Raw genomic sequence first — 55,571 nt, forward strand, 5'->3', positions numbered from 1 at the left:
CTCGGGGAGGTGGAGTGGGCGGGAGGGCAGGGAGAGCGGGCGCGAGAGGAGGTGGACGGCGCGGTCGCCGGGGCGCCCGGGGTGGTGACGGCAGGGCCGCCGGCGCCCCGGGGTGGTGACCGTACGGACGGGTGATTGCCGTGCGACTCGCCCGGCCGCCTCCCGCGCGCGCGGCGCGGACGGCCCACCCTGTGGCCCATGGCGACCTGCGAAGTATGTGGCAACAACTACGGAATGACCTTCGAGGTGCACGCGCAGGGCGCGGTGCACGTCTTCGACTGCTTCTCCTGCGCGATCCACCGCATGGCACCGATCTGCGAGCACTGTCGTGTGCAGATCATCGGCCAGGGAGTCGAGGTCGAGGGTCACTGGTTCTGCGGCGCCCACTGCGCCCGCGCGGAGGGCAGGGTGGGGATCGTGGACAAGGTGTAACGCACTACCCGCCCTGATGCGCCCCACGACCGAGTTGTACGGTCGTGGGGTGTACCGCTTCCTGTTGTCCCGGCAGTGGGTGATCCTCACGCTGGTCTCCCTCCTCCTCATCCCCACGATGATCAGGCTGGGCTTCTGGCAGATGCATCGCCACGACCTGCGCGCCGCCCGGAACCAGCTGGTCTCCGACGCGCTGGCCGCCAGGCCGGTCCCCGTGGAGGACCTGACCGCCCCGGGACACACGGTCACCACCACGGAGCGGTACCGCACGGTGACCGCGACGGGCACCTTCGACACCGCCCGAGAACTCGTCGTCAGGCGCCGCGTCAACGCCGACGACGCGGTCGGCTTCCACGTCCTCACCCCGTTCGTCCTGACCGACGGCAAGGTGCTGCTGGTCAACCGCGGCTGGATTCCCGCGGACGCGGCACAGACCGCCTTCCCGAAGATCCCCGCGCCGCCGCACGGCCGGACCACGGTGACCGGACGGCTGATGGCCGACGAGACGACCGCCGCGAGCGGCATCAAGGACATCAAGGGACTGCCCGACCGGCAGATCATGCTGATCAACAGCGAGAAGGAGGCGCGGCGTCTGGGTGCCGAGGTGCTCGGCGGCTACATCGCGCAGACGGCGCCCGCGCCCAGGGGCGGCCTGCCACAGCTCGTCGGGGAGCCCGGCCGGGAGGACTCGGCGCTGAACCTCGCCTACGCCATCCAGTGGTGGCTGTTCTCGGCGGCCGTCCCGGTCGGCTGGGTGGTCCTGGTGCGGCGGGAGGCCCGCGAGAGGCGGGCGGCGGCCGCCGGTGCGGACACGCGGGCGACGCAGGCGGTGTCCGTCTAGCGCGCGTACGGCGAGGTGGCACCTTCCTCGTGTGCTCGTTCCGGCCGGCGCACGCGCTGCACATGACGGGCCGTACCGGAGAGGCCCGGGAGATTCGACCGGCTGGCGGGCCTCACCGACGACGTGGGCCTGCCGGCCGAGGAGTGCGACCCGGTGGCCGGGCGTCCGCTCGGCGACTTCCCGCAGGCGTTCAGCCACATCGGGCTGGTGAACACCGCCCTCGCCCTGTCCGGGACCGAAGAGGCAGGATAGGGGCATGGATCTTGGACTGAAGGACCGGGTGTACGTCGTCACCGGGGCCACCCGCGGACTGGGCCACGCCGCCGCGCGCGAACTCGTGGCCGACGGGGCGAAGGTGATCGTCACGGGGCGGGACGAGCAGCGCGTCGCCGAGGCGGCGGAGGGGCTGGGCGCCGGCGTGGTCGGCGTCGCCGTCGACAACGCCGACCCGCAGGCGCCCGCACGGCTGATCGCCGCCGCGCGGGAGCACTTCGGGAGGTTCGACGGCATCCTCATCAGTGTCGGCGGTCCGCCGCCCGGATTCGTCGCCGACAACACCGACGAGCAGTGGCAGACGGCGTTCGAATCGGTCTTCCTGGGGGCGGTACGGCTGGCCCGCGCGGCGGCGGAGGAACTGGATGCGGGCGGTGTCATCGGGTTCGTGCTGTCGGGGTCGGTGCACGAGCCGATCCCGGGGCTCACGATCTCCAACGGGCTGCGGCCCGGACTCGCCGGCTTCGCCAAGTCGCTCGCCGACGAACTGGGGCCGCGGGGCATCCGGGTCGTGGGGCTGCTGCCGGCCCGCATCGACACCGACCGAGTACGGGAGCTGGACAAGTTGTCCGCGGATCCCGAGGCGACGCGGGCGGCCAACGAGTCGCGGATTCCGCTGCGGCGGTACGGGAGGCCCGAGGAGTTCGGGCGGACGGCGGCGTTCCTGCTGTCGCCGGCTGCGTCTTATCTGACGGGGGTCATGGTGCCGGTCGACGGGGGGATGCGGCACGGGTTTTGAACGGGGGCGGCGAGCGCCGGGTTCGGCTGGGGCGGCGAGCGCCGGGTGCGGTGCGGTGTCGGCTGCGGGGCCGCGGGGGCTGGTCGCGCAGTTCCCCGCGCCCCTGGCGGGGCGTCAGGGGCGCGGGGGGCGTGTCAGCTGACTCTGTCCGCTCGGTGTTTCAGGGCCTGTAGGCGGACCTCTGTGGGGAGGGTGGGGAGGGCTGCCGAGGTTCGGGCGTGGGTCAGGGCTCGGGTGGTGAGGTGGTCCAGGGCGGTGGCCGGGTCCACGTGGGGTTCCAGCAGGAGCCGTACACGGGCCGCGGGCGCGGTGCGGCGGCCGGTCAGGTGGACGTGGGCCCGGGCGACGCCGTCCAGGTCTCCCGCCTCGCCGGCGAAGACGCCCTCCAGGGCCCGTCCCCGCAGCAGGGCGCCCTCGCCGTCACCGGTGTCGACGAGCACCTCGGCGAGCCGGCGGCGGCGCAGCACCGCGGTCAGCCACCACAGGGCCAGCAGCACCACGACGGCGAGCGCGGCGATGACGGCGGGCCACCACCAGCCGGCGTCCCGCCAGCGGGTCCGCTCCGTGTCGCTGAGCAGGACGTCGTGCCGCCCGTCGTGGATCCACCAGGACGGCGGGGGCGCGCCCAGCCGGACGGCGAGCACGGAACCGCCGAGGAGCAGGAGCACCAGGCCCACGACCCCGAGCACCACACGGTTGACGGTCCTCAGCACCGCGCTCACCCCTTCTTCCCGGGTCGCGCCACATGGACGGCCGGCGCGGGCGGCCGGGCCAGCCCGAGGCCCCGCACCGCGTCGGCGACCACGTCCTCCAGGTCGGCCCGTACCTCGTCCAGTGCACGGAAGTGGGCGACCGCGCGCACGTCGGCCTTCCTGCGTCGTGTCCGCACCCGCACCGACTGCACGCCGGCGACCTCCATGGCCCGGTCGCGCAGCACCACGGCGGCCGCCTTGCGGTGCAGCCCGGCGCGTACGTCGGCGTGCGTGCGCCGCATCGGCAGCACCGTCCGCAGCCCGGGGGTGAGCGCCAGCACGATCAGCCACAGTCCGAGGGCCGCCGTCACGCCCGCGCCGACGAGCACCCAGGTGTCGTCGAGGGGCCGTTCGGCGAGCTGCCCGGCCAGTTCCCGGCGCCAGCGCATGCCGGGCCGGCCGGCGCGCACGGCGGCGATGTCGTAGAGGAAGACGCCCGCGACGAAGAGGATCAGTACGGCGACGACGGCGGCCGGGACGCGGCGCGCGGACCGGAAGCGGCCGGTGCCGCCGGCCGCTTCCGGGAGGCGTTCCCTCTGCTCGGCCGGGGGTGGCGGTTCGTACGCGTACCCCCCGGCCGGGTCGGTCTCCCTCTCGATGACCGGCAGCCGCTGTGTGGTGCCCTCGGTGCCCTGGGACTCGCTCATCGCGTCCTCCCCTGTGCCGCGCCGTGTGCCGGTACGAGATGCAGCCGTTCCACGTGGACGACGACCTCCGGCACCTCCATGCCCACCAACGCGCCTACCCGCTCGACCACATGACGACGCACCTGTCCGCACCGGCCGCCGATGTCGCTCGGATAGTCGAGTTCGAGGTGGATGCGGACCCTTGCGGTGCCGTGGTGGACGGCGACCGTGGCGTGCGGGCGCGAGACGTCCCGGGGCAGCCTGCCCAGCGCCTCGCCGGCCGCCTGTGCGGCGACCTTCGCGACGACCCGGTCCGCGATGCGGGTCGCGCCGCGCTCGCCCGGCGCGACCACCGTCAGCGGCGCGCGGAGCTCAGTGACCCCGTCGCTCACGGACGTCACCGCCGCCGGTCGTCACGGGGACGGAACAGGTCGCCGAGGTTCAGGTCGCCCTCCGCGAACCTGCCGACGACGAATCCGATGGCTCCCAGGGCCGCCACCAGGAGGAAGGCCCCGAACCCGCCGAAGTATCCGGCGAAGCCCAGTGCCATGCCGGCGATCATGCCGACCACGGCCAGGTTCATGGTGCGCTCCTACGCTCGTCAGACCAACGGACCATCGGATCGTCCCCGCCCGGCTCTTCGGGCGCCGGCGAGTCACTGGAGGCGGGGCTCCGGCTCCTCGTCCTCCTCGTCCGGCAGTTTGACGTCGCTCACCGCGATGTTGACCTCGACCACCTCGAGGCCGGTCATCCGCTCCACCGCGGCGATGACGTTCTCCCGCACCTCCCGGGTCACCTCGGAGATCGACACGCCGTAGTCGACGACGATCTCCAGATCGAGCGCGGTCTGTACCTCGCCGACCTCGACCTTCACTCCGCGCGCGGCCGATTTCGACCCGCCGGGCACCCGGTCGCGCACCGCCCCGAAGGTCCGCGACAGCCCGCTGCCCATGGCGTGCACGCCGAGCACGTCCCGTGCGGCCAGTCCGGCGATCTTCTCCACCACACCGTCCGCGATGGTCGTCCGTCCCCTGGTGGACGGATCGCCGCCGCCACGCTTGGCCATCTGGGGCCTGCGCGTCCCCGAGCTCTCCGGCACGTCCTTGGCTCCTGAGGGGGTGCCCGTCCGGTCCTGTTCCGTCATGTCGGTCATCGCCGTACGTCCCTTTCGGTTGGCGTCCTTCCACCACCGTATGCGGGGTTGCGCGCTCGCGCGTCTGGGATGCGGCAGGCTGGAGGAATGACGGCAGACCAATGGACCCGAGCGGTACGCCAGCAGCTGGGACTCGGCAGGCTCCTGCCCCTGGGCGGCCCCGGCGACGGCGCGTGGATCTCCGAGAACGCGGCCGGGGCGGTGCTCCGGCGCGCGGCCGAAGAGTTGCGCGGCGTACGGCTGACCGTGTTGCGCATCGCCCTCGCCGATCCGCTGGACACGCGGGAACCCGCCGTACCGCCGCCGCCGAGCGCGCTGCCGCCCGGGCCGCTGCGGGTGACGGCGGAGTTCGCGGCGTCGGCCTCGGAGCCGCTGCCCGCGGCGGCGGCCCGGCTCCGCGCGACGCTGGCCGCGGCGGCCACGGAGCGGCTCGGCCTGGCGGTGACGGAGGTGGACCTGCGGGTGACGGCCCTGCTGGACGAGGTGGAGCGGGCCGGCGCGGGGCCGGCGGCGCCCGCCGCGGCAGAACCGGGGCTCGCACCGGAGCCGGGGCCCGGGGCGGAAGCGGCGCGGTCGGTCGACGAGTTGCGGGTCGAGGCCGCCGCGCTGGCGGTCGCGGGCGTGATCCGGGTGACGGGCACCTGGATCGAGGAGTGGCAGAGCGGTCCGGCCGCGCTGCCGCACCGCCACGTCCGGCTGGAGGTGGCGGTGGGCCCGGGCGGTCGGGCGCTCGACGTGGCCCTGGAAGTGCGCGTGAGCGCGGCACAGTCACTGCCGGATCACCCGACGGCGGCGGTGCTGGTGACGGCGGTCAGCTGACCGGCGGGTTCATTCGCCGACGCCGGCCAGGTCCCGCAGCCGCCTGGCCTGGGCGGCCCGCTCGGCGGTCCGCTGCTCCTCGTACGACCGCCCCTGCACCCCGCGCAGCAGCGCCTTCGTCTCGATCACGGCGTCCCGGGGCGCGGCCAGCAACGCGCCGGCCAGGTCCCGTACCGCGTCCGCGAGCTGGTCGAGCGGTACGGCGATGTTCGCCAGTCCGGTGCTCACGGCCTCCTCGGCCGTGACGGCTCGCCCGGTCGCGCAGATCTCCAGCGCGCGGGCGTAACCGACGAGCCCCACCAGCGGATGGGTGCCGGTGAGGTCGGGGACGAGCCCGAGGCTGGTCTCGCGCATGGCGAACTGCACGTCGTCGGCTACGACGCGCAGGTCACAGGCGAGGGCCAGCTGGAAACCCGCTCCGACGGCATGTCCCTGCACCGCGGCGATGGACACGAGGTCGCTGCGCCGCCACCAGGTGAAGCCCTCCTGGTACTCGGCGATGGTCGCGTCCAGCTCGGCGTCGCTGCCCCGCGCGAGGTCGATGAACGACGGCTCGCCGTCGAAGCCCTCGGGCGTGAACGCCTGCCGGTCGAGTCCGGCGGAGAAGGACTTGCCCTCGGCGGTCAGCACGACGACGCGGACGGTGCCCGGCAGCAACCGCCCGGCTTCGGCCAACGCCCGCCACAGCGCAGGACTTTGGGCGTTGCGCTTGGCCGGGTTGGTCAGTGTCACCGTGGCGATGGCGTCGTCGACGGTGAGCCGTACGCCGTCCTTGTCGAGTACCGGACCGAGGTCCTGGTCGGGCGAAGCCATGGGGCGCCTCCGATGCGTGCGGTCGTGATGCCGTGCCGGGGGCGGGCTACCGCCGCACCACGGCACAGTGAAGTGACTGCACAGTAACCACCCGGTCGATCAGCCGACCGACCGGGTGGCCACCATCGAAAGCCGATGGGCCGCCCGGTTCAGGACGCTGCGGCCTTCTTGCCCCGGGTCGCGCCACCACGTCCACGCAGCGTGACGCCGGACTCGCTGAGCATCCGGTGCACGAAGCCATACGAGCGGCCGGTCTCCTCGGCCAGCGCCCGGATGCTCGCACCGGAGTCGTACTTCTTCTTCAGGTCTGCCGCGAGCTTGTCGCGCGCGGCGCCGGTCACCCGGCTGCCCTTCTTCAGAGTCTCGGCCACCCGTGCCTCCTCGTGGGAAGTGCGCTCTGGTCCTCTCATGATCACCCCTCGGCGGCTCCATGGCCACCCATTCGGCAAGGTCCGTAAGACAAGGTTTTGACGACAGGAGCGGGTGCGCACAAGCGGAATCAGGGATTCCAGACGGCCGCGTCCGCGCGGCCGAACAAATTCCCTTGTGAAGTGCCAGGTCAGGGACGCACGACGGCCGGACCCCGGTCGACAAAGGGCCCGGCCGTGAAATGGATGTAGGACACACCGCGGTACGAGGAGATCTCACACAGATGATGGATCACGGATCGGCCGAATGATCCATAGGCAGTGGATCACGCAGTTGATCACATGATCGATCACGCATGGATCACCGGGCCGGCGACCCGGCCGACACCCGAACCGACGACCCGACCGACAACCGAGCCGATCACCGGTCGACCGGGTACCGCGGCGGTCCGCCGGGCCCGGAGCGGCTCAGGCCAGGGCCACCAGATCCGCGTAGTCGGCGCCCCACAGGTCCTCGACGCCGTCCGGCAGCAGGATGATCCGTTCCGGCTGGAGCGCCTCGACGGCTCCCTCGTCGTGGGTGACGAGGACGACCGCGCCCTTGTAGGTGCGCAGCGCGCCGAGGATCTCCTCACGGCTGGCGGGGTCGAGGTTGTTGGTGGGCTCGTCCAGGAGCAGGACGTTCGCGGAGGAGACCACCAGGGTCGCGAGCGCGAGGCGGGTCTTCTCGCCGCCGGAGAGGACCCCGGCCGGCTTGTCGACGTCGTCCCCGGAGAAGAGGAACGAACCGAGCGTCTTGCGGACCTCGACGAGGTCGAGGTCGGGGGCGGCGGACCGCATGTTCTCCAGGACCGTGCGCTCGGGGTCGAGGGTCTCGTGCTCCTGCGCGTAGTAGCCGAGCTTGAGGCCGTGGCCCTCGATGACCTCTCCGGTGTCGGGCTGCTCGGCGCCGCCGAGCAGCCGCAGGAGGGTCGTCTTGCCGGCGCCGTTCAGGCCGAGGATGACGACGCGGGAGCCCTTGTCGATGGCCAGGTCGACGTCTGTGAAGATCTCCAGCGAGCCGTACGACTTCGACAGGCCCTCCGCCATGAGGGGGGTCTTGCCGCAGGGCGCGGGCTCGGGGAAGCGCAGCTTGGCGACCTTGTCCGAGGCCCGTACCGCCTCCAGTCCGGCGAGCAGCCGGTCGGCGCGCTTGGCCATGTTCTGCGCGGCGACGGTCTTGGTGGCCTTGGCGCGCATCTTGTCGGCCTGCGAGTGCAGCGCGGCGGCCTTCTTCTCGGCGTTCTGCCGCTCGCGCTTGCGGCGCTTCTCGTCGGCCTCGCGCTGCTGCTGGTAGAGCTTCCAGCCCATGTTGTAGTAGTCGATCTGGGCGCGGTTGGCGTCCAGGTAGAAGACCTTGTTGACGACCGTCTCGACCAGGTCGACGTCGTGGGAGATCACGATGAAGCCGCCGCGGTAGGTCTTGAGGTAGTCGCGCAGCCAGACGATGGAGTCGGCGTCGAGGTGGTTGGTCGGCTCGTCGAGCAGCAGGGTGTCCGCGTCGGAGAACAGGATGCGCGCCAGCTCCACGCGGCGGCGCTGACCGCCGGAGAGCGTGTGCAGGGGCTGGCCGAGCACCCGGTCGGGCAGGTTGAGCGCGGCGGCGATGGTGGCGGCCTCGGCCTCGGCGGAGTAGCCGCCCTTGGTGAGGAACTCCGTCTCCTGGCGCTCGTACTGCCGCAGGGCCTTCTCGCGGGTGGCGCCGGCGCCGTTGGCGATGCGCTGCTCGTTCTCCCGCATCTTGCGGATCAGGGTGTCCAGGCCGCGCGCGGAGAGGATGCGGTCGCGGGCGAGCACGTCGAGGTCGCCGGTGCGGGGGTCCTGGGGGAGGTAGCCGACCTCGCCGGAGCGGGTGACGGCGCCCCCGGCGGGGACGCCCTCGCCGGCCAGGACCTTGGTGAGCGTGGTCTTGCCGGCGCCGTTGCGGCCGACCAGGCCGATGCGGTCGCCCTTGGCGATGCGGAAGGTGGCGGACTCGATGAGGACTCGGGCGCCGGCGCGCAGCTCGATACCGGAGGCGGAGATCACGGACAGACTCCAGGGCGGGGTTGTGTGGCGGGATGGGCGGCTGAGGACGTTCCCGCCGTCTAATGCGCGAGGAGAATGGCCATGGGCCAAGTCTAACGGGGCCGTGCAACCAATTTTCCGGCCCGCGGGCCACCGGGGGCGGCGAGCCGGCCGACGGCCCAGGTCACCGGGGCCGTACGGAAGTCCCGTACGGAGGTCCCGTGCCGACGTCCCGGACGGAAGGGCCGCGGGGAGGTGCCGTCGGTCGCCCGAGAGGTTTCCGCGCGGTGTCAGTGGCCGGTGCGAGACTGGGGCGAAGTCCGGAATTCTCCGGTTTTCCGGCGGCGGGCATCGCCGGGGACACGACCGTGACACGACAGGGAGTGATCGCTATGGCAGGCACGGCGGGCGGGCGTCCGAGTATCTGTCCGACGCTGCTGTACGCGGACGCGAAGGCGGCGATCCGGCAGCTCACGGAGGCCTTCGGGTTCACGGAGCTGTCGGTGTACGAGAGCGAGGACGGCGTGGTGATGCACGCGGAGCTGGTGCAGGGCAACGGCGCGGTGATGGTCGGTTCCAAAAACCGCGGCGGTGTCTTCGACACGGCGATGAAGGGCGCGGGTCCCAGCGGGGTGTACGTCGTCGTGGACGACGTCGACGCGCACCACCGGCGCGCCCTGGACCACGGCGCGGAGATCCTCATGCCCCCGACGGACCAGGACTACGGCTCCCGGGACTACATGGCCCGGGACGCCGAGGGCAACATCTGGAGCTTCGGTACCTACGCCCCCGACACGGGGGCCTGAGGCGGGCTCTCAGCTCCCGCCGGTGTGCACCTGGAAGGCGGCCCGCCGCACGGCCTTGGCCAGCGCGGGGTCGGGGTGGGCGGCGGCGAGTGCGACCAGGACCTGCACCGTGCGGGGATGTCCGACCGCGCGCACCTCGTCGAGGAGCATCGGCACGGTGGGCTGCACGGCGGACTCCAGGTGCCGCACCAGCAGCGGGGCCTCCCCGTGGTCGGCGACGGCGGCCGCGGTGTCGACCCACAGCCAGGTGGCCTCCTGCCGGGTGAGGATCTCGTGCGCGTCCTCGGGGTCGATCCCGTCGTGCTCGGCCAGCCACAGCAGGGCGTAGGGCCGCAGGGTGGGCACGTCGGCCACGGCACGCACGTCGGGTTCGGCGGGAGCGCCGACGACCCGCAGCGCCTCGAAGGCGAGGCCGCGCAGCAGGGCGTCCTCGCCGCGGGCGGCCTCCAGCAGTTCGGCCACGGCGCTGCCCACGGGTCGGGCGGCGAGCCAGGCGCGGTACTCGGCGCGGGCCGCGTTCGGGCGCAACTGGGCGCAGCCGCGGAGCATGCCCTCGGCCGCCTGCTCGATGTTGCCGGCGGGGCTCTGCGCGGCGACGCAGATCTGCTCCAGCTTGACCCAGACCGCCCAGCTGCCGAGCGGGGTGAGCGTGGCCTGTCCCTCGCCGTAGGTGAGGGCGCCGACGGAGGCGAGGGCGCGCAGGGCCCACTCCAGGAGCGGGGGCAGGGGGGCGTCGGCGGGCTCCGGCGGGGCCTGCCGGGCCGGTTCGGGCTCCGGCTGGGGGCCGTAGGGGATCTCGCAGCGTTCGGTGCGCAGTTCGGTGACCCGCTGCTCCAGCAGGTCCAGGAGCTGCTCCACGGGCACGGGGCCGGCGGACAGCTGGAGGAAGGACAGCACCTGGGGCATGGCCGAGACGACCTCGGCCACGGCGGCCGGCTCGTGTCCGGAGGGCTCGGGGTGGGCGAGCGACCAGGCGTCGAACAGCGCCACCCAGCCGCGCAGCACGGCACTGTCGTCGCGGTCCCAGGCGCGCAGCCGCCAGCCGGGGCGGGCGTCGTCGCCGTGCACCTCGACGAGTCCGGCCAGGCGTGCGGTGTCCCAGTCGGCGCGGACCTGTGCGGGGGTCAGGCCGAGGTCGGCGGCGGCGCGTTCGGCGGTCGCGTCGGAGAGGGTGCCCTTGCCGTCAGGGCTGGCGCTGTCCCGGCCGGGGCGCAGGGCGGTGTCGGCCCAGTGGGCGACGCGGGCCGCGGCGGCCAGGCCGGAGCGCGCCATTCTGGCCAGCTCCGCGGGGGCCGGGGTGCCCTCCGGCGGGCGGGGGGCGGGGCGGCGCGAGCGCCGCTGGTTCATCGCTCTGGGGGCGGCGGCCAGGGGTCGCGGGCGGACGAGTCGGAGCCTGGAGTCGCGCGGGATACGGGACGTCACGGGTGCAGTCTTCCGGTTGACGGTCCGAAAACCCAAACGGAATGTCACGGGGGGCTACGGGGAGGGCCAACGCACGGGGTGTCGCGGGGGCCCGGGGCCGAGAACAAGCCAGTGGTACGGCCTTAAACGGAATCTTTCCGACCGGGGGCCCCGAGCGTGGCGCCCCGGCCGCGCTCCGGCTCCTCGGGACCCGTCGCAGCGGTGGGTCCGCCGGTGCGGCGGGCCGGTCACATCAGCGGGACGAGGAAGCGGCGCAGCGCCTCCTCGTAGGTCTTCGGGTCGGCGTTCCACATGGCCGCGTGGGGCGCGCGGCGGACGGTGTGCAGGGCGATCAGGTTGGGGCGGGTGGCGGCGAGCCGGCGCGAGAGGTCCCAGGGGGCCACGGTGTCGTCCGGCCCGTGGATGATCAGCGTCGGCGCGGCGAGCCGGTCGCTGACGGGGGCACCGGGGTCGGGGCTCAGTCCGGTGCGGCCCTGCGCGGCGCGCACGGCCAGCGGCAGCAGGGCGCCCGGGGTGTGCCGGGCGGCGGCGAGGGCGCGCAGCGTGGTCTGCCAGCTGAGCACCGGGGAGTCCAGGACGAGTCCCGCGACGCGGTTGCGCAGCCCGGAGTGGACGGCGGCGCGCAGGGCCATCGTGGCTCCGGTGGACCAGCCGAACAGGACGACCTGCCGGGCGCCCTGGTGCACGGCGTGGTGGATCGCCGCGTCCAGGTCCCGCCACTCGGTCTCGCCGAGGTGGCTCAGTCCGTCCGGGGAGCGGGGCGCGCCGGGGTCGCCGCGGTAGGCGAGGTCGAGCAGCGGGAAGCGGTGGCGGTGCAGGAGTTCCAGCACGTTCAGGGGGTGTTCGCGGGTGGCGCCCAGGCCGTGCACCGTGATGATCCAGGTGTCCCGTACGCCGGGGACGAACCAGGCGGGCAGCGAACCGAGTTCGCCGTGGATGTGGACGTCGGTGTACTCGATCCCGAGGGCGGTGGCCGGGTCGCCGACGTGCACCTGGGGGGTGAGCCAGACCTTGGCGCCGGGTCGCGGGGTGCCGTGGGTGACGCGTTCCAGGCGGCGTACGACGGTGTCGGCGGGGTGCGGGGTGCCGTCCTGGACGGGGCCGACCACGGCGTGCGTGCCGTCGCCGGCCAGGCCGTAGGTTCCGGGGCGCAGGGAGGCCAGGGACCGGGTGAGGACGATCTGCCCGGCGGCGGTGGCGTGCACGGTGAGGTGGGGTTCGGTGGGCAGCGGCCGGCCCGGCGGTGCCTTGAGCGCTGCGCCGCTGGCGTACCGGCCGGCCGCGACGCTTGCCGCGCCGGCCGCGAGGGCCACGGAGACGGCCGCGGCCGTCGCTTTGACTGTGCGCATCCGACCAGTGTCCTGGCCCGCCCCGTCCGCGGCCAGCGGGAGGACGGCCCGGAGTGATGTCCGGGGACGCGGCCTTGCGGGGGCGCGCCGGTACGGGACCCTGGTCAGGGCTGCCCGTAGCCGCGCAGCCGCTCCTGGGCCTCGGCCATCTGCCGCGGCGACAGGAGCGCCGGGTCCAGGCCGGGTACGGAGGACGCCGTCAGCCACAGGCGGCACATCCACTCCAGCTGGGCGGTGCGGTCGTACGCCTGGTCGAGGGTTGCGCCGTAGGTGATCGTGCCGTGGTTGCGCAGCAGGCAGCCGGAGCGGCCGGTCAGGGCGCGCAGCATGTTCTCGGCCAGCTCGGGGGTGCCGTACGTCGCGTAGGGGGCGACCCGGACGCTGCCGCCGAGGGCGCCGGCCATGTAGTGGATGGGCGGGAGTTCGGTGACGAGGGTGGACACGGCCGTGGCGTGCACGGCGTGGGTGTGGACGACGGCGCGGGCGTCGGTGGTGGTGTATACGGCCAGGTGCATCGGCAGTTCGCTGGTCGGCACGAGCGAGCCGAGCACCTGGCGGCCTTCGAGGTCCACGCCGACGACGTCGTCCGGGGTGAGCCGGTCGTAGGGGACGCCGGTCGGGGTGACCAGGACGGTGTCGCCGACGCGGACCGAGACGTTGCCCGAGGTGCCGACGACCAGGGCGTCCCGGACCGTTCTGCGGGCGGTCGCGACGAGGTCCGTCCAGGCGTCCGCCTCCTCGGGACGCGCGCGCCTGCCCCACGCCTCGCCGGCCTCGGGCACACCGTCCAGGCCACCCCGTGCGTCCCGCGGCTCCCGCCGTTGCTCTGCCATGCGGCGATCCTGCCAGGCGCGGGGGCCCCGTGCCGGGGACCGCGTGCACCACGCGCTGTGGGCGGCCCTCGCCACGCGCTGTGGGCGACGTCACTGCTCGATGTCGGCCGCCCGCGCACGCGTCGCGGGCGGTTCGCACCACGCGCTGTGGGCCGTCCGTGACAGGCCGGAGGCGGAAGCGCCGCCAGCGGGCCGGCCGGAGCGAAATCGCCTCACCAGGACACCCCGATGCCTGCCTCAGTTCATCTTCCGTTCACTCAGGTTGCTTACGGTCGTCCAGCCAATGACCTCGAACGATTGCCTGGGTAAATGGAAAACTTCTCGCTGATCCTCGCGATTGTGGTGGTAACCGCGCTCGCGTTCGATTTCACGAACGGTTTTCACGACACCGCCAACGCGATGGCCACGACCATCTCGACCGGTGCGCTCAAGCCCAAGGTCGCGGTGGCCATGTCCGCCGTGCTGAACCTTGTGGGTGCCTTCCTCTCCGTTGAGGTCGCCAACACGATCTCCAAGGGACTCGTCGACGAGTCCGGCATACGTCCCGAGGTCATATTCGCCGCCCTGGTCGGCGCGATCCTCTGGAACCTGCTGACCTGGCTGGTCGGACTCCCCTCCAGCTCCTCGCACGCCCTCATGGGCGGCCTGATCGGCGCCACCGTCGCCTCGGCGGGGTTCGGCGCGGTGCACGGTGACGCCCTGGTCACCAAGGTGCTGATCCCCGCGGTCGCCGCCCCGGTCGTCGCGGGCGCCGCCGCGTTCCTCGCCACGCGCCTGTCGTACACGCTCGGCAGGAAGGCCGACGGCAGGGCCGCCGCCAAGGGCTACCGCACGGGCCAGATCGCCTCCGCGGGCCTGGTCTCCCTGGCCCACGGCACCAACGACGCGCAGAAGACGATGGGCATCATCACCCTCGCCCTGGTCGCCGGCGGCGTCGTCTCCCCCGACTCCGACCCGCCCACCTGGGTCATCCTCTCCGCGGGCCTCGCCATCGCGCTCGGCACCTACCTCGGCGGCTGGCGCATCATCCGCACCATGGGCAAGGGCCTCACCGAACTCCAGCCGCAGCAGGGCTTCGCCGCCCAGACCAGCGCGGCCACGGTCATCCTGGCCTCCTCCCACCTCGGTTTCTCCCTGTCCACCACGCACTCCGTCTCCGGTTCGGTGATGGGCGCGGGCCTCGGGCGCAAGGGCGGCGTCGTGCGCTGGTCGACGGCCACCCGGATGTTCGTCGCCTGGGGCCTCACGCTCCCGGCCGCGGCCGTGGTCGGTGCTCTCGCCGAGTCCGTGACGGACCTCGGCGACTGGGGCACCGCGGTCGTCGCCGTCTTCCTGATCGCCTCCAGCGCCGCCATCTGGAAGCTGTCGCGGCGCGAGGTCATCGACCACAGCAACGTCAACGCCTCCGAGGAACCGGCCGGCGTGGTGACCACGGCGATCGCCGTCGTGGCCCCGCCGCCGGTGGGCACCGTCGCCGAGGACCTCACGGCCACGATCCCGGCCCCGGCCACCGAACCGGTGGTCCCGCCGGCCGCCACCACCGTCTGAGCCCCGCGCCCCCGGTTACGAAGGAAGAAGCAGCATGAAGATCGACTGGGCAGCCCTCGGCTCCGTCTTCGGGGTCAGCCTCGTGGTCACCGTGGCCCTCGTGGCCCTGTTCACCCTCGGCATCACCGGTCTCTCCCGCCGTGAACGCGCGGCGGCCCAGGGCGAGTCCGCGGCCCTCGCGGTCACCGGCGCGTACGTGTGCTTCGCGGCGTGCGCGGCGGCGGTGGCGTACGGCATCTCGCTGATCGTCGCCTGACCCGCCGCACCTGGACACCGAGTGGGGTGCGGGACGGATCTCCGTCCCGCACCCCACGTGTCTGTGACGCCTGGGGCCCCTCGTGTGTGGGCCTCGGCACACTCTCCCCGCGCAGGTCAACAGCAAGTTGACGGCCCTTCGGGGCCCGTGGTGGACTGCCGGAGCCATGTACGGCGGCAAGAGAGGAAGCCGGTGCGAATCCGGCGCGGTCCCGCCACTGTGACCGGGGTGTGAACCCCGGGAGCCAGGAACTCTCACCGCCGGTCTCGTCGAACCAGGGCGTGGACACCCTGAGTGAGGACACAGAGCCATGCTCGGCTGCCGTTCGAGGTCTGCCACCGGCGCTCCGCCCGACCCCTCGGCCGGCTGAGCCGATGCGTGCCGATCGCGTCTTCGCGTACGGCGCCGCCGCCGGCCTTCTCGCCGACCTGGTCCTCGGTGATCCTCGCCGTGGGCATCCGGTCGCCGCGTTCGGGCGGGCCGCCGGCGCCGTGGAACACCTGTTGTGGCGGGACCACCGGGGGTACGGCGTGCTGCACACCGCCGTCTGCGCCGGAGGCGTCGTCGGTCTGGCCGCCGTCGCCACTTCGGCGCTGCGGCCCTCCCCCGCCGCCTCCGTCGCCCTGACCGCCGCCGCCACCTGGGCCGTGGTGGGCGCCACCAGCCTCGGGCGCGAGGCGCGAGCCGTCGGCCGCGCCCTGGAGGCCGGTGACGTCGAGGCGGCCCGGGCCCGGCTGCCGCACCTGTGCGGGCGCGATCCGCAGGCCCTGGACGCCGACGGGATCGCGCGGGCCGTCGTGGAGTCCGTCGCGGAGAACACCTCGGACGCGGTCGTGGGGGCGCTGGTGTGGGGCGCGTTGGGCGGCGTGCCGGGACTCGTCGGGTTCCGGGCCGTCAACACCCTGGACGCGATGGTCGGGCACAGATCGCCCCGGTACCGGCGCTACGGATGGGCCTCCGCCCGGCTGGACGACCTCGCGGGCTGGCCGGGAGCGCGGCTGACCGCCGCCCTGACCGCCGTCGCGGGCGGGGACCCGCGGGGGGCCGTACGGGCCTGGCAGGCCGACGCGGGCCGGCATCCGAGCCCCAACGCCGGGCCCGTGGAGGCCTCGTTCGCGGGGGCGCTCGGTGTGCGGCTGGGCGGGACGTTGTCGTACGGCGGCCGGGTCGAGCGGCGGCCGGTGCTGAACGGGGAGGGACGTGCCGTGGAGGTACGGGACATCGAACGGGCCGCGCGGCTCTCCCGTCGCGTCGGCGTGCTCGCGCTCGGCGTCACCGTCGTCGCGCGGACGGCCGGTGTGCGGCTGTTCGCCGCGCGGGCCGGGAAGCGGGCCGGTAAGGGGGGCGCCTCGTGAACGGTGGTCTGCTGGTCGCCGGCACCACCTCCGACGCCGGCAAGAGCGTCGTGACCGCCGGGATCTGCCGTTGGCTGGTCCGGCAGGGGGTGCGGGTCGCGCCGTTCAAGGGGCAGAACATGTCCCTCAACTCGTTCGTGACGCGGGAGGGCGCCGAGATCGGCCGCGCGCAGGCCATGCAGGCGCAGGCGTGCCGCGTCGAGCCGACCGCGCTGATGAACCCCGTCCTGCTCAAGCCGGGCGGCGAACAGAGCAGTCAGGTCGTGCTGATGGGCCGGCCGGTGGGCGAGCTGAGCGCTCGCGGGTACCACGGCGGGCGGCAGCAGCAGTTGCTGGGGACCGTGCTCGACTGTCTCGCCGAGTTGCGGGGCACGTATGACGCGGTGATCTGTGAAGGGGCCGGCAGTCCCGCCGAGATCAACCTGCGGCGGACGGACATCGTGAACATGGGCATCGCGCGCCACGCGCGGCTGCCCGTGCTCGTCGTCGGCGACATCGACCGCGGGGGCGTCTTCGCCTCCTTCTTCGGCACGGTCGCCCTGTTGTCCCCCGAGGACCAGGAACTCGTCGCCGGGTTCCTCGTCAACAAGTTCCGCGGCGACGTCTCGCTGCTGGAGCCCGGCCTCGACATGCTGCACGGGCTCACCGGGCGGCGGACCTACGGCGTCCTGCCCTTCCGGCACGGCCTCGGCATCGACGAGGAGGACGGGCTGCGAGTCTCCCTGCGGGGGACCGTGCGCGAGTCGGACACCGCCCCGCCCGTCGGCGAGGACGTCCTGCGGGTCGCCGTCTGCGCGGTCCCGCTGATGTCCAACTTCACCGACGTGGACGCGCTGGCCGCCGAACCGGGTGTCGTGGTGCGGTTCGTGGACCGGCCCGAGGAACTCGCGGACGCCGACCTCGTCGTCGTCCCCGGCACCCGGGGCACCGTGCGGGCGCTGGAGTGGCTGCGGGAGCGGGGGCTGGCCGGGGCGATCGCCCGGCGGGCCGCCGAGGGCCGGCCCGTGCTCGGCGTCTGCGGCGGCTTCCAGATCCTCGGCGAGCACATCGAGGACGAGGTGGAGAGCCGGCAGGGGCACGTGCCCGGGCTCGGACTGCTGCCCGTACGCGTGCGGTTCGCCCGCGAGAAGACCCTCACCCGGCCCGCGGGCGAGGCCCTCGGCGAGCATGTCGAGGGGTACGAGATCCACCACGGGATCGCCGAGGTCACGGGCGGGGAGCCGTTCCTCGACGGCTGCCGGGTCGGTCAGACCTGGGGCACCCACTGGCACGGCTCCCTGGAGTCGGACGGTTTCCGGCGCGCCTTCCTGCGCGAGGTGGCGGCCGCCGCGGGCCGCCGGTTCGTACCGGCCGCCGGCACCTCGTTCGCCGCGCTGCGCGAGGAACAGCTCGACCGGCTCGGCGACCTGATCGAACAGCACGCTGACACCGACGCGCTGTGGCGGCTCATCGAGTCCGGCGCGCCGCAAGGACTGCCCTTCATCCCACCGGGAGCACCCGCATGAGCACAGTGTTGTTGTTGTCGACCGCCGACACGGACCTGCTGGCGGCGCGTGCCTCCGGCGCGCCGTACCGGATCGGCAACCCCACCCGGGTCGACGTCGCGGAGGAGCTGCCCGCGCTGGTCGCGGGCGCGGACATCGCCGTCGTACGGCTGCTCGGCGGCAGACGGGCCTGGGAGGACGGGCTCGCCGCGCTCAGGGCCTCCGGTGTGCCGACCGTGCTGCTCGGCGGGGAGAACGTGCCCGACGCCGAGCTGATGGCCGAGTCGTCCGTGCCGGCCGGTGTCGTGGCGGAGGCGCTGCGCTACCTCGTCGAGGGCGGGCCGGAGAACCTGACGGAACTCGCCCGCTTCCTGTCCGACACCGTGCTGCTGACCGGCGAGGGGTTCGAAGAGCCGCGCAGGATGGCCGCGTTCGGGGTGCACGGGCAGCGGGCGTACGCCGAGGGCCGCCCCACCGTCGGCGTGCTCTTCTACCGGGCCCACCACCTCAGCGGCAACACCGGCTTCGTGGACACGCTGTGCGAGGCGATCGAGGCGCGGGGCGCCAACGCCCTGGCCGTGTACTGCGGTTCGCTGCGCGGGGCGGACCCGGGGCTGTACGAGATCCTCGGGCGGGCCGACGCCCTGGTCGCCACCGTCCTCGCCGCCGGCGGCACGCACGCCTCGCAGGCCTCGGCCGGCGGCGACGAGGAGGCGTGGGACGTCGGGGCGCTCGCCGACCTCGACATCCCCGTCCTGCAGGGCCTGTGCCTCACCTCGTCCAGGAGTGCCTGGCAGAACTCCGACGCGGCCCTGTCCCCCATGGACGCGGCGATGCAGGTCGCGATCCCGGAGTTCGACGGGCGGCTCATCACGGTGCCGTTCTCGTTCAAGGAGCAGGGCCCGGACGAGGTGCCGGTGTACGTCGCCGACCCCGAGCGGGCCGCGCGGGTCGCCGGGATCGCCGTACGGCACGCCCGGTTGAGGCACAAGCCGAACGCGGAGAAGAAGCTCGCGCTCGTCTTCACCGCCTACCCGACGAAGCACTCCCGCGTCGGCAACGCGGTCGGCCTGGACACGCCCGCCTCGGCGGTGCGGGTGCTGGACGCGCTGCGGGACGCCGGATACGCCGTCGAGGGGCACCCGGACAACGGCGACGAGTTGATCCACCGGCTCATCCATGCCGGTGGCCACGACGTCGAGTGGCTCACCGAGGAGCAGCTCGCCGCCGCGCCCGCGCGTGTGCCGCTGGCCGACTACCGGACCTGGTTCGACACGCTCGACCCGGTGCTGCGCGACGGCATGCTGGAGGCGTGGGGCGAGCCGCCGGGCTCCCTGTACGTCGACGGCGACGACATCGTGCTGGCCTCCCTGCGGTTCGGGAACGTCGTGGTGATGATCCAGCCGCCGCGCGGCTTCGGGGAGAACCCGATCGCGATCTACCACGACCCCGACATGCCGCCCTCGCACCACTACATGGCTGCCTACCGCTGGCTGGAGAACAGCTTCGGCGCCGACGCGGTCGTACACATGGGCAAGCACGGCACGATGGAGTGGCTGCCGGGCAAGGGACTCGGCCTCAGCGGCGGCTGCGCCCCGGACGCCGTGCTCGGCGAACTCCCGCTGATCTACCCGTTCATCGTCAACGACCCGGGCGAGGGCACCCAGGCCAAGCGCCGCGGGCACGCCACCGTCGTCGACCACCTCGTGCCGCCGATGGCCCGCGCGGACACCTACGGCGACCTCGCGAAGCTGGAGCAACTCCTCGACGAGTACGCGCTGGTGTCCGACCTGGACCCGACGAAGGCGCCGGCGGTGCGCGCCCAGATCTGGACGCTGGTCAAGGCCGCCGAGCTGCACCACGACCTGCACGTCGACGACCAGCCGGACGAGGACGCGTTCGACGAGTTCGTCATGCACATCGACGGCTACCTCTGCGAGATCAAGGACGTCCAGATCAGGGACGGCCTGCACATCCTGGGCGGCGGCCCGGAGGCCGAGCCGCGCGTCAACCTCGTGCTGGCCGTGCTGCGCGCCTCCCAGGTGTGGGGCGGCACGGCGAACGCGCTGCCCGGTCTGCGGGCCTGTCTGGCCGAGCACTTCGGGCTGGTCGAGAAGGAGTTGCTCGCCGAGCCCGGCGCGCCGGTGAAGGTACCGGTGGAGCTGACGGAACTCGTCGACGGGCCGGCCAGGACCGGGGCCGACGCCGTCGACCTGCTGGAGCAGCTGTGCCGGCGGTTCGCGGAGGGCATGGAGGAGCGGGGCTGGGACCCGGCGGCCGTTCCCGCTCTGGTGCGTCAGGTCGTCGGCGCCGAACTCCCGGACGCCGTCGCGGTGCTGGAGTTCGCGTGCCGCGAGGTCGTGCCCCGGCTCGCCCGCACCACCGACGAGATCGACCACATCCTGAAGGCCCTGGACGGCGGTTACGTCCCGGCCGGCCCCTCCGGCTCGCCCACCCGCGGACTCGTCAACGTCCTGCCGACCGGCCGCAACTTCTACTCGGTCGACCCCAAGGCGATCCCGTCCAGGCTGAGCTGGGAGGTCGGGCAGTCGCTCGCCGACTCGCTCGTGCAGCGCTACCTCCAGGACACCGGCGCGTACCCGAAGTCCGTCGGCCTGACGGTGTGGGGCACCTCCGCGATGCGCACCCAGGGCGACGACATCGCCGAGATCCTGGCGCTGCTGGGCTGCCGCCCGGTGTGGGACGACGCCTCGCGCCGGGTGACCGGTTTCGAGATCGTGCCCCCGACGGAGCTCGGCCGGCCGCGCATCGACGTCACGGTCCGCATCTCCGGGTTCTTCCGGGACGCGTTCCCGCACGTCGTCGGCCTGATCGACGACGCGGTACGGGCGGTGGCCGAGCTGGAGGAGTCCGCCGACCAGAACTACGTGAAGGCGCACGCCGACGCGGACACCGCCGAGCACGGCGACCGGCGGCGCGCGACGGCCCGGGTGTTCGGCTCCAAGCCGGGCGCGTACGGCGCGGGTCTGCTGCCGCTGATCGACGCCCGCAACTGGCGCTCCGACGCCGACCTCGCCGAGGTGTACGCGGTGTGGGGCGGCTACGCCTACGGGCGCGGGCTCGACGGGCGGGCGGCGCGCGGCGACATGGAGACCGCGTTCCGGCGCATCGCCGTCGCCGCGAAGAACGTCGACACCCGCGAGCACGACCTCGTGGACGCCGACGACTACTTCCAGTACCACGGCGGCATGGTCGCCATGGTCCGCCACCTGACGGGCGCGAGCCCGGAGGCGTACGTGGGTGACTCGGCGACCCCCGACCAGGTCAGGACCCGCACGCTCGGCGAGGAGACCCACCGCGTCTTCCGCGCCCGCGTCGTCAACCCGCGCTGGATGGCGGCGATGCGGCGGCACGGCTACAAGGGCGCCTTCGAGATGGCGGCGACCGTCGACTACCTCTTCGGCTACGACGCCACCGCCGGGGTCGTGGACGACTGGATGTACGAGAAGCTCAGCGCGGAGTACGTCTTCGACGCGGAGAACCAGGACTTCATGAAGAAGTCCAACCCGTGGGCCCTGCGCGGCATCACCGAGCGTCTCCTGGAGGCCGCCGACCGCGGGCTGTGGGCGGAACCGGACGCGGACACACTGGAACGGCTGCGGGCGACATACCTGGAGCTGGAAGGCGATCTGGAGGGCGACGAGAAGTGACCACCCCCTTTCCGTTCACGGCCGTCGTCGGTCAGGACGACCTGCGGCTCGCACTGCTGCTGAACGCCGTCTCCCCCGCCGTCGGCGGTGTGCTGGTGCGCGGCGAGAAGGGCACCGCCAAGTCCACGGCGGTACGCGCTCTTTCGGCCCTGCTGCCGAAGGTGGACGTCGTCTCCGGCTGCCGGTTCTCCTGCGACCCCGCCGCCCCCGACCCGGCCTGCCCGGACGGCCCGCACGAGCCCGGAGCCTTCGAGTCGCGGCCCGCCCGCATGGTGGAGCTGCCCGTCGGCGCCTCCGAGGACCGGCTGGTCGGCGCCCTCGACATCGAGCGGGCGCTCACCGAGGGCGTGAAGGCCTTCGAGCCCGGCCTGCTGGCCGCCGCGCACCGCGGCATCCTGTACGTCGACGAGGTCAACCTGCTCCACGACCACCTGGTCGACCTGCTGCTCGACGCGGCCGCGATGGGCGCGTCGTACGTGGAACGCGAGGGCGTCTCCGTCCGGCACGCCGCCCGCTTCCTGCTGGTGGGCACCATGAACCCCGAAGAGGGCGAGCTGCGCCCGCAGTTGCTCGACCGGTTCGGGCTGACCGTCGAGGTCGCCGCCTCCCGCGAGCCCGACCAGCGGGTGGAGGTCGTACGGCGGCGGCTCGCCCACGACGACGACCCCGCCGCGTTCGCGGCGCGTTGGGCCGGCGAGGAGGCGGACCTGCGCCGACGGATCGTCGCCGCGCGGGAGTTGCTGCCCTCGGTGCGTCTGGGCGACGGGGCGCTGCGGCAGATCGCGGCGACCTGCGCCGCGTTCGAGGTGGACGGCATGCGCGCCGACATCGTGATGGCCCGGACCGCGACAGCGCTGGCCGCCTGGGCGGGGCGCACCGACGTGCTCGCCGAGGACGTACGGCAGGCCGCGCTGCTGGCGCTGCCGCACCGGCGGCGGCGCAACCCCTTCGACGCGCCGGGCCTGGACGAGGACAAGCTCGACGAGACGCTGGAGCAGTACGGCGAGCCCGAGGACGACCCGGACCCCGACGGAGGTGGCGGAGGCGGCGGCCAGCCGCCCGCACCGGACTCCGGCGGTCCCGAGGGTCCCGCGGACGGTGACACGGGCGCGCGTCCCGAGGCCGGTGAGGAGGGGGAACCGCAGACCTCCGGCGCCGGCTCCGGCGACCAGCGGCCGGTGCGCGCCGCGGAGCCGTTCCGCACCAGGGTGCTGAGCGTGCCCGGTCTCGGCGAGGGCGCCGCCGGACGGCGGTCACGGGCGCGGACCGAGCACGGGCGGACCACCGGGGCGCGCCGGCCCCGGGGCGCCCTCACCACACTGCACCTCGCGGCCACCGTGCGGGCCGCGGCACCGCACCAGCGGGCCAGGGGGCGCTCCGGGCCGGGGCTCGTCGTGCGCCGGGACGATCTGCGGCAGGCCACCCGGGAGGGGCGCGAGGGCAACCTCGTGCTGTTCGTCGTGGACGCCTCCGGGTCCATGGCGGCCCGGCAGCGGATGAGCGCCGTGAAGGGCGCCGTCGTGTCGCTGCTCCTGGACGCCTACCAGCGGCGGGACAAGGTGGGGCTGGTGACCTTCCGGGGGTCGGCCGCCGACCTCGCGCTGCCGCCGACCTCGTCGGTCGACGCGGCGGCGGCCCGGCTCGAGTCCCTGCCGACCGGCGGCCGGACGCCACTGGCGGCGGGGCTGCTCAAGGCACACGACGTGCTGCGCGTGGAACGCCTGCGCGACCCCGCGCGGCGGGCACTGGTCGTGGTGGTGACCGACGGCCGGGCCACCGGCGGCCCCGAGCCGGTCGCACTGGCCGGACGGGCGGCGCGGCTGTTCGCGGCGGAGGGGGTGGCGTCCGTGGTCGTCGACTGCGAGTCGGGGCCGGTGCGGCTGGGACTGGCCGGGCGGCTCGCGGACGGGCTGGGCGGTACGGCGGTGACGCTTCAGGAGCTGCGGGCGGACTCGATCGCCGGGCTGGTCAGGGATGTTCAGGGCGACAGGAGGGCCGCGTGATGCCGCAGGGACAGCCGAGTGTGGTGCCGGACGACGGACTGACGACCCGTCAGCGGCGGAACCGTCCGCTGGTCGTCGTGCACACCGGGGTCGGCAAGGGGAAGTCGACCGCCGCCTTCGGGCTCGCGCTGCGGGCCTGGAACCAGGGCTGGCCGATCGGGGTGTTCCAGTTCGTCAAGTCGGCCAAGTGGAAGGTGGGCGAGGAGCGGGCGCTGCGCGTGCTCGGCGACTCCGGCGAGGGCGGCTCGGTCACCTGGCACAAGATGGGCGAGGGCTGGTCGTGGGTGCAGCGCGACGCGCAGCTGGACAACGAGGACAAGGCCCGCGAGGGCTGGGAGCAGGTCAAGCGGGACCTGGCCGCCGAGACGTACCGGCTCTACGTGCTGGACGAGTTCGCGTACCCGATGCACTGGGGCTGGATCGACACCGACGAGGTCGTCGCGGTGCTGCGCGACCGGCCCGGCACCCAGCACGTCGTGATCACCGGGCGGAACGCGCCCGGCAGGCTCCTCGACGCCGCCGACCTGGTGACCGACATGTCCAAGGTCAAGCACCCCATGGACACCGGCCAGAAGGGCCAGAGAGGCATCGAGTGGTGACCTCCTGCTCCGTGCCCCGGCTGGTCGTCGCCGCGCCCTCCTCGGGCAGCGGCAAGACCACCGTCGCCACCGGGCTGATGGCGGCGTTCACCGCGCGGGGACGCACGGTGTCCCCGCACAAGGTCGGGCCCGACTACATCGACCCCGGCTACCACGCGCTCGCCGCCGGACGGGTGGGGCGCAACCTCGACGCGTACCTGTGCGGGCCGGAGCTGATCGCGCCGCTGTTCGCGCACGGGGCCCGCGGGTGCGACCTCGCCGTGGTCGAGGGCGTCATGGGGCTGTACGACGGGGCCGCGGGCGAGGCCGAACTGGCGTCCACCGCGCAGGTGGCGAAGTTGCTGCGGGCGCCGGTGGTGCTCGTCGTGGACGCGTCCTCGCAGTCCCGGTCGGTCGCCGCCCTCGTCCACGGGTTCGCGTCCTGGGACCCGGAGGTGCGGATCGGGGGTGTGATCCTCAACAAGGTCGCCTCCGACCGGCACGAGGAGTTGCTGCGGGAGGCGCTCGATTCGGCGGGGGCGCCGGTGCTCGGTGTGCTGCGGCGGGTTCCGCAGGCCGATGTGCCGTCGCGGCATCTGGGGCTGGTGCCGGTCGCCGAGCGGCGGGCGGCGGCGGTGGAGGCGGTCGCGGCGATGGCCGCGCAGGTCTCCGCCGGGTGTGATCTCGATGCGCTGGCCGCGCTGGCGGCGAGTGCGGGGGCGTTGGCCTGTGCGGCTTGGGATGCGGCTGAGGTGCTGGGTGTCTCGCCCCCGCCGCCCCTTCCCGTCCCGTCTCTGGGGGCTGCCGCCCCCAGACCCCCGCTTCGGCCCGAAGGGCCTCGTCCTCAAACGCCGGACGGGCTGGGAGTGGCTGCGCCGACTCGTCCTCAGACGCCGGACGGGCCGAAGGTGGTCGCCGTCGCCGGTGGGGCCGCCTTCAGCTTCTCCTACGCCGAGCACACCGAGCTGCTCGCCGCCGCCGGGGCCGAGGTCGTCACGTTCGATCCGCTCCGCGACGAGCGACTGCCCGACGGGACGGCCGGGTTGGTCGTCGGTGGCGGGTTTCCGGAGGTGTACGCGGCCGAACTGTCGGCCAACGAGCCGCTGCGGAAGGCGGTCACCGCGCTCGTGCAGGCCGGTGCTCCGGTCGCCGCCGAGTGTGCCGGGCTGCTGTACCTGTGCCGGGAGCTGGACGGGCAGCCCATGTGCGGGGTGCTCGACGCCGACGCGCGGATGAGCGGGCGGCTCACGCTCGGGTACCGGGACGCGGTCGCCGTGAGCGACAGTGTGCTCGCCGTCGCCGGGACGCGGATGCGCGGACACGAGTTCCACCGCACGGTCATGGAGCCCGGCGCCGGACCGGCTCCCGCATGGGGGGTGCGCGGGCCGCACCGCCGCGTCGAAGGCTTCGTACAAAACGGTGTGCACGCGAGTTATCTGCACACGCACTGGGCCGGTGAGCCCGGTGTCGCCCGTCGGTTCGTGGAGAGGTGCCTGACGACATGAGCAGCACACTGATCGGAGTCGGGGTCGGGCCCGGTGACCCCGAGCTGGTGACCGTCAAGGGCGTCAACGCCCTGCGCGCCGCCGAGGTGGTCGTCGTCCCCGTGATGGCCGCGGCCGACGGGACGGACGGCGGGGAGCCCGGACGGGCCGAGGCGACCGTGCTGCACTACGTGCCCGCGGAGAAGATCGTCCGGATCGTGTTCGCGCTCAACGAGCGCAGCGACCGGGCGCGCCGGGAGGCCGCGTGGGACGCCGGCGGCCGGCAGGTCGCGCGACTGCTCGGGGAGCGCGGGTCCGTCGCCTTCGCGACGATCGGCGACCCCAACGTCTACTCGACCTTCACGTATCTCGCGCAGACCGTCTCCGCCCTGGTGCCGGGGACCGTCGTGGAGACGGTGCCCGGGATCACCGCCATGCAGGATCTCGCGGCCCGCTCGGGAGCCGTCCTCACCGAGGGCACCGAGCCGCTCACACTGGTGCCGGTGACGGCGGGTTCGGCGGTGCTGAAGGACGCGCTGAGCGGGCCCGGGACCGTCGTCGCCTACAAGTTCGGGCGGCAGGCGCGGGAGGTGGCCGAGGCGCTGCGGGAGACCGGGCGGATCGACGACGCCGTGTGGGGGTCGGCGCTCGGGCTGCCGGAGGAGTCCATCCGGCCGGCCGCCGACCTCGACGGGACCGGCCTGCCGTACCTCTCGACGCTCATCGCGCCCGCCCGGCGCGGCGGCGGACGCGGCGGCAAGCTGTGACCGGCCGCCGCTCATCCGGCCAGGCCCACCACCAGCCAGATGAAGCCGACACCCGCGACCGTGCACAGCAGGGTGGAGCGGGCCGGGTGGTCGTGGTGGGCCTCGGGCAGGATCTCGGCGGCGGCCAGATAGAGCAGCGCGCCGCCGAACAGGCCGAGATAGCCGCCGAGCAGTTGTTCCGGGATGGTCAGGAACAGGGTGGAGGCGGCGCCCACCACGGGGGCCACCGCGTCGGCGACCAGCATGGCGAGGGCCTTGCGGCGGGCGTTGCCGTACAGGCTCGTGATCGTGTACGTGTTGAAGCCGTCGGCGAAGTCGTGGGCGACGACGGCCAGCGCCACCGCCGTGCCCATGCCGCCGCCGACCTGGAACGCGGCGCCGATCGCCACGCCGTCCATGGCGCTGTGGCCGACCATCGCGGCCGCCGCCGTGAGACCCACCTCCGGCACCCTGCCGTCGGCGGACCGGCCGGCCGGCCCGGTGGCGCGGCCGGCCTCCTCGGCGCCGTGCGCGACCTGCCGTACGGCCAGCAGACGTTCCACCAGATGGGCCAGCAGGAAGCCGCCGACGAACAGCAGCAGGGCCGCCGGCACGCCGAAGACCTCGGTGCCGGCCGCGTGCAGCGCCTCCGGCAGCAGGTCCAGGCCGACCACGCCCAGCATCAGACCGCCGGCCAGGCCCAGGACGAGGTGACGGCGGTCGGTCACCCGCTGTGCCGTCCAGCCGCCGGCCAGCGTCATCAGGAACGCGCCGAGCGCGACGAGGACCGCCATACGCCCTTGCTATCCGATCGGACCCCGTTCACGCACATCCGGCGCCCGCTTCCGCACCACCCGTGACACCTCGCACCGCCCCCGCGGATCACCGCGGCTCCCCGCGGAACCCCGTAAGACCGCTGCTAGAGAGGACCTTTCCCATGGCCGATGCCCCCACCGGCAAGGTGACCTTCGTCGGTGCCGGCCCCGGCGCCGCCGACCTGCTGACGTTCCGTGCCGCGCGTGCCATCGCCGAGGCCGACATCGTGATCTGGGCCGCCAGCCTGGTCCAGGCGGAGGTCCTCGACCACGCGCGCGAGGGCGCCGAGATCCTCGACTCGGCGACCATGTCGCTGGAGGACGTCGTCGCCGTGTACCGGCGCGCCCGGGAGGAGGGGTCGCGGGTGGCCCGGATCCACTCCGGCGACCCCGCGCTGTGGGGCGGTACGCAGGAGCAGCTCGACCGGTGCGCGGAGCTCGGCATCGAGACCGAGGTGGTGCCCGGGGTCTCCGCGTTCTCCGCCGTCGCCGCCCTCGCGCGGCGTGAGCTGACCATCCCGGAGGTGGCGCAGTCCGTGGTCCTCACCCGGCTCGGCGGCGGCAAGACGCCGATGCCGCCCGGCGAGGAGGTCCGCGAGTTCGCCAAGCACGGCACGACGATGGCGGTGTTCCTGTCGGCCGCCCGCAGCGGGCAGCTGGTGCGGGAGCTGCTGGAGGGCGGCTACCCGACGGACACGCCGGTCGTCGTCGCCTACCAGGCGACCTGGCCGGAGGAACTGCTCGTGCGGTGCACGATCGGCACGCTGGAGGAGACGGTCAAGGAGCACAAGCTCTGGAAGCACACCCTCTTCCTGGTCGGCCCCGCCCTCGGGGCGCACGGCACACGGTCGCACCTCTACCACCCCGGCCACTTCCACGGGTACCGCAAGGCCGACCCGGAGGCCCGCAGGGCCCTGCGCGCGGCGCGGGGTGCGAACACGTGATCACGGTCATCGGCACCGGTACCGGGGCGGGGGCACCGGTCGCGCAGGAGGTGCCGGCCGGGGCCCGGCTCGTCGTGGGCGGCCGGCGGCATCTGGCGGCCGCCGTCGTGCCGGAGGGGGCGGAGCGTGTCGTCCTCGGTGCGCTCGCCCCGGCGCTGGACGTCATCGAGCGGTATCTCGACAAGCGGGAGCCGGTCGTCGTGCTGGCCTCCGGGGACCCCGGGTTCTTCGGGATCGTGCGGGTGCTGGCCGAGCGGTTCGGGGCGGACCGGCTGGACGTACGGCCCGGGGTGTCCTCCGTCGCCGCCGCCTTCGCGCGGATCGGCCTGCCCTGGGACGACGCCATGGTGGTCAGCGCGCACGGGCGGGACCTGCGGACGGCCGTCAACGTGTGCCGGGCCCGGCCGAAGGTCGCCGTCCTGACGGGTCCGGGAGCGGGGCCCGCCGAACTCGGCGCCGCGCTCGCCCGGTCGTCCGGCGAACGGGTCCTGGTCGTCGCCCGCGCGCTGGGCGACCCCGCGCGCGAGCGGGTGGAGCGGGTGTCGCCGGCCGCCGCGGCCGCCCGCGACTGGGGCACGGACGTGAACGTGGTGCTCTGCCTGGACGAGACGCGGGCCCTCGGCGGGGTCCGCACGGTCGCCGGTCCGCCGCCCGGGCCCACCCGATGGGCCCTGGACGAGGCCGAGTTCACCCACCGCGACTCGATGATCACCAAGTTCGAGGTGCGGGCGCTGGCGCTGGCCCGGCTCGGCCCCCGCGCGGGTGACCTGGTCTGGGATGTCGGGGCCGGCTCGGGCTCGGTGGCCGTGGAGTGCGCGCGGCTCGGGGCCGCCGTCACCGCCGTCGAGAAGACCCGGGACGGCGTCGAGCGGATCCGGGCCAACGCGGCGGCGCACGGGGTGGACGTGCGGGCCGTGCACGGGGCGGCGCCCACGGTGCTGTCCGACCTCGACGATCCCGACGCCGTGTTCGTCGGCGGCGGGGGACGTGAACTGCCCGCGATCGTCACGGCCTGCGCGCGGCGGGCGCGCCGGAGCGTCGTGGTCGCGCTCGCCGCGCTCGACCGGGTTCCGGCCGTGCGCGAGGCGCTCACCCACGCCGGACTCGCCTGCGACGGGGTGCTGTTGCAGTCGTCCCGGCTCGCGCCGCTGCCGGGTGACGTGACCCGGCTCGCGGCGACCAATCCCGTTTTCCTGCTGTGGGGCGTCAGACCCCGCGCGGGCACCGACAGCGAAGGAGTCGCTCAGTGATCGGCCTCATTTCCGCCACCGCGGCGGGGGCGGCTGCCCGGGACCGGCTGGCCACGGCGTGGCCGGCCCGGACCCGGGTGTACGACGGCCCCGTCGCGGACGCCGTACGGCGGGCGTTCGCCGAGTGTGAGCAGCTCGTGTGCTTCCTGGCCACCGGCGCCGTCGTACGGCTGGTGGCGCCCCTGCTGGGCGACAAGGCGTCCGACCCGGGTGTGGTGTGCGTCGACGAGGGCGGCCGGTTCGCCGTGTCGCTGTTGGGCGGCCACGCGGGCGGCGCCAACGAACTCGCGTGCGAGGTCGGTGAGTTGCTGGGGGCGGAGCCCGTGGTGACGACGGCGACGGACGCCGTGGGGGTGCCGGGCCTGGACACGCTGGGCCTTCCGGTCGAGGGCGATGTCGCCGGGGTGTCCCGGGCCATGCTCGACGGCGAACCGGTGGCGCTGAGGGCGGAGTCGGCGTGGCCGCTGCCGCCGCTGCGGGTCACGGACGCGGGCACGGGCACGTACGCGATCCGTGTCACGGACCGGCTCGTGGAGCCCGCCGCCCACGAGGTCGTGCTCCGGCCGCCCACACTCGTCGTGGGTGTCGGCGCGTCGAAGGGGGCCCCGGCCGGCGAGGTGCTCGCGCTGATCGAGGGCGCGTTGCGGGAGGCGGGACTGTCCGCCCGCAGCGTGGCCGAGCTCGCCACCGTCGACGCCAAGGCGGAGGAGCCCGGCATCGTGGCCGCCGCCGCGCACCTCGGCGTGCCGCTCGTCACCCACTCCGCCGAGCGGCTGTCCGCGGTCGAGGTGCCCAACCCCTCCGCCGCGCCGCTGGCCGCCGTCGGCACGCCGTCCGTCGCGGAGGCCGCCGCGCTGGTGGGGGGCGGTGAACTCCTCGTGCCCAAGCGGAAGTCGGCCGCGACTCCGGCGATGGCTACCTGCGCGGTCGTACGGCTGCCCGTGCGCGGCCGGCTCGCGGTGGTCGGCCTCGGACCGGGCGCCCGCGACCTGCTGACGCCCCGCGCGAAGGCGGAACTGCGGCGCGCCTCGGTGCTCGTGGGCCTCGACCAGTACGTCGACCAGATCCGTGACCTGCTGCGGCCCGGCACCCGCGTCCTGGAGTCCGGGCTCGGCGCCGAGGAGGAGCGGGCCCGGACGGCCGTGGCCGAGGCCCGCAAGGGGCAGGCCGTCGCGCTGATCGGCAGCGGGGACGCGGGCGTGTACGCCATGGCCTCCCCCGCGCTCGCCGAGGCGTCCGACGACATCGACGTGATCGGCGTGCCCGGGGTCACCGCCGCGCTCGCGGCCGCCGCGCTCCTCGGCGCGCCACTGGGCCACGACCACGTGTCGATCAGCCTGTCCGACCTGCACACGCCGTGGGAGGTCATCGAGCGGCGGGTGCGGGCCGCGGCCGAGGCGGACATCGTGGTGACGTTCTACAACCCGCGCAGCCGGGGCCGGGACTGGCAGCTGCCGAAGGCCCTCGCGATCCTCGCGGAGCACCGGGAGCCCGCCACGCCGGTCGGCGTCGTACGCAACGCGTCGCGGCCGGACGAGTCGGCCCGGCTGACCACCCTGGCCGGCCTCGACCCGGCGACGGTCGACATGATGACGGTCGTGACCGTGGGCAACACGGCGACCCGGGACATCGCGGGGCGCATGGTGACCCCGCGCGGCTACCGCTGGCAGGAATCGCAGGAGGGCGCCCAGTGAACCGTGTGGTCCACCCCATCGAGCAGGAGTCGTTCCGGCGGTTGCGCGCACGCCTGGACACCTCGCACCTCCCGCCGCTGACCCGGGCCGTCGTGGAGCGGGTCGTGCACTCCGCGGCCGACCTCGGCTACGCGGCCGACCTGGTCACCGACGAAGGGGTGCTGGAGAAGGCGCACCGGGCGCTGCACGAGGGGGCGCCCGTCGTCGTGGACGTGGAGATGGTCGCCGCCGGCATCACCCGCCGCGAGACCGTCTGCCGGCTGAGGGACGCCACGTCGGGCCCCGGGCTGACCCGTTCGGCCCACGCGGTCCGCCTCGCGTACGAGGAGGTCGGTCCGGGCGCCCTGTGGGTGATCGGCTGCGCCCCCACCGCACTGGAGGAGCTGCTCACCCTGGACACCTCCCCCGCACTCGTCATCGGCCTGCCCGTCGGTTTCGTCGGCGCCACCGAGTCCAAGGCCGCGTTGCGGGCCAGCGGACTGCCCGCCGTGAGCAACGTGTCCGAGAAGGGCGGTTCGGCGGTCGCCGCCGCCGCGCTCAACGCCCTGCTGTACCACCCCGCTTCGCCCGCGAGGCGATCGCAGACCTCCGAGGAGACATCGTGACCACCCCGCCGCCCGCCCTGCTCATCGCCGGCCACGGCACCCGGGACGACGCCGGGGCCGAGGCGTTCCGCGCCTTCGTACGGGAGTTGGCCGACCGCCACCCCGAACTGCCCGTCGCGGGCGGCTTCATCGAGCTGTCCCCGCCGCCGCTCGGCGAGGCCGTCGCCGAACTGGTGGAGCGGGGCGTACGGCGTTTCGCGGCCGTGCCGCTGATGCTGGTGTCGGCCGGGCACGCCAAGGGCGACATCCCGGCCGCGCTGTCCCGTGAGCGGGAGCGCCACCCCGGGATCTCCTACGCGTACGGCCGTCCGCTGGGCCCGCACCCCTCGCTGCTGTCGGTCCTGGAGCGGCGGCTGGACGAGGCGCTGGGCGGCGGCGACCGGACCCCCGCCCACCGGTCCGACGTGACGGTGCTGCTGGTCGGGCGCGGTTCGACCGACCCGGACGCCAACGCCGAGGTGCACAAGGCGGCCCGCCTGCTGTGGGAGGGACGCGGGTACGCGGGAGTGGAGACGGCGTTCGTGTCGCTGGCCGCGCCGGACGTGCCCGGCGGCCTGGACCGGTGCCTGAAGCTGGGCGCGCGCCGGATCGTGGTCCTGCCCTACTTCCTGTTCACGGGCATCCTGCCGGAGCGGGTCCGGCGGCAGACCGAGGACTGGGCGGCCGCGCACCCGGACGTCGAGGTGCGGTCCGCGGACGTGATCGGTCCGGAGCCGGAGCTGCTGGACCTGGTGATGGAACGGTACGAGGAGGCCGTGCGGGGCGATGTGCGGATGAACTGCGACTCCTGCGTGTACCGCATCGCGCTGCCCGGCTTCGAGGACAAGGTGGGCCTGGCGCAGCAGCCGCACTTCCACCCCGACGACGACGGCCACGGCCATCACCACGGTCACGGCCACGCCCACTCCCATGCGCACTGAGGACACCGCCATGGACGGTCACGACCTGCGGCACCACGGGGACGCGGAGGTCCGCGACGACGGGTCGGCGCTGGTCGACCTCGCCGTCAACGTCCGCGCGGACACGCCCCCCGAGTGGCTGCGCGCGCGGATCGCGGCCTCGCTGACCGGGCTGGCCGCCTACCCGGACGGACGGGCCGCGCGGGCCGCGGTGGCGGCGCGGCACGGGCTGCCGGTGGAGCGGGTCCTGCTGACGGCCGGCGCGGCGGAGGCTTTCGTGCTGCTCGCCCGGGCGCTGAAGGTACGCCGGCCGGTGGTCGTGCACCCGCAGTTCACCGAGCCGGAGGCGGCGCTGCGGGACGCCGGGCACACCGTGGGCCGGGTGCTGCTGCGGGAGCGGGACGGCTTCCGCCTCGACCCGGCGGCCGTCCCCGAGGACGCCGACCTGGTCGTGCTCGGCAACCCCACGAACCCGACGTCGGTCCTGCACCCGGCCGCCGTCGTCGCGCGACTCGCCCGCCCCGGGCGGACGTTGGTGGTCGACGAGGCGTTCCTGGACGCGGTGCCGGGCGAGCGGGAGGCGCTGGCCGGACGGACGGACGTGCCCGGGCTGGTGGTCCTGCGCAGTCTGACGAAGACCTGGGGGCTGGCCGGGCTGCGGATCGGGTACGTCCTGGCGGACCCGGAGACCGTCGCCGTACTGGAGCGGGCGCAGCCGTTGTGGCCGGTGTCCACGCCGGCGCTCGCGGCGGCCGAGGCGTGCATGGGCCCGCGGGCGCTGGCGGAGGCCGCGCACGCGGCCCACCGGGTGGCTGCGGACCGGGCCCATCTCGTCGCGGGACTCGCCGAGTTCGCCCCGGACGGGCTGCGGGTCGTGGAGGCCGCAGAGGGGCCCTTCGTCCTGGTGGCCCTCCCCGGCGCCGTCGCCGTGCGCCGTCATCTGCGGGATCTCGGCTTCGCAGTGCGACGCGGGGACACCTTCCCGGGCCTGGGCGAGGACTGGCTGCGGCTGGCGGTACGGGACCGGGCCACCGTCAACTCCTTCCTCCAGGCGCTGGACCGGGCCGTGACGCTGGCGCAGCACTGAACCCGGGCAGCGTCTCCCGGGTGCCGTCCGGGAGGCGGATCTCCCCGCCGCCGTCGACGCCGGCCGACGCGCTCGCCCGGTGACCACCGCGAGCGGGTGTGTGCCGGAGTCGGAGAGTCGACCCGCGTCAGCGCGTCGCGCCACCCCGGGGCCGGGATGAGACGCGTGCCCGCCGTACCGGCCGGGTCAGCTCCTGCGGCGCCGGGTGAGTGCCACCGCTCCCCCGCCACCCGGCACGAATCACGCACCGGTGGTCAACCATCAGCGCCCTGACGGGAGTTCACTCCGCCGTGAGTTTCCCGCGCACACCCTCGATCCCCTCGGCACACCCGTTCCCCGTACGCCCGCGCGTCCCGGGGCGCTCAGCTCACCACGTTCCCGGCGAGCACCACCCGGCGCGGTGCCGCGAGCACCCGCACGTCCGCGCGCGGGTCGCTCTCGTAGACCACCAGGTCCGCCGGCGCACCCTCGTCCAGGCCGGGGCGGCCGAGCCAGGCGCGGGCGCCCCAGGTCGTCGCCGACAGCGCCTGCGTGGCCGGGATGCCCGCCGTGACCAGTTCCGCGACCTCGGCCGCGACCAGGCCGTGCGGCAGGCTGCCGCCCGCGTCGGTGCCGACGTAGACGGGGATGCCGGCGTCGTGGGCGGCGCGGACCGTGTCGTAGCGGCGCTCGTGGAGCCGCCGGATGTGGGCCGACCAGCGCGGGTAGCGGGCCTCGCCGCCCTCGGCGAGCTTCGGGAAGGTCGCGATGTTGACCAGGGTCGGGACGATGGCCACGCCCCGCTCCGCGAACAGGGGGATCAGCTCCTGCGTCAGACCGGTCGCGTGTTCCACGCAGTCGATTCCGGCCTCGACCAGGTCGCGCAGGGAGTCCTCGGCGAAGCAGTGCGCGGTGACCCGGGCGCCGAGGCGGTGCGCCTCGGCGATCGCCGCCCGTGCGGCGTCCGCGGGCCAGCAGGCCGACAGGTCGCCGAGGTCGCGGTCGATCCAGTCGCCCACCAGCTTCACCCAGCCGTCGCCGCGCCGAGCCTCCCGGGCGACGTAGGCGACCAGGTCGTCCGGCTCGATCTCGTGCGCGTAGCCCCGGATGTAGCGGCGGGTGCGGGCGATGTGCCGGCCCGCGCGGATGATCCTGGGGAGGTCCTCGCGGGCGTCGGTCCAGCGGGTGTCGGAGGGGGAGCCCGCGTCGCGGATGAGCAGGGTGCCCGCCTCCCGGTCGGTCAGCGCCTGCTTCTCCGCCACGTCGTCGCCCACCGGCCCGTGCGCGCCGAGACCCACGTGGCAGTGGGCGTCGACGAGGCCGGGCAGGGCCCAGCCCTCGACGGTCCGCACGTCGCGGGCGCCGGTGGGGCGGTCGTAGGAGATCCGGCCGCCGACGACCCACAGCTCGTCGCGGACGTCGTCCGGGCCGGCGAGGACCCGTCCCTTCACGTGCAGCACCGTCTGATCGCTCATGCACCGCACCTTAGTGACGTCAGGTCCCGGCACCGCCCACCTGGTCCGAGGTCTCCTCCTCCACCTCCGCCATCGCCGGGTCGAGGAGGCGGGACAGGAAGTGGCGGGTGCGTTCGTGGCGCGGGGCGCCGATGACCTGGCCGGGCGCGCCGTCCTCGACGATCACCCCGCCGTCCATGAAGACCACCCGGTCGGCGACCTCGCGCGCGAAGGACATCTCGTGGGTGACGACCATCATCGTCATGCCCTCGTGCGCGAGCCTGCGCATCACGGCGAGGACGTCGCCGACCAGTTCGGGGTCGAGCGCGGAGGTCGGCTCGTCGAACAGCATCACCTCGGGGCCCATCGCCAGTGCGCGGGCGATGGCGACACGCTGCTGCTGGCCGCCGGAGAGGGAGGCGGGGTAGGCGTCCGCCTTCTCCGACAGCCCCACCCGCTCCAGGTTCCCGGCGGCCACCTTCGCCGCCTCCGCCTTGCCGCGTCCCAGCACCCGGCGCTGCGGCAGGGTGAGGTTCTCGGTGACCGTCAGGTGCGGGAAGAGGTTGAACTGCTGGAAGACCATGCCGATCCGGCGGCGTACGGCGTCGATGTCGACGTCCGGGTCGGTGAGTTCGGTGCCGCCGACGAAGACCTGGCCCTTCGTGGGTTCCTCCAGGAGGTTCACACAGCGCAGCAGCGTCGACTTGCCGGAGCCGGACGGGCCGATGACACAGACGACCTCGCCCTGGCCGATCTCCAGGTCGATGCCGCGCAGCACCTCGTTGTCGCCGAACGACTTGTGCAGGCCGCGTACGTGGATCTCTGCGGTACCACTCACTTGGTGGCCTCCCCGGCCTTGGCCTCCATGCGGCGCACGACGAAGCCGAGCGGGATCGTGACCAGCAGGTAGCACAGGCCCGCGACCAGGATCGGCGTGGAGTTGGCGGTCGTACTGGCCAGGTCGCGGCCGTACTTGGACAGTTCGCGCTCCTCCAGGGTGACGCCGAGGAACAGCACCAGCGAGGAGTCCTTGAAGAGCAGCACGAGTTCGTTGGTGAGCGGCGGGAGGATGATCCGGAACGCCTGCGGGATGATGATGGAGATCATCGCCCGGGCGGGCGTGAAGCCCAGCGAACGGGCCGCCTCCAGCTGCCCCTTGGGCACGGCCTGGATGCCCGCGCGGATCGTCTCGGCCATGTAGGCGGCCGCCACCAGTCCGAGCGCGAGGGCGACCTTGCCGTAGGTGCCGCCGACGATCTCGGTGCCCGGGAAGGCCAGCGGCACCGCCACCCCGATGAAGATGAAGATCAGCAGGGCGGGCAGGCCACGGAAGATCTCGATGTAGATCCCGGCGAGCCAGCGGTAGGGCCCCACGGACGACAGCCGCATCAGCGCGACGACCATGCCGAGGGCCAGGCCGACGACGAAGCCGGACAGGGTGTAGAGGACGGTGTTCTTCAGCGCCAGCGTGATGACGTCCGGGAACATCTGCTTCGCGATGGTCCACTGCGCGAACTGGTTCTTCAGCCGCCCCCAGTCCGCCGAGACCGCGAAGGCGATCACGGCGGCGACGAAGACCACGTACTGGGCGCCGCGCGACAGGCCGCGTTTCTGCCGGCGGCTCAGTCCCTGCTTCTTCGGCTGGATCCGGGTGTCCGTGTCGGCCATGGGTCAGGACGCCGAGGGGGAGGCGGCGGCGGCGTCGTACGGGCCGATCCACTTCTCGTAGATCTTCTTGTACGTGCCGTCGGCCTTGGCGTCGGAGATCGCCTTGTTGACGGCCGCGAGCAGCTTGGTGTTGCCCTTCTTCACCGTGAAGCCGTACTGCTCACCGGTGTTGAGGTTGTCCACGACCTTGAAGGCGTCGGCGTTGGCCTTGTTCTTCAGCCAGCCCTGGACGACCGGGTAGTCGATGACGACGGCCTTGACCTGGCCGGTGCGCAGGCCGTTGAGGACGGCGTCGGAGGACTCGAAGGAGACCGGGTCGAAGCCCTTCTTCTGGACGTACTCCTCGCCGGTGGTCTGCGCCTGGGCGCCGAGCTTGACGCCCTTGGACTTGACGTCGGCGAGGGAGTTGACGCCGCTCTTCTTGTCGACCAGGACGGCCTGGGTGGCGTCGAAGTACGGGTCGGAGAAGTCGACGTTCTTCTTGCGCTCCTCGGTGATGGTCATGCCGGCCGCGGCCAGGTCGCATGTGCCGGAGTTGAGGAACGCGCCGGTCTTGAAGTTCTCGAACGGGGTGTCGAGGACGGTCTGCTGCACGCCCAGGTCCTTGGCGACCAGGTCGATGAGGGAGACGTCGAAGCCCTGCACCTTGCCGTCGATCTCCGACTGGAAGGGCGGGTAGGGCAGGTGGGTGCAGGTGGTGAGCTTGCCGGCCTTGACGAGCTCGACCCCGCCGGCGGCGGTCTTCGAGCCGCTGCCGCCGTCGCCGCTGGAGGTGCAGCCGGCCACGAGCACCAGTGCGGCCGTCGCGGTGGTGGCGGCCAGGACGCGGGTCTGGCGCCCGGGGAACGTCTTCACGGGTGAGCCTCCTGTGTGGGAACTGAGGGTTCCGATTATAAGGAGAAGTTTGAGTCCCTCAAATCAAACCCTTGGCTTCGAGACCGTCCGGCCTGAGAAGTCGCCGGTCAGAAGGCACCCGAGAGCCTGCGGCTACCCTCATCCGCAGCCGACAACCGCGAGCGAAGAGAGCACCGCAGTGCCCCACCCCCTCCTCGACCTGCCCCCGCTGAGCGCCGCGCGCTTCGCCTCGATCGAGGACCGCGTGGCCCGGCTGCTGGACACCGGACAGGACGTCGTGATCACCCAGGGCGAGGCACTGCTCCCCCTGGAGGGCGCCATCCGCTCCACGGCGGGGCCGGACACCACGGCACTGAACGTCGTCACCGGCCCCTACGGGCAGACCTTCGGGAACTGGCTGCGCGACTGCGGGGCCCGGGTGATCGACCTCGCGGTGCCCTTCCACACCGCGGTCACCGCCGAGCAGATCCAGGAGGCGTTCGTCCGGCATCCGGAGATCGACTTCGTGTCGCTGGTCCACGCGGAGGCGGCGACCGGCAACACCAATCCGGTCGCGGAGATCGGCGAGGTGGTGCGGCGGCACGGCGCCCTGTTCTACCTGGACGCCGTCGCCTCCGTGGCGGCCGAGCCGGTGCTGCCGGACGCGTGGGGCGTCGACCTGTGCGTGATCGGGGCGCAGAAGGCGATGGGCGGCCCGGCCGGGGTGTCGGCGGTGTCGGTGAGCGGCCGGGCGTGGGCGCGGATGGCGGCGAACCCGGGTGCGCCGCGCCGGTCGTACCTCTCGCTGCTGGACTGGAAGGAGCGGTGGACCGACGCCGGCCGCGCCGTGCTGCCGCACGCACCGGCCCAGCTGGAGATGCTGGCGCTGGAGGCGTGCCTGGAGCGGATCGAGGCGGTGGGGCTGTCCGCGGTGATGGACCGGCACGCGGCGGCCGCGGCGGCGGCCCGGGCGGGTGCGCGGGCGCTGGGCGGGGGGCTGGAGCCCTATGTGCACCGGGCCGCGGAGGCGGCGCGGGTGGCCACGACCCTGCGGGCACCCTCGGGCGTGGACGCCTCGGAGCTGGTGGCACGGGCCCTGCGGGCCGATCCGGGCCTGCCGCTGGCCGCGGGCGGGGGCGCCCTGGCCACCGAGATGATCCGGGTCAACCACTACGGGGCCGACGCGTCACTGGAGGCGGTGCGGGGCTGCCTGGCGGCGCTCGGTGCCGCGCTCGCCGAGGAGGGACCGTCCGTGGACGTGGACGTGGACGCGGGTCTGCGGGCCGCGGCCGAGGCCGCCCGCGCCGGCGGGTGAACGGCGCCCGCCCCGGGTCGTCCGGGCGGGCACAGCAGCCGGTAAAGGAATCTCCGGACAACGCGAACCCAATTCGAGGCTAATTCCGGAATTCATTCCGGCTTGGCCTCCCGGGTTCTTCTGCCCGATGTTCTCCGCCCCAAACGCAAAGATTCTGCGAACGAGAACGGCGGCGATTCGGTCGGATCCCGTGGAGGTCAGCCGGCTGTGACGCGTTGCACAGGTCGCCCGAATCGCACCTTATGTGCGGCACAAACCACCACATCGTTCCGCAAACGCCCACGCGATAACACATGCATGGCCGGAAGGTAACCCCATCCGGCCATGCATTTTTCAATTCCCATCGGTAAATTCGATCCGCATGACTGCCACGCAAGCAGACCTGCAGATCGACCGCCCGACGGTGGCCGACGGAGCCGCACTGTGGCGGATAGCAAGGGATTCGAAGACCCTCGACCTGAACTCGTCGTACAGCTATCTGCTGTGGTGCCGTGACTTCGCCGCCACCACGGCCGTGGCGCGTGACGAGAACGGCGAGCCGGTCGGCTTCGTCACCGGCTACGTACAGCCGGAACGCCCGTGGACCCTGCTCGTCTGGCAGGTCGCGGTGGACCCGGCCCACCGCGGTCGCGGACTCGCCGCCGCGCTGCTCGACGGGCTGGCCGCACGCACCGTCGTCGAGCGCGGGATCACCACCGTCGAGACCACCATCGCGCCCGGCAACACCGCCTCCGAGCGCCTGTTCGCCTCGTTCGCCGAACGCCACGGCGCGCAGGTCGAGCGGGAGGTGCTGTTCGGCGCGGACGCGTTCCCCGACGGGCCGCACGACTCCGAGGTGCTGCACCGCATCGGCCCCCTTCCCCTCACTCCCTCTGCCTGACCCCCACGCAACGAGGAGCAATTCGTCGTGACCATCACCCAGCCCGACCTGAGCGTCTTCGAGACCCTGGAGTCCGAGGTGCGCAGCTACTGCCGCGGCTGGCCCACCGTCTTCGACCGCGCCCAGGGCAGCCGCATGTACGACGAGGACGGCCACGAGTACCTGGACTTCTTCGCGGGGGCCGGTTCGCTCAACTACGGCCACAACAACCCCGTACTGAAACGGGCGTTGATCGACTACCTGGAGCGGGACGGCGTCACGCACGGGCTCGACATGTCGACCACCGCCAAGCGCGCGTTCCTGGAGTCCTTCCAGGACCTGGTGCTGCGGCCGCGCGACCTGCCGTACAAGGTCATGTTCCCCGGCCCCACGGGCACCAACGCCGTGGAGGCGGCGCTGAAGCTGGCGCGGAAGGTGAAGGGGCGCGAGGCGATCGTGTCGTTCACCAACGCCTTCCACGGCATGTCGCTGGGCTCCCTCGCGGTGACCGGCAACGCGTTCAAGCGGGCCGGTGCCGGCATCCCGCTCGTGCACGGCACCCCGATGCCCTTCGACAACTACTTCGAGGGACAGGTCCCGGACTTCCTCTGGTTCGAGCGCCTGCTGGAGGACCAGGGCTCCGGCCTCAACAAGCCCGCCGCCGTGATCGTGGAGACCGTGCAGGGCGAGGGCGGCATCAACGCGGCCCGCCCGGAGTGGCTGCGCGCCCTCGCCGGGCTGTGCGAGCGCCAGGACATGCTGCTGATCGTCGACGACATCCAGATGGGCTGCGGGCGCACCGGTGCGTTCTTCTCCTTCGAGGAGGCCGGCATCGTGCCCGACATCGTCACCGTGTCCAAGTCGATCAGCGGATACGGGCTGCCCATGTCGCTGTGCCTGTTCAAGCCGGAGCTGGACGTCTGGGAGCCGGGCGAGCACAACGGCACCTTCCGCGGCAACAACCCCGCGTTCGTCACGGCCACCGCCGCGCTGGAGACGTACTGGGCGGACGGGGCCGCGATGGAGAAGCAGACCCGGACCCGCGGGGAGCAGGTCGAGCAGGCCCTGATCTCCATCACCGAGGAGAACCTCGCCGACGTCCGGGAGTACCGGGGACGCGGGCTCGTGTGGGGCCTGGAGTTCCACGACAAGGCGCGCGCCGGGCGGGTGGCGCAGCGCGCCTTCGAACTCGGCCTGCTCATCGAGACCTCGGGCCCGGAGAGCGAGGTCGTCAAGCTGCTCCCGGCGCTCACCATCACGCCGGACGAACTGGACGAGGGCCTCAGCGTCCTCGCCCGCGCCGTGCGCGAGACCGTCTGAGTCGCCCCGGCGGCCCGGGACCGTCCGCCCGACGGACGGCCCTGGGCACCACCGACGTACGCACCACCTGTCCAAGGAGGCATCGCAGCACCGTGATCGTTCGTTCGTTCAAGGAGATCGAAGGCACCGACCGGCACGTCAGGGCCGAGTCCGGCACCTGGGAGAGCAAACGCATCGTGCTCGCCCGGGAGCGCGTCGGCTTCTCGCTGCACGAGACGATCCTGTACGCCGGCACGGAGACCTCCATGTGGTACGCGAACCACGTCGAGGCCGTCGTCTGCGTCGAGGGCGAGGCCGAACTCACCGACGACGAGACCGGGCAGAAGTACACCATCACGCCCGGGACCATGTACCTCCTCGACGGGCACGAGCGGCACACCATGCGGATCAAGGAGGACTTCCGCTGCATCTGCGTGTTCAACCCGCCCGTGACCGGACGGGAGGACCACGACGCGAACGGCGTCTACCCGCTGCTCACCGAACCCGAGGAGGTGTGACGTCGCCATGACCACCACCACCGATCTCTACCCCAGCCGCGGCACCACCGAGGTGTCCCTCCCCCGCCAGGACCCGGTCGTGTGGGGCTCCCCCGCCACCCCGGGACCGTTCCCGCCCGGTGATCTCGAGGCGTTCGAGCGGGACGGGTTCCTCACCGTCGACCAGCTCCTGCCCGACGACGAGGTAGCGGTGTACCGGCGCGAGCTGGAGCGGCTCGTCACGGACCCGGTGGTCCGCGCCGACGAACGGTCGATCGTCGAACCGCGGTCCGAGGAGATCCGTTCCGTCTTCGAAGTGCACCGCATGAGCGAGGTGTTCGCCTCCCTCGTGCGGGACGAGCGGGTCGTCGGGCGGGCCCGCCAGATCCTCGGCTCGGACGTGTACGTGCACCAGTCGCGGATCAACGTCAAGCCCGGTTTCGGGGCCGGCGGCTTCTACTGGCACTCGGACTTCGAGACCTGGCACGCCGAGGACGGCCTGCCGAACATGCGGACCGTGTCCGTCTCGATCGCGCTGACCGAGAACCACGACACCAACGGCGGCCTCATGATCATGCCGGGGTCGCACCGCACGTTCCTCGGCTGCGCGGGAGCCACCCCGAAGGACAACTACAAGCAGTCGCTGCGGATGCAGGACGCGGGCACGCCGTCGGACGAGGCGCTGACCGCGCTGGCCGGCGAGCACGGCATCAAGCTCTTCACGGGGCGGGCCGGTTCGGCGACCTGGTTCGACTGCAACTGCATGCACGGTTCCGGCGACAACATCACGCCGTTCCCGCGCAGCAACGTGTTCATCGTGTTCAACAGCGTGGACAATCAGGCCGTCGAGCCGTTCGCGGCGCCCGTGCGGCGCCCGGAGTACATCGGCGCGCGGGACTTCACCCCCGTACGGTGAAAAGGGCGTCCAGCAGCCGGTCGACGTCCGCGGGCGTGTTGTAAAGGTGGAAGGCCGCGCGCAGGTTGCCCGCCCGGTCCGAGACCTCCACTCCCGCCCGGCTCAACTCGCCCTGCCGGCCGCCGAGTCCGGGGACGGAGACGATGGCCGAGCCGGGAGCGGCGACCGGTTCGTGGCCGAGGCCGCGCAGGCCGGTGCGGAACCGGTCGGCCAGGGCCAGGTCGTGCGCGCGTACGGCGTCCACGCCGATCTCCTCCAGCAGGGCGAGGGAGTGGCGGGCGCCGGCGTACGAGAACAGGGCGGGGCTCTCGTCGAACCGCCGCGCGGAGTGGGCGAGTTCCTCGACGGGGCCGTAGCAGGCGTCCCATGGGCGCTCACCCGCGACCCAGCCCGCGAACAGCGGGGTGAGCCCGCCCAGGTCCTCGGGGACGACGAGGAAGGTCACGCCCCGCGGGCACAGCAGCCATTTGAAGCCGACCGACAGGACGTAGTCGTAGGCGTCCGCGTCGAGGTCCAGCCAGCCCGCGGCCTGTGAGGCGTCCACACAGGTACGCGCCCCGTGCCGCCGGGCGGCCGCCGCGATCGCGGGCAGGTCGGCGATCCTGCCGTCGGCGGACTGGGCGGCGCTGACCGCGACGAGCGCGGTACCCGGCCGCACCGACTCGGCGACCCGCTCCAGCGGCACGGCGCGCACCTTGAGGTCGCGGCGCACGTGAAAGGGGTTGACCAGGGAGCTGAAGTCGTCCTCGGCGGTGAGGACCTCGGCGCCCTCGGGCAGCGAGGCGGCGATCAACCCGCTGTACACGGCGACCGAGGCCCCCGCCGCCACGCGCTCCGCGGACACCCCGGTCAGCCGGCCGAAGGCGGCGCGGGCGGCCTCGACGTCGGCGAACATGTCCGTCGGCCGTCCCGCGGCCACCGCTTCCACGGCGGTCCGCATGGCCTCGACGGTGCGGGCCGGCAGCAGACCGGTGCTCGCGGTGTTCAGGTAGGTGTTCTTCGCGGCGAACTCGGTACGGACGAGGGTCTCGAAGGTCTCCATGGGACCACTGTCGCGCCCACCGGACCCCTCGTCCATTGCCGAGTTCTGGACGGTATCGCCAAGGATCGCTTATGGATCGCCGCCGACCTGGGGGTTCGCGGCCGGAGGGCTGCCGAAGGCCGCCAGTGCCGTGGCAGGCAACGTTTGCCCGTGAAGGAGCGGCGTCCGGTGCGTGCTCTGGGGGTCCCCCCGGCCGGAGGCTGGGGGAGTGCCGGCCGGAGGCCCTCGTACTGGACGTACTCGGGTCTTCGGCTGGTGCGGCGAGTGGGGGCACCTCCCACGCCCTTACGGCAGTGGGGGAGCGTGCCGGGCGTCGCGACGGGGCGAACGTCGCCTGTCGCGGCACTAGTGCCGCGGCACCTCGCAGCCGTCGGGGCCGCATGCCTCGGCGGCGGCGCTGTCGTCGTCCGCGATCAGCCTGAGCTGCGGACGGTCCCCCCACGCCTGGGTCAGCGCCTGGGTGAAGACCTCCGCGGGCTGGGCGCCGGAGACGCCGAACTTGCGGTCCAGGACGAAGAACGGCACACCGTTGGCTCCGAGTTCGGCGGCCTCGCGCTCGTCGGTGCGGACCTCCTCGGCGTAGGCGTCCGGGTCGGCGAGCACCGCGCGCACGGCCTCCGCGTCGAGACCGGCCTCGACGGCCAGGTCCGTGAGCCGCTCGGCGCCCTCGGAGAAGACGGACCGCTCCTCGGCGAAGTTCGCCCGGTACAGGATCTGGATCAGCTCGTCCTGCCTGCCGCGCTCCTTGGCGAAGTGCAGCAGGCGGTGCATGTCGAAGGTGTTGCCGTGGTCGCGGCCGCTGGTGCGGTAGTCCAGGCCCTCGGCGGCGGCCTGCGCGCCGAGGTTCTCCTCGCCGGCCCTGGCCTGCGCCTCGCTCATGCCGTACTTGCGGGTGAGCATGGTGATCACCGGCTGGACGTCGCTCTTGGCGCGGCCTGGGTCCAGCTCGAAGGAGCGGTGCACCACCTCGACGCCGTCGCGGTGCGGGAAGGCCGCCAGCGCCTTCTCGAAGCGGGCCTTGCCCACGTAGCACCAGGGGCAGGCGATGTCGCTCCAGATCTCGACGCGCATGTGTTCGGCTCTCCAGGTCGTCCGGGCGCGGAGGCTTCCTCCGCCAGATGCGTGAACGTTCAAGGGAACGGGTTCATTCCCGGGCGCGGGCCCTGGCCGCCCGCCCTGGCCGGGTGCCGTCAGCCGGGTGTCGTCAACCGGTCCCGCGGTCCTCGTCAGCCGGTGCCGGCGCGGTCCTCGTCAGCCGGTGCCCGCGACGGTGCGGCACAGGGACACGTGGTGGTCGCCGGCGGTGGGCGGATGCCCGGGGTCGGGGAGCCAGCCGTGCCGGGCGTAGAAGGACCGGGCTCGCTCGTTGCCCACGTGGACGTCAAGGACGGCGCGGCGCCTGCCGTCCACCGCCCACTGCTCGACGCAGGCCGCGTGCAGGGCCGTCCCCACACCCGTGCGCCAGTGGCCGGGATCGACGTGGAACTGGAACAGCCTGACCGTGTCGGCGGGGGCGTCGGCCGGACGCCGGAACGAGGCGATGCCCACCATGCGGGCGTCGCGCACCGCGCACAGCACGTGCCCGTCGGGGCGTGCTACGGCCTCGCGCCAGCGGGCGGGCCAGTCGGCGTCGTCGTCGGGCAGGCCGTCCGGGTAGTACGTCGACCGGGCCCGCCGATGCAGCCCGGCGACCGTCGCCGCCTCCACCGGCAGGGCGGTCCTGATCACCAGGGAGTCGACGGTCCGGTGCGCTCTGATCATGCAGCCGAGGACGAGAGCGGGGCCGGCCGCGGTTCCCGGGGCCGGCCGGTCAGCTGCCGTCGCGCAGGTCCTTGGGCCAGTCCGGCCGGAACTCGATGTGGTCGTAGGTCACCACACACCCGCCGCCCATCGGCGACTGGGTCATGAAGCCGACCAGGGCGTCGCCGGTCTCCTGCTCGCCGCCCAGCGTGAACAGGCGGACGAAGGTCCAGTGTTCCCCGTCGCGGGAGGCGTGGAAGGCGAAGGCCCGGCCGGTGCGGCTGATCCGCAGCCAGACGGAACTGCCGTCCACCGTGAAGGAGTTGGCGTCGTCGGAGTGGCCGCGGGTGACCACCGTGCAGACGGTGGGCACCTCCGGGGAGTACTCCAGGCACAGCTTGGCCCAGGCCCGTTCGCCGACGTGGACGTAGAGCACCCCGGCGTCGAAGGCCGCGGCGAACCCGACCGTGACCCGGGCGATCAGCTGGAAGTCACCCTCGGGGGCGCCGAGCAGCCGCGGCGCGTCGGCGGCGGGGTCGAGCCCCTCGTCGGTGGGCGGCACGAACCGGTCCTGCCGTGGGCCGGCCCACCCGGTGAGCACCCCGTCCTCGTGCGACCAGTTGCCGTCGGGTCCGTACGTGCGGAGCGGGAAGGGCAGTTCGGGAAGTCGGACGTCCATCCACTCATTCTCTCAGGTCGAGTTCACCCACCCAGGGGCGCGGGGAAGTGCGCGACAAGCCCCGACGGACCGGCACCCGCACCACACCCGCACCCCCACGGCACCTCTACGGCACCTCTACGGCACCCAGCGGAGCGCTACCGCTCCAGGCGACCGTTGAACCGCCGCGGCAACCCCAGCGGGTTCTCGTCGCGCAGCTCGGGGGGAAGCAGCGCCTCGGGCGCGTTCTGGTACGCCACCGGCCGCAGCCAGCGCTCGATGGCCGTGCCGCCGACGGACGTCGAGGTGGAGGTCGTCGCCGGGTACGGTCCGCCGTGGTGCTGGGCGGGCGCCACCGCGACACCGGTCGGCCAGCCGTTGACCAGGACCCGGCCCGCCAGCGGGGTGAGTTCCGCGAGGATCTCCGCGCCCCGGCCCTGGCCGGCCGCCTCCTCCTCGGACAGCTGGACGGTCGCGGTGAGGTTGCCCGGCAGCCGCGAGAGCACCTCGCGCACCTCCGCGTCGTCCTCGTAGCGCGCCACCACGGTGACCGGTCCGAAGCACTCCTCCAGGAGCAGGTCGTAGGACCCGGCGCTGGTCAGCTTCTGTGCCGCGACCGTGAGGAAGCCGGGGCTCACGGTGTGCTCGCCGCCCGCGCCCGGGGTCACCGGGGTCTCCACCTCGGGCAGTTCGGCCCGCTCGGCGACACCGGCGATGAAGTTGTCCCGCATGCGGTGGTCGAGCAGGACCCCGGAGTCGGTGTCGCTGACGGCGTCCGTGAGGGACTTGACCAGCCGGTCGCCCGCCGCGCCCGAGGGCGCCAGCACGAGCCCGGGCTTCACGCAGAACTGCCCGACCCCCAGCGTCATCGACCCGGCCAGACCCGCGCCGATCGCCTCGGCCCGCTCGGCGGCCGCCGCCTCGGTGACCACGACGGGGTTCAGCGACCCCAGTTCGCCGTGGAACGGGATCGGCACCGGCCGCGCGGCCGCGGCGTCGAACAGGGCCCGCCCGCCGCGGATGGAGCCGGTGAAGCCGGCGGCGGCGATCAGCGGGTGGCGGACGAGTCCGAGGCCCGCCTCGAAGCCGTGCACCAGTCCGACGACGCCCTCGGGGATGCCGTGTTCGACGGCGGCCCGGCGCAGGACGGAGGCGACCAGCTCGGACAGTCCGGGGTGGTCGGGGTGGGCCTTGACGACGACGGGGTTGCCGGCGCCGAGCGCGCTCGCGGTGTCGCCGCCGGCGACAGAGAAGGCGAAGGGGAAGTTGGAGGCCGAGTAGACGGCGACGACACCCAGGGGCACCTTGTAGCGGCGCAGGTCGGGGATGGGTGGGGTCGCGGTGTCGTCGGGGTGGTCGATGACGACGTCGAGGAAGGCGCCCTCGTCGACGATGTCCGCGAACGCCCGCAGCTGGAAGCAGGTACGGGCGAGCTCGCCGGTCAGCCGGACCGGGCCGAGCGCGGTCTCGGCGTCGGCCGCCTCCACGAGGTGGTCCCTGGCGCCTTCGAGCAGGCGGGCGGCGGTCCGCAGGAAGGCCGAGCGGACCGTGCGGTCGACGAGTGCGCCGCGTGCCTCGTGCGCGGCGCGGACGGTGGTGTCCACCTCCTCGGCCGTGGCTTCGACCGCGACCTGTTCCCGCTGCTTCCCGGTTCGGGGGTCGACACTCCAGACTGGTGCTGCTGCCACCGGGGGTCCCTCCACGTTGTTTGCCGCTGTATTGCCGCAGTACTGGGTCATCCACCAGGGTCGTTCGATATACTGAACGCTGTCTCTGATGCTGAACTACGCTTCGGAGACTATTTCCCGTCGAACGAAGGGGTCAAGGGCGATGTCGGCTGGCGAGACGGGGGGCGGGGCGCAGGTCAAGTCCGCGGTGCGGACGGTTGAACTGCTGGAGTACTTCGCCGGCCGCCCCGGAATGCACTCCCTCGCGGCGGTCCAGGAGGCCGTCGGATATCCCAAGTCCAGCCTGTACATGCTGCTGCGCACCCTGGTGGAGCTGGGCTGGGTGGAGACGGACGCGACCGGCACACGGTACGGCATCGGCGTACGGGCGCTGCTGGTCGGCACCTCCTACATCGACGGTGACGAGGTCGTCGCGGCGGCCCGGCCGACACTGGACCGGCTGTCGGACGACACCACGGAGACCATCCACCTCGCGCGGCTGGACGGCACCAACGTGGTCTACCTGGCCACCCGCCAGTCCCAGCACTACCTGCGCCCCTTCACCCGGGTCGGCCGCCGGCTGCCCGCGCACTCGACCTCGCTGGGCAAGGCGCTGCTGAGCACCTGCACCGACGAGCAGGTCCGCAAGCTGCTGCCGGAGACGCTGCCCGCGCTCACCGAGAACACGATCACCGACCGGGAGAAGCTCATCGAGGAGCTCCACCAGGTGCGGGAGCAGGGGTTCGCCGTCGACCGCGAGGAGAACACCCTGGGACTGCGCTGCTTCGGCGTGGCCATCCCGTACCGCACCCCGGCGCGTGACGCGATCAGCTGTTCGGTCCCGGTGGCGCGGCTGACGCCCGCCCACGAACAGATGGTGAAGGACGCGCTGTTCGACGCCCGTGACCGCCTGACGCTCGCCACCCGGAGGCTCTGAGGAATGCAGGTCGTACTGCGCCAGGTCCACGACAGCGATCTGCCGGTCTTCTACCGGCAGATGAACGATCCGGAGGCGCTGCGGATGGCGGCCTTCACGGCCGAGGACCCGGCCGACCGGGACGCCTTCGACGCGCTGTGGAAACGCATCCGGTCGACCGAGCTGGCCCGGACGATCCTGGCCGACGGTGACGTGGTGGGCAGCGCCGCCGTGTACGGGGTGCCGGGCGAGCGCGAGGTCACGTACTGGGTCGACCGGGCGTACTGGGGACGCGGGGTGGCCACGGCCGCGCTGCACGCGCTGCTCGCCGAGGTGCCGGAGCGCCCGCTGTACGCCCGCGCCGCCGCCGACAACGAGGGCTCGCGCCGGGTCCTGGAGAAGTGCGGCTTCCAGGTGTCCGCGCAGGCCAGGGGGTTCGCGAACGCGCGGGGCCTGGAGATCGACGAACTCGTGCTGACGCTGGAGCGCTGAGCGCCGGGCACCTCCTCCCGCCGCGGACCCGCTCCGCCGCGTCCGGGGCGGGAGCATGAACAACCGGTGAGAAAACCTGGCGCGCGGGAACGATCCGCCGCGCGCCGGTCATCTTTCAGTCGGGATGAACAAGACGATCAGGCGCGCCTCCGTCTTCACGCTGCTCCTGGTGTTCGCTCTGCTGGTCAGAGCGACCTGGGTGCAGTTCTACGACGGCCAGGCGCTCGCGGACGACAAGGACAACCGGCGCAACGCGATCGAGACGTACGCGGACCCGCTCGGGAACATCATCGTGGCCGGCAAGGCGATCACCGGTTCCGCACGGACGACAGGCGGCGACCTCGCATACAAACGCACCTACACGGACGGCAGGCTGTACGCGGCGGTCACGGGCTACGCCTCGCAGAGCTACGCGCCGACGCAGCTGGAGGGGATCTACCAGAACCTCCTCGACGGCACCGACACCCAGCTGAAGACCGCCATGGACACGGTCACCGGCGAGCGCGCCGCCCCGGGCGACGTGATCACGACGATCGACCCGGACGTGCAGAAGGCCGCCTACGACGCGCTCGGTGACAAGAAGGGCGCCGCGGTCGCCATCGACCCGAGAACGGGCCGGATCCTCGCGGTCGTGTCGACGCCGTCCTACGACCCGTCCTCGCTGACCGACGCCAACACCGCCGGTCCGGCCTGGTCGAAGCTCACCAGGGACGCGGACAAACCGCTCACCAACCGGGCGCTGCGGCAGCCGCTCGCGCCGGGTTCGACGTTCAAGCTGGTGGTGGCCGCGGCCGCGCTGGAGGACGGCCTCTACGCGTCCGTGGACAAGCCGACGAACAGCCCGAACCCGTACACCCTGCCCGGCACGGCCACCGACATGCACAACGAGAACGCCTCCGCGCCCTGCGAGAACGCCTCCATCCGCACCGCCCTGCAGTACTCCTGCAACAACGTCTTCGCGAAGATGGCCGTCGACCTGGGCCAGGACAGACTCCGGGCGACGGCGGAGAAGTTCGGCTTCAACGACGACGCGCAGGACGTGCCCGTGCGGGCGTACACCAGCGTGTACCCGTCGGACATGGACAAGTCGTCGACGGCCCTGACCGGGATCGGCCAGTTCGACGTCACCGCGACCCCACTGCAGATGGCCATGGTGTCCGCCGCTCTTGCCAACGGCGGCAAGCTGGTGTCGCCGCACATGGTCTCCCAGACCACCGACAGCGGCGGCGACGTGCTGAAGAACTACGACGACAGCGCGGACACCAAGGAGATCGTCAGCGCCTCGACCGCCGAGCAGTTGCAGTCGGCGATGCAGACGGTGGTGGAGAAGGGCACCGGCACCAACGCCCTGATCGACGGCGTCACCGTGGGCGGCAAGACCGGCACGGCCCAGAACGGCGAGAACAACAGCAAGGCGCCGTACGCCTGGTTCACGTCCTACGGGAAGACGGACGCCAAGGAGGTCGCCGTCGCGGTCGTGGTGGAGCAGTCGGACGCGGCCCGCTCGGAGGTCAGCGGCAACGGGCTGGCGGCCCCGGTGGCGAAGGCGATGATGCGGGCGGCGCTGACGGACTGAGGGCCCGCGGTGCGGCCGGCCGCGGACTCCTCCGCGACCGGCCGCACGGTGAACAGGGCTTACCGGGCGCCTACTTCGCGCCGAGGACCTGCTCGATCGGGTCGATGGCGAAGTACACCAGGAACAGCACCGAGGTCCCCCACAGCAGCCAGTGGATCTCCCTGGCCTTGCCGAGGACCGTCTTGATCACCACGTAGGCGAGGAAGCCGGCGCCGATGCCGTTGGTGATGGAGTAGGTGAACGGCATCACGGCGATGGTGAGGAACGCCGGGATGGCGATCTCGTACCTGTCCCAGTCGATGTTCTTGACCTGGGTCATCATCAGGAAGCCGACCGCGACCAGGGCCGGGGCCGCCGCCTGGAGCGGGACGATGGTGAGCAGCGGGGTCAGGAACAGCGCCAGGCCGAACAGGCCGCCGGTGACCAGGTTGGAGAAGCCGGTGCGCGCGCCCTCGCCGACGCCGGCCGCCGACTCGATGTAGGAGGTGGCCGAGGAGGACGAGGCCGCGCCCCCGGCGACCGCGGCGGCGCCGTCGATGAGCAGGACCCGGCCGAGGTTCGGCACCCGGCCCTCCTCGTCCAGCAGGCCCGCCTCGGCGCTGATGCCGACGACCGTGCCCATGGTGTCGAAGAAGTCCGACAGGATCAGCGTGAAGACCAGCAGGACGACCGTGATGACGCTGGTCTCGCCGAAGGCGCCGAAGAGGCTGAAGTGGCCGAGGAGCCCGAAGTCGGGCGAGGCCACGACGTCGTCGGGGACCTTGGGGGTGGTCAGGCCCCAGGACTTGATGTCGGCGGTCGCGTCGATGACGATCGCCAGGACCGTCATGGTCACGATGCTGATCAGGATCGCGCCCTTGACCTTGCGGGCGAGCAGTCCGATCGTCAGCAGCACCCCGAGGCAGAACACGAGGACCGGCCACCCGGTGAGCGTGCCCGTGCCGCCGAGCTGCACCGGGACGGTGGTGTTCGCGATGTCGGGGATACGGCTGACGAAGCCGGCGTCGACGAAGCCGATGAAGGCGATGAACAGGCCGATGCCGACGCTGATGGCCTGCTTGAGGGCCTGCGGGATGGCGTGCATGACGGCCTCGCGCAGCCCGGTGACCACGAGGACGCAGATCAGCAGGCCCTCCAGGACGATCAGGCCCATCGCGTCGTCCCAGCTCATCAGCGGGGCGATCTGGAAGGCGACCACGGCGTTCAGGCCGAGGCCGGCGGCGAGCGCGAGGGGCAGGTTGCCGCCGACGCCCATGATGATCGTCATGACCGCGGCCACCAGGGCGGTGGCGGTGGTCAGTTGGACGGTGTCGAGCTGGTGGCCGAACTTGTCCTTGGCGCTGCCGAGGATGATGGGGTTCAGGACGAGGATGTAGGCCATCGTGAAGAAGGTGGCCAGGCCGCCGCGTATCTCGCGGCCGAAGGTGGACCCCCGCTCGGATATCCGGAAGAACCGGTCGACGCTGTTGCCCGCCGGTGGCGCGGCACTTGACCGGTCTGCCACCTGCTGTGTTCTGGACATGGCGGTACTCCTAGGGTCCTGAATGATCGGTGCGGATGCTGGCTGGATTGTTCCCTCGCTGAACCGGTCGCAGGTTTTCTCCGTGTTACGGAATCGGGTTCGCACCGCCACACGTTGTTCGACACCCTGTACGAAAGGGGCCGGCCGGCCACTGCTACGCTTCCGGATCCCGGGACGGCCACCTCGGACGATCACATGTCATTCACATGACACGCACAGGCGTCCGCCCCGCGGAACGCATCCGCCGCTGCGAAGGGAGGCCGCCCGTGGGCACGGTCGTCGACGACGACGCCTCCGCGGAGTTCCACGCCTTCTTCGAACGCCACTACGCCGAACTGTCCCGTCTGGCCCACATGTTGACCGGTGAGGCGGACGCCGCCGACGACCTGGCGGCGGACGCCCTGCTGGCCCTGTGGCACCGCTGGGACCGGGTGCGCGCGGCTGACCACCCGGTGGCGTACGCGCGAGGCGTCGTCGCCAACCTGGCACGCAGCCGCATCCGCAGCGCGGTGCGCGAGCGGCGGCGCGTCGCCCTGTTCTGGTCCCAGCGCGACGAGCGGGCCGACGACCCCGACGTGGCGGGCGTGGTGGACGTCCAGGACGCGCTGCGCCGGCTGCCGTTCCGCAAGCGGGCCTGTGTCGTGCTGCGGCACGCCTTCGACCTCTCGGAGAAGGACACCGCGCTCGCGCTCGGTGTCTCGGTCGGTACGGTGAAGAGCCAGACGTCGAAGGGGATGGCCGAACTCCAGCGGCTGCTCGGGAAGCAGGGGGCGCCGCAGCGGGTGCACGCGGCGATGGGACGCACCGGCGAGAGCGGAGGGAGGAACCGATGAGGCAGCAGGACGTGCCGGGCGGGCTGCGCGCCCGGCTGCACGAGGCGGCCGAGGCCCACGAGCCCGACCGCGCCCGCATCCTGGCCCGCGTCGAACGTGGCATGAGCGGGCAGGACCGCCCTGGTCACCGGGCCACCCGTCCGCCGGTGTGGGGCTGGGCGCGGGTGGTGAGCGCCACGGCCGCGGTCGCGGGCATGCTCGCCGTCGGCGGTTACGCGGTCGCCTCCGCGGTGAAGGAGGACGCCGCGCCGCAGCGGTCGGTCGCGGTCACCGCGACGCCCACCCCCCCGCCGGACGCCACGAGCCGCCCGCCCCGTCCGTCCGCCCGGCCGACGCCGACCGCCCCGGCCACGCACAAGCCCGTCGGCTCCCCCGCACGGACGCCCTCGGCCTCCCCGCCGGCCCCCGTGGTGCCGTCCGGCGGCGGCGAGAAGGACGGCCCGTTGTGGTCGGACGGTTCGGTGGACCCGCACAGCAACGACTTCTGGGCGCAGAGCGACGTCACGATCAAAACCTCCGTGCCGCTGACCGCGCTCACCGTCCGGCTGAGCGTCGCGCAGAGCGGCGGGGTCGACTCCACGGGGGCCTGGCGCTCGCTGCCGGAGGACGACTTCACGCTGACGGTCGGCGAGCGGGACGGCTTCCTCGTCTACACCTGGGAGCTCAAGCAGGGCCGTACGGTCCCCGAGGGCGAGTGGGTGTTCGCCGGCCAGTACGACCACGACCGCGGCGGCCGGGACGCGAAGGACGACGGCTACGCGGTCACGGCCACGGCGGCCGGCGAACACCGCGCCGTGTCGGGCGGCTTCGCGGCGCACACGGACGACGGGGACGACTCGTGAGAAAGTCCTGAAGGCGCGGCAACCTTCCGCGCGCCGGCGGCGACCGGGGAGTGCGGGGTTCCGCTCCCCCGGGAGAGGACGCACGGCGCTTCGGACAACGAGACGCTTCGAACAACAAAGATCAGAAACAACCACACGTTCGCATTCGGCGTCTCTACCAGTGCATGAACCAGTGCTTGAACCAGTGCAGCAGAAGACGGACAACGTCGTACGACCCCACAGACCTGCCGGCCTGAGCCCCCCTCGGCCGGCAGCGCGCCGGTCAGAGCCCCCCTCGGCCGGCGACCGGGACGCCCCCGCCGGTGACGACCGGCGGGGGCGTTCACGCGGAAGGATTCCGACGGGCGGCGGTTCAGCTGACGAAGTACGTCGGGTTCGGCAGCTTGTACGTGCGGTCGGCGTAGCCGCCGTCGAGGTCGGAGTACTGGTCACCGAAGTTGGCGACGATCTCGTACCCGAGGTCGTTCTCGATGTGCTTGCGGGTGCCGGCCTTGTACTGCACGGTCGTGCAGGTCCAGGTGCCGGGGGTGGCGCAGCCGCTCAGGTAGGACGGGGGGTTCGCCTTGTCCTTGAGGAAGACGTGGCCGGCGTCGAGGTTCACGTCGGCGCCGATCTTCTTCAGGTTCTCGACGGCGGCGGAACGCTGCGCCTCGCTCAGACCCGAGTTGTAGAAGACCTCGACGCCCTCGGACTCGGCGTACCGCACGAGTTCCGGGCTGCCGAAGACGGCCGGCCGGTCGGCCTTGTTGACGTAGTCGGCCCAGGTGGTGCCGTTGTACGTGTAGTTGTAGCGCTTCTCGTAGTCGAGGCTGAGCAGCAGCGTGTCGTCGATGTCGAAGACGACCGCGGGCTTCTCGCCCCGGTGGTGCGCCTTGCGGGCCGCCTTGTCGATGTACGCGCGGGCGGCCCGGTCCAGACGCGCGAGGTCCTTGGCGTACGGGCTGTCGGGCGACGCCTGGTACACGCCGGCGGCGTCGGCGGTGGTGCCGTAGTAGGTGTCGATGTCCTTCACCAGAAGCCCGATGTTGTAGGGCTCGTGGGTGGAGTTGGCCGTGGACTGGCCGGCCGTGGCGGCACCGGTGCCGTACAGGGCGGCACCGGCGACGGCACACGCTGCGGCGATCGCCGCGATACGCAGTGGCTTATACATGACAGGTGTTCTACGCGCGTCACCCCGCCGGGCGCGAGACCCGTTGCCCGATCGATACCTCCCGCACGGGCAAAATCCGGGTCAAGCGGCCGGGGATGTGGAGGGCGGGCGGGGTCAGTTCATGGTGGCTCCGACGGTGGTGCTGCCCGTCGTCAGGAACGTCGTCGCGGGCAGCGAGCCGTCGGTGCCGCGGGCGTTGTAGGTGCTGGAGGCGTCCGTCGAGCGGAAGGCCGGTGTGGAGACGCCGGAGTCCCAGGTGTTGCCGGACGAGGTGACCTTCGCGTTCTTGCTGACCGCGCCGCCGCCGTTGCCGGCGGCGAGGTTCTTGCCGAGCCGGGCGGAGCCGGTGGCGAAGTAGTAGCCCCACTTGCTGTTGGCGTAGGCGGTGGTGCGGTTGACGACCAGGGCGCCGGTGTTGGAGTTCTCCGTGAAGCCGTTGCCGGCGTTGCCCCAGGCGGCGGAGTTGTTGACGACGTGGGCGACCACCTCGCCGTCGCCGCCCAGCTTGTAGCCGTTGCCGTCCCCGGCGAAGGCGGAGTCGGACCAGCGGTTGGCGCCGTTGCCGAAGGACCAGGTGTGCTCGACGGTGACGGGTGAGGAGAAGGACCAGAAGTCGATCCC

At 73.0% G+C, this 55,571-nt stretch carries 54 protein-coding genes, 1 pseudogene and 1 riboswitch (1 of these 56 running past the window's edge); of the genes and pseudogenes, 31 read left to right on the top strand and 24 right to left on the bottom strand.

The features are described from left to right. Nucleotides 1-198 precede the first annotated feature (198 nt). The 4 genes and pseudogenes from AC07AZ_RS30145 to AC07AZ_RS30160 all read left to right on the top strand — a co-directional run bounded on the left by AC07AZ_RS30145 (nt 199) and on the right by AC07AZ_RS30160 (nt 2,285). Nucleotides 199-432 (top strand): hypothetical protein, encoded by a 234-nt coding sequence (locus tag AC07AZ_RS30145; RefSeq protein WP_079072294.1) that lies wholly within the window; start codon nt 199-201, stop codon nt 430-432. A 49-nt stretch (nt 433-481) separates the two neighbouring features. Next, a complete protein-coding gene (locus AC07AZ_RS30150) occupies nt 482-1,273 on the top strand; it encodes an SURF1 family cytochrome oxidase biogenesis protein (RefSeq protein ID WP_478853285.1) in 792 nt (263 codons plus the stop codon). Nucleotides 1,274-1,290: 17 nt separating this feature from the next. Beyond that, nucleotides 1,291-1,525: pseudogene (locus tag AC07AZ_RS30155) on the top strand (glycoside hydrolase family 15 protein); the annotation flags it as partial. 4 nt (nt 1,526-1,529) lie between these two features. Further along, nucleotides 1,530-2,285 carry an SDR family oxidoreductase gene (locus AC07AZ_RS30160; RefSeq protein ID WP_478853287.1) on the top strand — a complete coding sequence of 252 codons (756 nt, stop codon included), beginning with the start codon at nt 1,530-1,532 and terminating at the stop codon, nt 2,283-2,285. 134 nt (nt 2,286-2,419) lie between these two features. Here AC07AZ_RS30160 and amaP read toward each other — a convergent pair whose 3' ends face one another. The 5 genes from amaP to AC07AZ_RS30185 form a co-directional block, all read right to left on the bottom strand. Next, complete coding sequence (amaP, locus tag AC07AZ_RS30165; RefSeq protein WP_478853289.1) at nt 2,420-3,007, bottom strand: alkaline shock response membrane anchor protein AmaP; 588 nt, start codon at nt 3,005-3,007, stop codon at nt 2,420-2,422. Next, the gene (locus AC07AZ_RS30170) at nt 3,004-3,684 is read right to left on the bottom strand and encodes a DUF6286 domain-containing protein (protein ID WP_478853291.1); all 681 of its coding nucleotides are present in this window, start codon (nt 3,682-3,684) and stop codon (nt 3,004-3,006) included. Before AC07AZ_RS30170 ends, amaP begins: the two co-directional genes overlap by 4 nt. Then, nucleotides 3,681-4,064: a hypothetical protein gene (locus tag AC07AZ_RS30175; protein ID WP_478853293.1), complete on the bottom strand. Its 384-nt coding sequence runs from the start codon at nt 4,062-4,064 to the stop codon at nt 3,681-3,683. The genes AC07AZ_RS30170 and AC07AZ_RS30175 overlap by 4 nt, the downstream gene beginning before the upstream one ends. Next, entirely contained in the window at nt 4,061-4,246 is a 186-nt protein-coding gene (locus tag AC07AZ_RS30180; protein WP_478853295.1) for a hypothetical protein, read from the bottom strand. The genes AC07AZ_RS30175 and AC07AZ_RS30180 overlap by 4 nt, the downstream gene beginning before the upstream one ends. 72 nt (nt 4,247-4,318) lie before the next feature. Further along, nucleotides 4,319-4,816: an Asp23/Gls24 family envelope stress response protein gene (locus AC07AZ_RS30185; RefSeq protein ID WP_478853298.1), complete on the bottom strand. Its 498-nt coding sequence runs from the start codon at nt 4,814-4,816 to the stop codon at nt 4,319-4,321. An 87-nt stretch (nt 4,817-4,903) separates the two neighbouring features. Here AC07AZ_RS30185 and AC07AZ_RS30190 point away from each other — a divergent pair, with 87 nt between their 5' ends. Then, complete coding sequence (locus tag AC07AZ_RS30190) at nt 4,904-5,635, top strand: nucleopolyhedrovirus P10 family protein (RefSeq protein WP_478853300.1); 732 nt, start codon at nt 4,904-4,906, stop codon at nt 5,633-5,635. Nucleotides 5,636-5,644: 9 nt separating this feature from the next. On the opposite strand, the gene AC07AZ_RS30195 is transcribed toward AC07AZ_RS30190, so the two are convergent. The 3 genes from AC07AZ_RS30195 to AC07AZ_RS30205 form a co-directional block, all read right to left on the bottom strand. Then, nucleotides 5,645-6,448: an enoyl-CoA hydratase/isomerase family protein gene (locus AC07AZ_RS30195; RefSeq protein WP_478853302.1), complete on the bottom strand. Its 804-nt coding sequence runs from the start codon at nt 6,446-6,448 to the stop codon at nt 5,645-5,647. Between the two features lie 149 nt (nt 6,449-6,597). Then, a complete protein-coding gene (locus AC07AZ_RS30200) occupies nt 6,598-6,819 on the bottom strand; it encodes a helix-turn-helix domain-containing protein (protein WP_018533414.1) in 222 nt (73 codons plus the stop codon). A gap of 465 nt (nt 6,820-7,284) precedes the next feature. Continuing rightward, entirely contained in the window at nt 7,285-8,883 is a 1,599-nt protein-coding gene (locus AC07AZ_RS30205; RefSeq protein WP_478853304.1) for an ABC-F family ATP-binding cassette domain-containing protein, read from the bottom strand. Nucleotides 8,884-9,254: 371 nt separating this feature from the next. On the opposite strand from AC07AZ_RS30205, the gene AC07AZ_RS30210 reads away from it, so the two are divergent. Next, entirely contained in the window at nt 9,255-9,668 is a 414-nt protein-coding gene (locus AC07AZ_RS30210) for a VOC family protein (RefSeq protein ID WP_478853306.1), read from the top strand. 9 nt (nt 9,669-9,677) lie between these two features. Here the strand turns inward: AC07AZ_RS30210 and AC07AZ_RS30215 are convergent, their stop codons facing one another. From AC07AZ_RS30215 to AC07AZ_RS30225, 3 genes are all read right to left on the bottom strand, one after another. Next, on the bottom strand, nt 9,678-11,090 hold the full coding sequence (locus AC07AZ_RS30215; protein ID WP_478853307.1) for a hypothetical protein: 1,413 nt from the start codon (nt 11,088-11,090) through the stop codon (nt 9,678-9,680). A gap of 227 nt (nt 11,091-11,317) precedes the next feature. After that, the gene (locus AC07AZ_RS30220) at nt 11,318-12,439 is read right to left on the bottom strand and encodes an alpha/beta hydrolase (RefSeq protein ID WP_478853309.1); all 1,122 of its coding nucleotides are present in this window, start codon (nt 12,437-12,439) and stop codon (nt 11,318-11,320) included. A 104-nt stretch (nt 12,440-12,543) separates the two neighbouring features. After that, complete coding sequence (locus tag AC07AZ_RS30225) at nt 12,544-13,272, bottom strand: class II aldolase/adducin family protein (protein WP_478853311.1); 729 nt, start codon at nt 13,270-13,272, stop codon at nt 12,544-12,546. Between the two features lie 309 nt (nt 13,273-13,581). On the opposite strand from AC07AZ_RS30225, the gene AC07AZ_RS30230 reads away from it, so the two are divergent. From AC07AZ_RS30230 to cobI, 9 genes are all read left to right on the top strand, one after another. Then, entirely contained in the window at nt 13,582-14,820 is a 1,239-nt protein-coding gene (locus AC07AZ_RS30230; RefSeq protein ID WP_478853313.1) for an inorganic phosphate transporter, read from the top strand. A gap of 34 nt (nt 14,821-14,854) precedes the next feature. Beyond that, on the top strand, nt 14,855-15,076 hold the full coding sequence (locus AC07AZ_RS30235) for a hypothetical protein (protein ID WP_478853315.1): 222 nt from the start codon (nt 14,855-14,857) through the stop codon (nt 15,074-15,076). Nucleotides 15,077-15,210: 134 nt separating this feature from the next. Next, a riboswitch (cobalamin riboswitch) is annotated at nt 15,211-15,349 on the top strand. Nucleotides 15,350-15,450: 101 nt separating this feature from the next. Continuing rightward, on the top strand, nt 15,451-16,431 hold the full coding sequence (locus tag AC07AZ_RS30240) for a cobalamin biosynthesis protein (RefSeq protein ID WP_478853317.1): 981 nt from the start codon (nt 15,451-15,453) through the stop codon (nt 16,429-16,431). Then, nucleotides 16,428-17,936, top strand: coding sequence for a cobyric acid synthase (locus tag AC07AZ_RS30245; protein ID WP_478853319.1), 1,509 nt, complete (start codon nt 16,428-16,430; stop codon nt 17,934-17,936). The genes AC07AZ_RS30240 and AC07AZ_RS30245 overlap by 4 nt, the downstream gene beginning before the upstream one ends. Next, on the top strand, nt 17,933-21,586 hold the full coding sequence (gene cobN, locus AC07AZ_RS30250; protein ID WP_478853321.1) for a cobaltochelatase subunit CobN: 3,654 nt from the start codon (nt 17,933-17,935) through the stop codon (nt 21,584-21,586). The genes AC07AZ_RS30245 and cobN overlap by 4 nt, the downstream gene beginning before the upstream one ends. Beyond that, entirely contained in the window at nt 21,583-23,589 is a 2,007-nt protein-coding gene (locus tag AC07AZ_RS30255) for a putative cobaltochelatase (protein WP_478853323.1), read from the top strand. The genes cobN and AC07AZ_RS30255 overlap by 4 nt, the downstream gene beginning before the upstream one ends. Then, the gene (gene cobO / locus AC07AZ_RS30260; RefSeq protein WP_478853325.1) at nt 23,589-24,188 is read left to right on the top strand and encodes a cob(I)yrinic acid a,c-diamide adenosyltransferase; all 600 of its coding nucleotides are present in this window, start codon (nt 23,589-23,591) and stop codon (nt 24,186-24,188) included. The genes AC07AZ_RS30255 and cobO overlap by 1 nt, the downstream gene beginning before the upstream one ends. Further along, on the top strand, nt 24,182-25,672 hold the full coding sequence (locus AC07AZ_RS30265) for a cobyrinate a,c-diamide synthase (protein WP_478853327.1): 1,491 nt from the start codon (nt 24,182-24,184) through the stop codon (nt 25,670-25,672). The genes cobO and AC07AZ_RS30265 overlap by 7 nt, the downstream gene beginning before the upstream one ends. Beyond that, on the top strand, nt 25,669-26,418 hold the full coding sequence (cobI, locus tag AC07AZ_RS30270; RefSeq protein WP_478853329.1) for a precorrin-2 C(20)-methyltransferase: 750 nt from the start codon (nt 25,669-25,671) through the stop codon (nt 26,416-26,418). The genes AC07AZ_RS30265 and cobI overlap by 4 nt, the downstream gene beginning before the upstream one ends. 11 nt (nt 26,419-26,429) lie before the next feature. Here cobI and AC07AZ_RS30275 read toward each other — a convergent pair whose 3' ends face one another. After that, nucleotides 26,430-27,191: a ZIP family metal transporter gene (locus AC07AZ_RS30275; RefSeq protein WP_478853331.1), complete on the bottom strand. Its 762-nt coding sequence runs from the start codon at nt 27,189-27,191 to the stop codon at nt 26,430-26,432. Between the two features lie 143 nt (nt 27,192-27,334). On the opposite strand from AC07AZ_RS30275, the gene cobM reads away from it, so the two are divergent. From cobM to cobC, 6 genes are read left to right on the top strand one after another with little or no spacing between them, the layout of a single operon-like run. After that, the gene (gene cobM / locus AC07AZ_RS30280; protein ID WP_478853333.1) at nt 27,335-28,156 is read left to right on the top strand and encodes a precorrin-4 C(11)-methyltransferase; all 822 of its coding nucleotides are present in this window, start codon (nt 27,335-27,337) and stop codon (nt 28,154-28,156) included. Continuing rightward, complete coding sequence (gene cbiE, locus AC07AZ_RS30285) at nt 28,153-29,406, top strand: precorrin-6y C5,15-methyltransferase (decarboxylating) subunit CbiE (protein WP_478853335.1); 1,254 nt, start codon at nt 28,153-28,155, stop codon at nt 29,404-29,406. The genes cobM and cbiE overlap by 4 nt, the downstream gene beginning before the upstream one ends. Then, the gene (gene cobJ / locus AC07AZ_RS30290; RefSeq protein WP_478853337.1) at nt 29,403-31,100 is read left to right on the top strand and encodes a precorrin-3B C(17)-methyltransferase; all 1,698 of its coding nucleotides are present in this window, start codon (nt 29,403-29,405) and stop codon (nt 31,098-31,100) included. Before cbiE ends, cobJ begins: the two co-directional genes overlap by 4 nt. Continuing rightward, nucleotides 31,097-31,705, top strand: coding sequence for a precorrin-8X methylmutase (locus tag AC07AZ_RS30295; protein ID WP_478853339.1), 609 nt, complete (start codon nt 31,097-31,099; stop codon nt 31,703-31,705). The genes cobJ and AC07AZ_RS30295 overlap by 4 nt, the downstream gene beginning before the upstream one ends. Next, a complete protein-coding gene (locus AC07AZ_RS30300; RefSeq protein ID WP_478853341.1) occupies nt 31,702-32,625 on the top strand; it encodes a sirohydrochlorin chelatase in 924 nt (307 codons plus the stop codon). The genes AC07AZ_RS30295 and AC07AZ_RS30300 overlap by 4 nt, the downstream gene beginning before the upstream one ends. Then, entirely contained in the window at nt 32,615-33,691 is a 1,077-nt protein-coding gene (gene cobC / locus AC07AZ_RS30305) for an Rv2231c family pyridoxal phosphate-dependent protein CobC (protein ID WP_478853343.1), read from the top strand. The genes AC07AZ_RS30300 and cobC overlap by 11 nt, the downstream gene beginning before the upstream one ends. Before the next feature lie 362 nt (nt 33,692-34,053). Here cobC and AC07AZ_RS30310 read toward each other — a convergent pair whose 3' ends face one another. The 4 genes from AC07AZ_RS30310 to AC07AZ_RS30325 are packed head-to-tail and all read right to left on the bottom strand — an operon-like array spanning nt 34,054 to nt 37,647. Next, entirely contained in the window at nt 34,054-35,145 is a 1,092-nt protein-coding gene (locus AC07AZ_RS30310; RefSeq protein WP_478853345.1) for an amidohydrolase family protein, read from the bottom strand. Between the two features lie 19 nt (nt 35,146-35,164). Continuing rightward, nucleotides 35,165-35,962 carry an amino acid ABC transporter ATP-binding protein gene (locus AC07AZ_RS30315; RefSeq protein WP_478853347.1) on the bottom strand — a complete coding sequence of 266 codons (798 nt, stop codon included), beginning with the start codon at nt 35,960-35,962 and terminating at the stop codon, nt 35,165-35,167. Next, nucleotides 35,959-36,792, bottom strand: coding sequence for an amino acid ABC transporter permease (locus AC07AZ_RS30320; RefSeq protein WP_478853349.1), 834 nt, complete (start codon nt 36,790-36,792; stop codon nt 35,959-35,961). The genes AC07AZ_RS30315 and AC07AZ_RS30320 overlap by 4 nt, the downstream gene beginning before the upstream one ends. A 3-nt stretch (nt 36,793-36,795) precedes the next feature. Beyond that, complete coding sequence (locus AC07AZ_RS30325) at nt 36,796-37,647, bottom strand: transporter substrate-binding domain-containing protein (protein ID WP_478853351.1); 852 nt, start codon at nt 37,645-37,647, stop codon at nt 36,796-36,798. Between the two features lie 178 nt (nt 37,648-37,825). Here AC07AZ_RS30325 and AC07AZ_RS30330 point away from each other — a divergent pair, with 178 nt between their 5' ends. The 5 genes from AC07AZ_RS30330 (at nt 37,826) to thpD (ending at nt 42,512) form a co-directional block, all read left to right on the top strand. Continuing rightward, nucleotides 37,826-38,941 (top strand): pyridoxal-phosphate-dependent aminotransferase family protein, encoded by a 1,116-nt coding sequence (locus AC07AZ_RS30330; protein ID WP_478853353.1) that lies wholly within the window; start codon nt 37,826-37,828, stop codon nt 38,939-38,941. 361 nt (nt 38,942-39,302) lie between these two features. Further along, the gene (gene ectA / locus AC07AZ_RS30335; protein WP_478853355.1) at nt 39,303-39,821 is read left to right on the top strand and encodes a diaminobutyrate acetyltransferase; all 519 of its coding nucleotides are present in this window, start codon (nt 39,303-39,305) and stop codon (nt 39,819-39,821) included. Nucleotides 39,822-39,848: 27 nt separating this feature from the next. Next, nucleotides 39,849-41,120, top strand: a complete 1,272-nt coding sequence (ectB, locus tag AC07AZ_RS30340; protein WP_478853357.1) for a diaminobutyrate--2-oxoglutarate transaminase — start codon at nt 39,849-39,851, stop codon at nt 41,118-41,120. Nucleotides 41,121-41,212: 92 nt separating this feature from the next. Further along, nucleotides 41,213-41,617 carry an ectoine synthase gene (locus AC07AZ_RS30345; RefSeq protein WP_478853358.1) on the top strand — a complete coding sequence of 135 codons (405 nt, stop codon included), beginning with the start codon at nt 41,213-41,215 and terminating at the stop codon, nt 41,615-41,617. 7 nt (nt 41,618-41,624) lie between these two features. Beyond that, complete coding sequence (gene thpD / locus AC07AZ_RS30350) at nt 41,625-42,512, top strand: ectoine hydroxylase (protein WP_478853360.1); 888 nt, start codon at nt 41,625-41,627, stop codon at nt 42,510-42,512. On the opposite strand, the gene AC07AZ_RS30355 is transcribed toward thpD, so the two are convergent. The 5 genes from AC07AZ_RS30355 to AC07AZ_RS30375 form a co-directional block, all read right to left on the bottom strand. Continuing rightward, nucleotides 42,496-43,554, bottom strand: a complete 1,059-nt coding sequence (locus AC07AZ_RS30355; RefSeq protein WP_478853362.1) for an aminotransferase class V-fold PLP-dependent enzyme — start codon at nt 43,552-43,554, stop codon at nt 42,496-42,498. The two genes, thpD and AC07AZ_RS30355, sit on opposite strands and share 17 nt — an antisense overlap. A 345-nt stretch (nt 43,555-43,899) precedes the next feature. Next, nucleotides 43,900-44,625 (bottom strand): DsbA family oxidoreductase, encoded by a 726-nt coding sequence (locus tag AC07AZ_RS30360; RefSeq protein ID WP_478853364.1) that lies wholly within the window; start codon nt 44,623-44,625, stop codon nt 43,900-43,902. 180 nt (nt 44,626-44,805) lie between these two features. After that, nucleotides 44,806-45,315, bottom strand: coding sequence for an N-acetyltransferase family protein (locus tag AC07AZ_RS30365; RefSeq protein WP_478853366.1), 510 nt, complete (start codon nt 45,313-45,315; stop codon nt 44,806-44,808). 49 nt (nt 45,316-45,364) lie between these two features. Next, a complete protein-coding gene (locus tag AC07AZ_RS30370; protein ID WP_478853368.1) occupies nt 45,365-45,973 on the bottom strand; it encodes a DUF1349 domain-containing protein in 609 nt (202 codons plus the stop codon). Between the two features lie 137 nt (nt 45,974-46,110). After that, entirely contained in the window at nt 46,111-47,640 is a 1,530-nt protein-coding gene (locus AC07AZ_RS30375) for an aldehyde dehydrogenase (NADP(+)) (protein ID WP_478853370.1), read from the bottom strand. Nucleotides 47,641-47,782: 142 nt separating this feature from the next. Between AC07AZ_RS30375 and AC07AZ_RS30380 the strand changes: the two genes are divergently transcribed. From AC07AZ_RS30380 to AC07AZ_RS30390, 3 genes are all read left to right on the top strand, one after another. Continuing rightward, entirely contained in the window at nt 47,783-48,556 is a 774-nt protein-coding gene (locus AC07AZ_RS30380; protein WP_478853372.1) for an IclR family transcriptional regulator, read from the top strand. A 3-nt stretch (nt 48,557-48,559) separates the two neighbouring features. Next, nucleotides 48,560-49,027, top strand: a complete 468-nt coding sequence (locus tag AC07AZ_RS30385) for a GNAT family N-acetyltransferase (RefSeq protein WP_478853374.1) — start codon at nt 48,560-48,562, stop codon at nt 49,025-49,027. A 124-nt stretch (nt 49,028-49,151) separates the two neighbouring features. After that, nucleotides 49,152-50,603, top strand: a complete 1,452-nt coding sequence (locus tag AC07AZ_RS30390; protein WP_478853376.1) for a peptidoglycan D,D-transpeptidase FtsI family protein — start codon at nt 49,152-49,154, stop codon at nt 50,601-50,603. 70 nt (nt 50,604-50,673) lie between these two features. Here the strand turns inward: AC07AZ_RS30390 and AC07AZ_RS30395 are convergent, their stop codons facing one another. Further along, nucleotides 50,674-52,125, bottom strand: coding sequence for an NCS2 family permease (locus tag AC07AZ_RS30395; RefSeq protein ID WP_478853378.1), 1,452 nt, complete (start codon nt 52,123-52,125; stop codon nt 50,674-50,676). 266 nt (nt 52,126-52,391) lie between these two features. Between AC07AZ_RS30395 and AC07AZ_RS30400 the strand changes: the two genes are divergently transcribed. Both AC07AZ_RS30400 and AC07AZ_RS30405 read left to right on the top strand, forming a co-directional pair. Continuing rightward, nucleotides 52,392-52,958, top strand: coding sequence for a SigE family RNA polymerase sigma factor (locus AC07AZ_RS30400; protein WP_478853380.1), 567 nt, complete (start codon nt 52,392-52,394; stop codon nt 52,956-52,958). After that, nucleotides 52,955-53,800 carry a hypothetical protein gene (locus AC07AZ_RS30405; protein ID WP_478853382.1) on the top strand — a complete coding sequence of 282 codons (846 nt, stop codon included), beginning with the start codon at nt 52,955-52,957 and terminating at the stop codon, nt 53,798-53,800. Before AC07AZ_RS30400 ends, AC07AZ_RS30405 begins: the two co-directional genes overlap by 4 nt. A gap of 352 nt (nt 53,801-54,152) precedes the next feature. Here the strand turns inward: AC07AZ_RS30405 and AC07AZ_RS30410 are convergent, their stop codons facing one another. Together AC07AZ_RS30410 and AC07AZ_RS30415 are read right to left on the bottom strand one after the other, a co-directional pair. After that, nucleotides 54,153-54,950: an HAD family acid phosphatase gene (locus tag AC07AZ_RS30410; protein WP_478853384.1), complete on the bottom strand. Its 798-nt coding sequence runs from the start codon at nt 54,948-54,950 to the stop codon at nt 54,153-54,155. Between the two features lie 114 nt (nt 54,951-55,064). Continuing rightward, nucleotides 55,065-55,571: the end of a right-handed parallel beta-helix repeat-containing protein gene (locus tag AC07AZ_RS30415; RefSeq protein WP_478853386.1), read on the bottom strand. The gene runs 606 nt beyond the window's last position; 507 of the gene's 1,113 nt are visible here — the last part of the coding sequence; its start codon lies beyond the right edge, outside the window; its stop codon occupies nt 55,065-55,067.

This window comes from Streptomyces sp. NPDC043878, from assembly GCF_056435735.1.

Bases quoted from the DNA above. Each gene is read 5' to 3' on its own strand.
- AC07AZ_RS30385 (WP_478853374.1), top strand. From the start codon at position 48,560: ATGCAGGTCGTACTGCGCCAGGTCCACGACAGCGATCTGCCGGTCTTC.
- AC07AZ_RS30395 (WP_478853378.1), bottom strand. From the start codon at position 52,125: ATGTCCAGAACACAGCAGGTGGCAGACCGGTCAAGTGCCGCGCCACCG.
- AC07AZ_RS30225 (WP_478853311.1), bottom strand. From the start codon at position 13,272: ATGGCAGAGCAACGGCGGGAGCCGCGGGACGCACGGGGTGGCCTGGAC.
- AC07AZ_RS30390 (WP_478853376.1), top strand. From the start codon at position 49,152: ATGAACAAGACGATCAGGCGCGCCTCCGTCTTCACGCTGCTCCTGGTG.
- cobC (WP_478853343.1), top strand. From the start codon at position 32,615: ATGCGCACTGAGGACACCGCCATGGACGGTCACGACCTGCGGCACCAC.
- AC07AZ_RS30185 (WP_478853298.1), bottom strand. From the start codon at position 4,816: ATGACCGACATGACGGAACAGGACCGGACGGGCACCCCCTCAGGAGCC.
- AC07AZ_RS30380 (WP_478853372.1), top strand. From the start codon at position 47,783: ATGTCGGCTGGCGAGACGGGGGGCGGGGCGCAGGTCAAGTCCGCGGTG.
- AC07AZ_RS30230 (WP_478853313.1), top strand. From the start codon at position 13,582: ATGGAAAACTTCTCGCTGATCCTCGCGATTGTGGTGGTAACCGCGCTC.
- AC07AZ_RS30160 (WP_478853287.1), top strand. From the start codon at position 1,530: ATGGATCTTGGACTGAAGGACCGGGTGTACGTCGTCACCGGGGCCACC.
- AC07AZ_RS30355 (WP_478853362.1), bottom strand. From the start codon at position 43,554: ATGGAGACCTTCGAGACCCTCGTCCGTACCGAGTTCGCCGCGAAGAAC.
- cobM (WP_478853333.1), top strand. From the start codon at position 27,335: ATGGCCGATGCCCCCACCGGCAAGGTGACCTTCGTCGGTGCCGGCCCC.
- AC07AZ_RS30365 (WP_478853366.1), bottom strand. From the start codon at position 45,315: ATGATCAGAGCGCACCGGACCGTCGACTCCCTGGTGATCAGGACCGCC.
- AC07AZ_RS30320 (WP_478853349.1), bottom strand. From the start codon at position 36,792: ATGGCCGACACGGACACCCGGATCCAGCCGAAGAAGCAGGGACTGAGC.
- AC07AZ_RS30180 (WP_478853295.1), bottom strand. From the start codon at position 4,246: ATGAACCTGGCCGTGGTCGGCATGATCGCCGGCATGGCACTGGGCTTC.
- AC07AZ_RS30190 (WP_478853300.1), top strand. From the start codon at position 4,904: ATGACGGCAGACCAATGGACCCGAGCGGTACGCCAGCAGCTGGGACTC.
- cobO (WP_478853325.1), top strand. From the start codon at position 23,589: ATGCCGCAGGGACAGCCGAGTGTGGTGCCGGACGACGGACTGACGACC.
- ectA (WP_478853355.1), top strand. From the start codon at position 39,303: ATGACTGCCACGCAAGCAGACCTGCAGATCGACCGCCCGACGGTGGCC.
- AC07AZ_RS30145 (WP_079072294.1), top strand. From the start codon at position 199: ATGGCGACCTGCGAAGTATGTGGCAACAACTACGGAATGACCTTCGAG.
- AC07AZ_RS30195 (WP_478853302.1), bottom strand. From the start codon at position 6,448: ATGGCTTCGCCCGACCAGGACCTCGGTCCGGTACTCGACAAGGACGGC.
- AC07AZ_RS30360 (WP_478853364.1), bottom strand. From the start codon at position 44,625: ATGCGCGTCGAGATCTGGAGCGACATCGCCTGCCCCTGGTGCTACGTG.
- AC07AZ_RS30410 (WP_478853384.1), bottom strand. From the start codon at position 54,950: ATGTATAAGCCACTGCGTATCGCGGCGATCGCCGCAGCGTGTGCCGTC.
- AC07AZ_RS30275 (WP_478853331.1), bottom strand. From the start codon at position 27,191: ATGGCGGTCCTCGTCGCGCTCGGCGCGTTCCTGATGACGCTGGCCGGC.
- AC07AZ_RS30240 (WP_478853317.1), top strand. From the start codon at position 15,451: ATGCGTGCCGATCGCGTCTTCGCGTACGGCGCCGCCGCCGGCCTTCTC.
- AC07AZ_RS30310 (WP_478853345.1), bottom strand. From the start codon at position 35,145: ATGAGCGATCAGACGGTGCTGCACGTGAAGGGACGGGTCCTCGCCGGC.
- AC07AZ_RS30235 (WP_478853315.1), top strand. From the start codon at position 14,855: ATGAAGATCGACTGGGCAGCCCTCGGCTCCGTCTTCGGGGTCAGCCTC.
- AC07AZ_RS30405 (WP_478853382.1), top strand. From the start codon at position 52,955: ATGAGGCAGCAGGACGTGCCGGGCGGGCTGCGCGCCCGGCTGCACGAG.
- AC07AZ_RS30220 (WP_478853309.1), bottom strand. From the start codon at position 12,439: ATGCGCACAGTCAAAGCGACGGCCGCGGCCGTCTCCGTGGCCCTCGCG.
- thpD (WP_478853360.1), top strand. From the start codon at position 41,625: ATGACCACCACCACCGATCTCTACCCCAGCCGCGGCACCACCGAGGTG.
- AC07AZ_RS30170 (WP_478853291.1), bottom strand. From the start codon at position 3,684: ATGAGCGAGTCCCAGGGCACCGAGGGCACCACACAGCGGCTGCCGGTC.
- AC07AZ_RS30210 (WP_478853306.1), top strand. From the start codon at position 9,255: ATGGCAGGCACGGCGGGCGGGCGTCCGAGTATCTGTCCGACGCTGCTG.
- AC07AZ_RS30370 (WP_478853368.1), bottom strand. From the start codon at position 45,973: ATGGACGTCCGACTTCCCGAACTGCCCTTCCCGCTCCGCACGTACGGA.
- cobN (WP_478853321.1), top strand. From the start codon at position 17,933: ATGAGCACAGTGTTGTTGTTGTCGACCGCCGACACGGACCTGCTGGCG.
- cobI (WP_478853329.1), top strand. From the start codon at position 25,669: ATGAGCAGCACACTGATCGGAGTCGGGGTCGGGCCCGGTGACCCCGAG.